This is a genomic window from Lysinibacillus sp. CD3-6 (assembly GCF_006351725.2).
Lineage (GTDB): Bacteria > Bacillota > Bacilli > Bacillales_A > Planococcaceae > Lysinibacillus.
This window is the reverse complement of record NZ_CP085880.1, coordinates 2,249,184-2,306,854: the sequence shown is the minus strand read 5'-3', so window position 1 is coordinate 2,306,854 and position 57,671 is coordinate 2,249,184. Positions and strand designations below refer to the sequence as shown.

Annotated in this window: 65 protein-coding genes (1 of these 65 only partly in view); 24 read left to right on the top strand and 41 right to left on the bottom strand. The window is 34.3% G+C overall.

What is annotated here, in order from left to right; genetic code table 11:
* Nucleotides 1–22: 22 nt before the first annotated feature.
* The 3 genes from FH508_RS11190 to FH508_RS11180 all read right to left on the bottom strand — a co-directional run bounded on the left by FH508_RS11190 (nt 23) and on the right by FH508_RS11180 (nt 2,002).
* The gene (locus FH508_RS11190; protein ID WP_172771401.1) at nt 23–985 is read right to left on the bottom strand and encodes a DUF3221 domain-containing protein; all 963 of its coding nucleotides are present in this window, start codon (nt 983–985) and stop codon (nt 23–25) included.
* A complete protein-coding gene (locus tag FH508_RS11185) occupies nt 978–1,493 on the bottom strand; it encodes a sigma-70 family RNA polymerase sigma factor (protein WP_172771400.1) in 516 nt (171 codons plus the stop codon). The genes FH508_RS11190 and FH508_RS11185 overlap by 8 nt, the downstream gene beginning before the upstream one ends.
* A gap of 68 nt (nt 1,494–1,561) precedes the next feature.
* The gene (locus FH508_RS11180; RefSeq protein ID WP_172771399.1) at nt 1,562–2,002 is read right to left on the bottom strand and encodes an Lrp/AsnC family transcriptional regulator; all 441 of its coding nucleotides are present in this window, start codon (nt 2,000–2,002) and stop codon (nt 1,562–1,564) included.
* A gap of 140 nt (nt 2,003–2,142) precedes the next feature.
* On the opposite strand from FH508_RS11180, the gene FH508_RS11175 reads away from it, so the two are divergent.
* The 3 genes from FH508_RS11175 to FH508_RS11165 all read left to right on the top strand — a co-directional run bounded on the left by FH508_RS11175 (nt 2,143) and on the right by FH508_RS11165 (nt 4,855).
* Nucleotides 2,143–2,727 carry a DJ-1/PfpI family protein gene (locus FH508_RS11175; protein WP_172771398.1) on the top strand — a complete coding sequence of 195 codons (585 nt, stop codon included), beginning with the start codon at nt 2,143–2,145 and terminating at the stop codon, nt 2,725–2,727.
* 195 nt (nt 2,728–2,922) lie between these two features.
* Complete coding sequence (locus tag FH508_RS11170) at nt 2,923–3,924, top strand: permease (RefSeq protein ID WP_228134490.1); 1,002 nt, start codon at nt 2,923–2,925, stop codon at nt 3,922–3,924.
* A 10-nt stretch (nt 3,925–3,934) separates the two neighbouring features.
* On the top strand, nt 3,935–4,855 hold the full coding sequence (locus tag FH508_RS11165; RefSeq protein ID WP_172771397.1) for a TIGR03943 family putative permease subunit: 921 nt from the start codon (nt 3,935–3,937) through the stop codon (nt 4,853–4,855).
* Nucleotides 4,856–4,897: 42 nt separating this feature from the next.
* On the opposite strand, the gene acnA is transcribed toward FH508_RS11165, so the two are convergent.
* Nucleotides 4,898–7,603: an aconitate hydratase AcnA gene (acnA, locus tag FH508_RS11160; RefSeq protein ID WP_172771396.1), complete on the bottom strand. Its 2,706-nt coding sequence runs from the start codon at nt 7,601–7,603 to the stop codon at nt 4,898–4,900.
* Between the two features lie 825 nt (nt 7,604–8,428).
* Here acnA and FH508_RS11155 point away from each other — a divergent pair.
* Nucleotides 8,429–9,391: an MBL fold metallo-hydrolase gene (locus tag FH508_RS11155; RefSeq protein WP_172771395.1), complete on the top strand. Its 963-nt coding sequence runs from the start codon at nt 8,429–8,431 to the stop codon at nt 9,389–9,391.
* Nucleotides 9,392–9,456: 65 nt separating this feature from the next.
* On the opposite strand, the gene FH508_RS11150 is transcribed toward FH508_RS11155, so the two are convergent.
* Nucleotides 9,457–11,283, bottom strand: coding sequence for a DNA ligase D (locus tag FH508_RS11150; RefSeq protein WP_172771394.1), 1,827 nt, complete (start codon nt 11,281–11,283; stop codon nt 9,457–9,459).
* 99 nt (nt 11,284–11,382) lie between these two features.
* Between FH508_RS11150 and FH508_RS11145 the strand changes: the two genes are divergently transcribed.
* Nucleotides 11,383–12,201 carry a non-homologous end joining protein Ku gene (locus FH508_RS11145; protein ID WP_172771393.1) on the top strand — a complete coding sequence of 273 codons (819 nt, stop codon included), beginning with the start codon at nt 11,383–11,385 and terminating at the stop codon, nt 12,199–12,201.
* A 144-nt stretch (nt 12,202–12,345) separates the two neighbouring features.
* On the top strand, nt 12,346–13,383 hold the full coding sequence (locus FH508_RS11140; RefSeq protein ID WP_228134489.1) for a serine hydrolase domain-containing protein: 1,038 nt from the start codon (nt 12,346–12,348) through the stop codon (nt 13,381–13,383).
* 41 nt (nt 13,384–13,424) lie between these two features.
* Here the strand turns inward: FH508_RS11140 and FH508_RS11135 are convergent, their stop codons facing one another.
* Together FH508_RS11135 and FH508_RS11130 are read right to left on the bottom strand one after the other, a co-directional pair.
* Entirely contained in the window at nt 13,425–14,774 is a 1,350-nt protein-coding gene (locus tag FH508_RS11135) for an MATE family efflux transporter (RefSeq protein WP_172771392.1), read from the bottom strand.
* A 73-nt stretch (nt 14,775–14,847) separates the two neighbouring features.
* Complete coding sequence (locus tag FH508_RS11130; RefSeq protein WP_172771391.1) at nt 14,848–15,270, bottom strand: MarR family winged helix-turn-helix transcriptional regulator; 423 nt, start codon at nt 15,268–15,270, stop codon at nt 14,848–14,850.
* Nucleotides 15,271–15,593: 323 nt separating this feature from the next.
* On the opposite strand from FH508_RS11130, the gene csaA reads away from it, so the two are divergent.
* Nucleotides 15,594–15,923: a chaperone CsaA gene (gene csaA, locus FH508_RS11125; RefSeq protein ID WP_172771390.1), complete on the top strand. Its 330-nt coding sequence runs from the start codon at nt 15,594–15,596 to the stop codon at nt 15,921–15,923.
* A 352-nt stretch (nt 15,924–16,275) separates the two neighbouring features.
* Nucleotides 16,276–17,235: a TRM11 family SAM-dependent methyltransferase gene (locus FH508_RS11120; protein ID WP_228134488.1), complete on the top strand. Its 960-nt coding sequence runs from the start codon at nt 16,276–16,278 to the stop codon at nt 17,233–17,235.
* Nucleotides 17,236–17,322: 87 nt separating this feature from the next.
* Here the strand turns inward: FH508_RS11120 and FH508_RS11115 are convergent, their stop codons facing one another.
* The 15 genes from FH508_RS11115 to FH508_RS11045 all read right to left on the bottom strand — a co-directional run bounded on the left by FH508_RS11115 (nt 17,323) and on the right by FH508_RS11045 (nt 30,014).
* Complete coding sequence (locus tag FH508_RS11115; RefSeq protein WP_172771389.1) at nt 17,323–18,174, bottom strand: leucine-rich repeat domain-containing protein; 852 nt, start codon at nt 18,172–18,174, stop codon at nt 17,323–17,325.
* Nucleotides 18,175–18,206: 32 nt separating this feature from the next.
* Entirely contained in the window at nt 18,207–18,623 is a 417-nt protein-coding gene (locus tag FH508_RS11110; RefSeq protein ID WP_217270076.1) for an NUDIX hydrolase, read from the bottom strand.
* A 15-nt stretch (nt 18,624–18,638) separates the two neighbouring features.
* Nucleotides 18,639–19,082: an NUDIX hydrolase gene (locus tag FH508_RS11105; protein WP_217270075.1), complete on the bottom strand. Its 444-nt coding sequence runs from the start codon at nt 19,080–19,082 to the stop codon at nt 18,639–18,641.
* 52 nt (nt 19,083–19,134) lie between these two features.
* Nucleotides 19,135–19,866, bottom strand: coding sequence for a class I SAM-dependent DNA methyltransferase (locus FH508_RS11100; protein WP_172771388.1), 732 nt, complete (start codon nt 19,864–19,866; stop codon nt 19,135–19,137).
* Nucleotides 19,867–19,993: 127 nt separating this feature from the next.
* Entirely contained in the window at nt 19,994–20,194 is a 201-nt protein-coding gene (locus tag FH508_RS11095) for a hypothetical protein (RefSeq protein ID WP_172771387.1), read from the bottom strand.
* A 55-nt stretch (nt 20,195–20,249) separates the two neighbouring features.
* A complete protein-coding gene (locus tag FH508_RS11090; protein WP_172771386.1) occupies nt 20,250–20,939 on the bottom strand; it encodes a hypothetical protein in 690 nt (229 codons plus the stop codon).
* Between the two features lie 76 nt (nt 20,940–21,015).
* On the bottom strand, nt 21,016–21,342 hold the full coding sequence (locus FH508_RS11085) for a hypothetical protein (RefSeq protein WP_172771385.1): 327 nt from the start codon (nt 21,340–21,342) through the stop codon (nt 21,016–21,018).
* Between the two features lie 322 nt (nt 21,343–21,664).
* Nucleotides 21,665–22,417: an SDR family NAD(P)-dependent oxidoreductase gene (locus FH508_RS11080; RefSeq protein ID WP_172771384.1), complete on the bottom strand. Its 753-nt coding sequence runs from the start codon at nt 22,415–22,417 to the stop codon at nt 21,665–21,667.
* Between the two features lie 302 nt (nt 22,418–22,719).
* Nucleotides 22,720–22,893: a hypothetical protein gene (locus FH508_RS11075; RefSeq protein ID WP_172771383.1), complete on the bottom strand. Its 174-nt coding sequence runs from the start codon at nt 22,891–22,893 to the stop codon at nt 22,720–22,722.
* Nucleotides 22,894–23,211: 318 nt separating this feature from the next.
* The gene (locus FH508_RS11070) at nt 23,212–23,787 is read right to left on the bottom strand and encodes a hypothetical protein (protein ID WP_172771382.1); all 576 of its coding nucleotides are present in this window, start codon (nt 23,785–23,787) and stop codon (nt 23,212–23,214) included.
* 451 nt (nt 23,788–24,238) lie between these two features.
* Nucleotides 24,239–25,444, bottom strand: a complete 1,206-nt coding sequence (locus tag FH508_RS11065; protein ID WP_172771381.1) for an EAL-associated domain-containing protein — start codon at nt 25,442–25,444, stop codon at nt 24,239–24,241.
* A gap of 156 nt (nt 25,445–25,600) precedes the next feature.
* Entirely contained in the window at nt 25,601–26,497 is an 897-nt protein-coding gene (locus tag FH508_RS11060; RefSeq protein ID WP_172771380.1) for a DegV family protein, read from the bottom strand.
* A 209-nt stretch (nt 26,498–26,706) separates the two neighbouring features.
* The gene (locus tag FH508_RS11055) at nt 26,707–27,813 is read right to left on the bottom strand and encodes a TFIIB-type zinc ribbon-containing protein (protein WP_172771379.1); all 1,107 of its coding nucleotides are present in this window, start codon (nt 27,811–27,813) and stop codon (nt 26,707–26,709) included.
* 14 nt (nt 27,814–27,827) lie between these two features.
* Nucleotides 27,828–29,147: an SPFH domain-containing protein gene (locus FH508_RS11050; RefSeq protein WP_172771378.1), complete on the bottom strand. Its 1,320-nt coding sequence runs from the start codon at nt 29,145–29,147 to the stop codon at nt 27,828–27,830.
* Between the two features lie 150 nt (nt 29,148–29,297).
* Nucleotides 29,298–30,014: a nucleotidyltransferase domain-containing protein gene (locus FH508_RS11045; RefSeq protein WP_172771377.1), complete on the bottom strand. Its 717-nt coding sequence runs from the start codon at nt 30,012–30,014 to the stop codon at nt 29,298–29,300.
* 211 nt (nt 30,015–30,225) lie between these two features.
* Between FH508_RS11045 and FH508_RS11040 the strand changes: the two genes are divergently transcribed.
* Both FH508_RS11040 and FH508_RS11035 read left to right on the top strand, forming a co-directional pair.
* On the top strand, nt 30,226–31,008 hold the full coding sequence (locus FH508_RS11040; RefSeq protein WP_172771376.1) for an ABC transporter ATP-binding protein: 783 nt from the start codon (nt 30,226–30,228) through the stop codon (nt 31,006–31,008).
* A 2-nt stretch (nt 31,009–31,010) separates the two neighbouring features.
* Nucleotides 31,011–32,633 (top strand): hypothetical protein, encoded by a 1,623-nt coding sequence (locus FH508_RS11035; RefSeq protein ID WP_172771375.1) that lies wholly within the window; start codon nt 31,011–31,013, stop codon nt 32,631–32,633.
* Nucleotides 32,634–32,758: 125 nt separating this feature from the next.
* Here FH508_RS11035 and FH508_RS11030 read toward each other — a convergent pair whose 3' ends face one another.
* The 9 genes from FH508_RS11030 to FH508_RS10990 all read right to left on the bottom strand — a co-directional run bounded on the left by FH508_RS11030 (nt 32,759) and on the right by FH508_RS10990 (nt 40,461).
* Complete coding sequence (locus FH508_RS11030; RefSeq protein WP_172771374.1) at nt 32,759–33,226, bottom strand: GNAT family N-acetyltransferase; 468 nt, start codon at nt 33,224–33,226, stop codon at nt 32,759–32,761.
* A 202-nt stretch (nt 33,227–33,428) separates the two neighbouring features.
* Nucleotides 33,429–33,854: an acyl-CoA thioesterase gene (locus FH508_RS11025; protein ID WP_172771373.1), complete on the bottom strand. Its 426-nt coding sequence runs from the start codon at nt 33,852–33,854 to the stop codon at nt 33,429–33,431.
* A gap of 163 nt (nt 33,855–34,017) precedes the next feature.
* Nucleotides 34,018–34,476: a hypothetical protein gene (locus FH508_RS11020; RefSeq protein WP_172771372.1), complete on the bottom strand. Its 459-nt coding sequence runs from the start codon at nt 34,474–34,476 to the stop codon at nt 34,018–34,020.
* A gap of 543 nt (nt 34,477–35,019) precedes the next feature.
* On the bottom strand, nt 35,020–35,565 hold the full coding sequence (locus tag FH508_RS11015) for a hypothetical protein (protein ID WP_172771371.1): 546 nt from the start codon (nt 35,563–35,565) through the stop codon (nt 35,020–35,022).
* A 490-nt stretch (nt 35,566–36,055) separates the two neighbouring features.
* Nucleotides 36,056–36,490, bottom strand: a complete 435-nt coding sequence (locus FH508_RS11010; RefSeq protein WP_172771370.1) for a GNAT family N-acetyltransferase — start codon at nt 36,488–36,490, stop codon at nt 36,056–36,058.
* Nucleotides 36,491–36,690: 200 nt separating this feature from the next.
* Complete coding sequence (locus tag FH508_RS11005; RefSeq protein WP_172771369.1) at nt 36,691–37,602, bottom strand: D-alanine--D-alanine ligase; 912 nt, start codon at nt 37,600–37,602, stop codon at nt 36,691–36,693.
* A gap of 4 nt (nt 37,603–37,606) precedes the next feature.
* Nucleotides 37,607–39,055 (bottom strand): MocR-like pyridoxine biosynthesis transcription factor PdxR, encoded by a 1,449-nt coding sequence (locus tag FH508_RS11000; protein ID WP_172771368.1) that lies wholly within the window; start codon nt 39,053–39,055, stop codon nt 37,607–37,609.
* A 410-nt stretch (nt 39,056–39,465) separates the two neighbouring features.
* Entirely contained in the window at nt 39,466–39,690 is a 225-nt protein-coding gene (locus tag FH508_RS10995; RefSeq protein WP_228134486.1) for a hypothetical protein, read from the bottom strand.
* Nucleotides 39,691–40,047: 357 nt separating this feature from the next.
* Nucleotides 40,048–40,461: a WapI family immunity protein gene (locus tag FH508_RS10990; RefSeq protein WP_172771367.1), complete on the bottom strand. Its 414-nt coding sequence runs from the start codon at nt 40,459–40,461 to the stop codon at nt 40,048–40,050.
* Nucleotides 40,462–40,826: 365 nt separating this feature from the next.
* On the opposite strand from FH508_RS10990, the gene FH508_RS10985 reads away from it, so the two are divergent.
* Nucleotides 40,827–41,729, top strand: a complete 903-nt coding sequence (locus FH508_RS10985) for an alpha/beta hydrolase family protein (protein ID WP_172771366.1) — start codon at nt 40,827–40,829, stop codon at nt 41,727–41,729.
* 319 nt (nt 41,730–42,048) lie between these two features.
* Here FH508_RS10985 and FH508_RS10980 read toward each other — a convergent pair whose 3' ends face one another.
* The gene (locus tag FH508_RS10980) at nt 42,049–42,291 is read right to left on the bottom strand and encodes a hypothetical protein (protein ID WP_172771365.1); all 243 of its coding nucleotides are present in this window, start codon (nt 42,289–42,291) and stop codon (nt 42,049–42,051) included.
* Between the two features lie 380 nt (nt 42,292–42,671).
* Here FH508_RS10980 and FH508_RS10975 point away from each other — a divergent pair, with 380 nt between their 5' ends.
* The 4 genes from FH508_RS10975 to FH508_RS10960 all read left to right on the top strand — a co-directional run bounded on the left by FH508_RS10975 (nt 42,672) and on the right by FH508_RS10960 (nt 45,131).
* Complete coding sequence (locus FH508_RS10975; RefSeq protein WP_228134485.1) at nt 42,672–43,214, top strand: hypothetical protein; 543 nt, start codon at nt 42,672–42,674, stop codon at nt 43,212–43,214.
* A gap of 17 nt (nt 43,215–43,231) precedes the next feature.
* Complete coding sequence (locus FH508_RS10970; protein WP_172771363.1) at nt 43,232–43,423, top strand: hypothetical protein; 192 nt, start codon at nt 43,232–43,234, stop codon at nt 43,421–43,423.
* Nucleotides 43,424–43,800: 377 nt separating this feature from the next.
* Nucleotides 43,801–44,094: an ArsR/SmtB family transcription factor gene (locus FH508_RS10965; RefSeq protein ID WP_217270104.1), complete on the top strand. Its 294-nt coding sequence runs from the start codon at nt 43,801–43,803 to the stop codon at nt 44,092–44,094.
* 38 nt (nt 44,095–44,132) lie between these two features.
* A complete protein-coding gene (locus FH508_RS10960) occupies nt 44,133–45,131 on the top strand; it encodes an NADP-dependent oxidoreductase (protein ID WP_172771932.1) in 999 nt (332 codons plus the stop codon).
* A gap of 94 nt (nt 45,132–45,225) precedes the next feature.
* Here the strand turns inward: FH508_RS10960 and FH508_RS10955 are convergent, their stop codons facing one another.
* The 4 genes from FH508_RS10955 to FH508_RS10940 form a co-directional block, all read right to left on the bottom strand.
* Nucleotides 45,226–45,414, bottom strand: coding sequence for a hypothetical protein (locus tag FH508_RS10955; protein WP_228134484.1), 189 nt, complete (start codon nt 45,412–45,414; stop codon nt 45,226–45,228).
* 1,102 nt (nt 45,415–46,516) lie between these two features.
* Complete coding sequence (locus tag FH508_RS10950) at nt 46,517–47,362, bottom strand: MBL fold metallo-hydrolase (protein WP_172771362.1); 846 nt, start codon at nt 47,360–47,362, stop codon at nt 46,517–46,519.
* 69 nt (nt 47,363–47,431) lie between these two features.
* Nucleotides 47,432–47,575 (bottom strand): hypothetical protein, encoded by a 144-nt coding sequence (locus FH508_RS10945; RefSeq protein WP_172771361.1) that lies wholly within the window; start codon nt 47,573–47,575, stop codon nt 47,432–47,434.
* 193 nt (nt 47,576–47,768) lie between these two features.
* A complete protein-coding gene (locus FH508_RS10940; RefSeq protein ID WP_172771360.1) occupies nt 47,769–47,978 on the bottom strand; it encodes a hypothetical protein in 210 nt (69 codons plus the stop codon).
* A 159-nt stretch (nt 47,979–48,137) separates the two neighbouring features.
* Here FH508_RS10940 and FH508_RS10935 point away from each other — a divergent pair, with 159 nt between their 5' ends.
* The 3 genes from FH508_RS10935 to FH508_RS10925 all read left to right on the top strand — a co-directional run bounded on the left by FH508_RS10935 (nt 48,138) and on the right by FH508_RS10925 (nt 50,051).
* The gene (locus FH508_RS10935) at nt 48,138–48,647 is read left to right on the top strand and encodes a DUF3231 family protein (protein ID WP_172771359.1); all 510 of its coding nucleotides are present in this window, start codon (nt 48,138–48,140) and stop codon (nt 48,645–48,647) included.
* Nucleotides 48,648–48,674: 27 nt separating this feature from the next.
* The gene (locus FH508_RS10930) at nt 48,675–49,532 is read left to right on the top strand and encodes a manganese catalase family protein (RefSeq protein ID WP_172771358.1); all 858 of its coding nucleotides are present in this window, start codon (nt 48,675–48,677) and stop codon (nt 49,530–49,532) included.
* Between the two features lie 297 nt (nt 49,533–49,829).
* Nucleotides 49,830–50,051: a gamma-type small acid-soluble spore protein gene (locus tag FH508_RS10925; RefSeq protein WP_172771357.1), complete on the top strand. Its 222-nt coding sequence runs from the start codon at nt 49,830–49,832 to the stop codon at nt 50,049–50,051.
* 132 nt (nt 50,052–50,183) lie between these two features.
* Here the strand turns inward: FH508_RS10925 and FH508_RS10920 are convergent, their stop codons facing one another.
* Nucleotides 50,184–50,663: a GNAT family N-acetyltransferase gene (locus FH508_RS10920; protein ID WP_172771356.1), complete on the bottom strand. Its 480-nt coding sequence runs from the start codon at nt 50,661–50,663 to the stop codon at nt 50,184–50,186.
* Nucleotides 50,664–51,013: 350 nt separating this feature from the next.
* Here FH508_RS10920 and FH508_RS10915 point away from each other — a divergent pair, with 350 nt between their 5' ends.
* The 4 genes from FH508_RS10915 (at nt 51,014) to FH508_RS10900 (ending at nt 53,153) form a co-directional block, all read left to right on the top strand.
* A complete protein-coding gene (locus tag FH508_RS10915; protein WP_172771355.1) occupies nt 51,014–51,157 on the top strand; it encodes a YjcZ family sporulation protein in 144 nt (47 codons plus the stop codon).
* 224 nt (nt 51,158–51,381) lie between these two features.
* Nucleotides 51,382–51,501: a YjcZ family sporulation protein gene (locus tag FH508_RS10910; RefSeq protein ID WP_172771354.1), complete on the top strand. Its 120-nt coding sequence runs from the start codon at nt 51,382–51,384 to the stop codon at nt 51,499–51,501.
* 341 nt (nt 51,502–51,842) lie between these two features.
* The gene (locus FH508_RS10905) at nt 51,843–52,118 is read left to right on the top strand and encodes a translation initiation factor 2 (protein WP_172771353.1); all 276 of its coding nucleotides are present in this window, start codon (nt 51,843–51,845) and stop codon (nt 52,116–52,118) included.
* A gap of 564 nt (nt 52,119–52,682) precedes the next feature.
* Nucleotides 52,683–53,153, top strand: a complete 471-nt coding sequence (locus FH508_RS10900) for a hypothetical protein (RefSeq protein WP_228134483.1) — start codon at nt 52,683–52,685, stop codon at nt 53,151–53,153.
* A gap of 45 nt (nt 53,154–53,198) precedes the next feature.
* Here the strand turns inward: FH508_RS10900 and FH508_RS10895 are convergent, their stop codons facing one another.
* The gene (locus tag FH508_RS10895; protein WP_172771352.1) at nt 53,199–53,939 is read right to left on the bottom strand and encodes a lysozyme; all 741 of its coding nucleotides are present in this window, start codon (nt 53,937–53,939) and stop codon (nt 53,199–53,201) included.
* 109 nt (nt 53,940–54,048) lie between these two features.
* Nucleotides 54,049–54,867 (bottom strand): LysR family transcriptional regulator, encoded by an 819-nt coding sequence (locus tag FH508_RS10890; protein ID WP_172771351.1) that lies wholly within the window; start codon nt 54,865–54,867, stop codon nt 54,049–54,051.
* Nucleotides 54,868–54,998: 131 nt separating this feature from the next.
* On the opposite strand from FH508_RS10890, the gene FH508_RS10885 reads away from it, so the two are divergent.
* Nucleotides 54,999–55,952 carry a TDT family transporter gene (locus FH508_RS10885; RefSeq protein ID WP_172771350.1) on the top strand — a complete coding sequence of 318 codons (954 nt, stop codon included), beginning with the start codon at nt 54,999–55,001 and terminating at the stop codon, nt 55,950–55,952.
* A 128-nt stretch (nt 55,953–56,080) separates the two neighbouring features.
* Nucleotides 56,081–56,614, top strand: a complete 534-nt coding sequence (locus tag FH508_RS10880; RefSeq protein WP_228134482.1) for a hypothetical protein — start codon at nt 56,081–56,083, stop codon at nt 56,612–56,614.
* Between the two features lie 39 nt (nt 56,615–56,653).
* Here FH508_RS10880 and FH508_RS10875 read toward each other — a convergent pair whose 3' ends face one another.
* Both FH508_RS10875 and FH508_RS10870 read right to left on the bottom strand, forming a co-directional pair.
* On the bottom strand, nt 56,654–57,319 hold the full coding sequence (locus FH508_RS10875; RefSeq protein WP_172771348.1) for an ABC transporter ATP-binding protein: 666 nt from the start codon (nt 57,317–57,319) through the stop codon (nt 56,654–56,656).
* 20 nt (nt 57,320–57,339) lie between these two features.
* Nucleotides 57,340–57,671 carry the 3' portion of a hypothetical protein gene (locus FH508_RS10870; protein ID WP_172771347.1) on the bottom strand. The gene runs 454 nt beyond the window's last position, so 332 of the gene's 786 nt are visible here — the last part of the coding sequence; its start codon lies beyond the right edge, outside the window; the stop codon is at nt 57,340–57,342.

The following is a 57,671-nucleotide window of genomic DNA, read 5'->3' as shown; positions in this document are numbered from 1 at the left end:
AACTATATAGAACGCTAACTTCTTATTGATATTCCTCCACTATTTTTATCCCTAAAATATCTTTATAATCTATAAAAGATTTAGAACCATCATTCCCTAATGCCTGACTATATTCCACTTCCACTTTATCTCCAATTGTTAGAGTTTTAGGAACATCTACTAGAGGGAACCATGTACCATTTTTATGTTTTTGTACAAGTTCGTCTACTGATAATTGACCGATATCATTTTTAATGACGCCTGAGACCACTAAAAATTCATTTTCTTTGATTGCTAAGACTCTTCCACTTCTTACTGGAGTCATTTGACTTTCCTTCTCAGGGATTTTATATTTCTCTCGTAAGATGGTAATGTCTTTATCATAATGCTGCTTTAAAAAATCCATTGCTTCTTGCTCGACAAGCCATCCCCTTACTTGGTCACTAGTATCTTTATAATCGGTATTACTTACTTCCATTAGTAAATTGACTGTGGCCATTTTATAAGCAATTGGCTTGGCATATATAGCAATAAACTCTTCTACTGAGATTTGCAGTTTTTGTAGCCGTTCATCCATTGTTGGCATTGTATCATAATTAAATTCATTCATAATCAATTCTAGTTCTTGATGTACTTGCTCTTGTGAAGGTACTATCTTCTTTGATTTCGCATAGGCAAAGTTCGATTCAAGATATAAAAAATTATCAAAACTTGCTCGATAGAGACGCTCTTTCCCATTCATATAAGAATCCTTTTGTAGCTGTAGTTCAAGAATTCTTTCATCTAATACTGGAGGAATAATTGAAGCTTGTTGTTGATAATCTTTGTATTGATTAAATATAAAAAGTCCTAAACATATGCTCAAAATCATTGTCAGCACACCATATTGCCAACTCTTTGAAGCTTGTTTTTCATTACGTTGTTCTATATGCTGAACAACGTTGGTCATTACACGCTTTTTGCTTTCTGTTAAATCCCTTACTACTCGAATATCGACTTTACTCATGCAAAAGCACCTCCCATTCAACCTGTTGTAGTATCGGTTTTAGTAACTCTCGCGCACGTCGTAGCCTCGTTTTAATAGTACTTTCAGGAATATTTAACAGCTTCGCTATCTCCAGCACAGACATTTCTTCAAAATAAAAATGGATGATAACCTCACGTTGCTTTAATGGTAGAGTTAGGATAGCATTTTCAATTAACGTTTTTTCATCTTGCTGAACAAGCATATCTCTTCTCATGATTGTCTGTTGATTAAAAATCTTTTGTTGCACCTGAATTTTCCGATATGTCCAACTCCTTAAATAATCTTTACTCCTGTTAATGACAAGTGTCGATAAAAAAGCCTTTAACTCACCACGTTCATCGTATTTTTGTTGGTTATTATAAAACTTTATAAAAACATCCTGTACGATATCTTCGGCACTTTGTAGATCTCTTACATAATAATAAGCAAGACGAATAAGTCGTTCTGTATGTAGCTCCATTATTTCTTCCAGTTCGTTTACTAGCAACGTATCGCCTCCCTTCTCTACCCTATAAACGGTGCTCAAGATACAAAGGTTTGTTTTTTGGGAATTTATTATAGTTTTTCATCAAAAAATGGAAGAATCATTGTTTTTTCATGTGAAGAGAGCACAATATTTGTTGATGGCGTACCGTAAGGCATTGCGTCATCAATAAACTGTTCTAACGTTTCTACTGAGTATGTGGCAAGTTTGACAATATAGCTAATTTCGCCAGCTACCCGATAGCACTCAAGGACATCAGGATGAGCATGACAAAAATTCGAAAGACTTTTGCAATCAATCGATTTAAACAAAATAATAGCCTGAATAGAGCGATCCATTTTCTTTAAGTTCACCTTCGTTGTATAGCCTTCAATACTCCCTTGCTCTTCTAGCTTTTTCACTCGTTCTATTACAGCTGGCGACGATAAATGAACGATTGTCGCTAACTCTTTCATTGAAATTTTTGCATTCTTCTGTAATTGGCGTAAAATTTCAGTATCAATTGTATCCATGCGAATCCACCTTTTTTTATAAATTGATTTCTTCATAATTCCATTGAATATTAGGAAAACACTATTAATTACATTATATAGCGTATGTAATTAAATCACTTCCTTTATTACAATTAAAAATATAAAGGAGGCTAGCTAAGATGAAAAAAATATTATTACTTTTAGCAAATGGCTTTGAGGCTGTAGAAGCGAGTGTCTTTACAGATGTGCTAGGCTGGAATAAATGGGAGGGCGATGGCACAACGGAAGTCGTAACAGTAGGATTACATAAACAGCTCCAATGCACATGGAATTTTTTGGTCACACCAGAAAAGTTGCTACATGAAATTGCACTAGAAGACTTTGATGCATTAGCAATTCCAGGAGGCTTTGAGGAAGCGGGATTTTATGAAGATGCTTTTAGTGATGAATTTCAGCAAGTCATTACACACTTTAACGAACATCAAAAGCCAATTGCCACTATATGTGTAGCTTCACTAGCATTAGGACATTGTGGCATTTTACAAAATAAACAGGCGACAACTTACAATCATCCAACTAGTAAACGATTAGAGCAGCTCCGTTCGTATAAAGTAGATATTGTCAATGAACGGATAGTGCAAACAGATCACATTATTACATCATCGAATCCAGGCACTGCTTTTGATGTGGCATTTGGCTTACTTGAAATGCTAACAACTTCTGAGAATACACTGAGAGTAAAAGATTTAATGGGATTTAACTAATAGTAGTATTTATAAAATAGGGTCATCTTTTCTTTTTCGTCCGTTCATTCTACGAAAAAAATTGGAGATGATCCTATTTTTTTAATTCAATAGTAATATCGAAAGGTATCTAAACATAATTTATTTTAAAGCGTAACGATTATCATTTATCAATTTATCGTCGATATTGTTAAGTCAAATTTTCAGGAGGCAAATGTGAATCGTCAACTTAGCAAACATTTTTTTAATGCTCGTTTTTTCCTATTGCTGATGATTGGTCTATTTCTAACCCCTACTATCTTTCCAAGCATTTCATTTTTAGTTTCTGTCGGTCCCGCACTATTAAATCTTAATACTATATTTTTGAGTATCTTAATCGAAGCATTACCGTTTGTGCTAATTGGGGTTCTGATTGCTGGGTTTATTCAAATTTTTATTACTGAACAACATATCCAAAAGTGCATACCAAAAAATAAATTTTTAGCCATTGTTATGAGCTGTGTAATTGGAGCTCTTTTCCCTGCTTGTGAATGCGGAATAGTTCCGATTGTTAAAAGACTTGTCTCCAAAGGGGTACCTATTCATGCGGCAATGGGTTTTATGCTAACGGGACCCCTTATTAATCCTATTGTCATTATTTCTACATATATGGCTTTTGGTAATGATTTAAAAATCGCTGGGTTGCGCATGTTATTAGGCTTTGTCATAGCCATTATAGTCGCTTTCATTATTAGTCTAATTTTTATCGGAACACAGTTTAAAAATGATATACGAATCGATCATCCACAGCATCGTGCAGAAAAAATATCATTCGTCAAAAAGTGTACAAACATGGTTAACCATTCTATTGATGAGTTTTTTGATATGGGCAAATATTTAATAATTGGGGCATTTTTAGCAGCTTTTGTTCAAACCTTTGTATCTACTAAAACGCTTGTGGAAATTGGTAATAATATTACATCTTCTATGTTAGTAATGATGCTGTTAGCGTATATTCTTTCTTTATGTTCCGAAGCGGATGCATTTATAGGAGCCTCCTTCAGCTCTATTTTTCCAACTCCATCTGTACTTGCCTTCTTAATTTTTGGACCTATGATTGATTTTAAAAACACGATTATGATGTTGGGAGTATTTCGATTTAAATTTGTACTATCAGTATTAACTATTGTGTTTTTTGTAATCTTTATAATAATATGGCTTATCGCACCTTATATTTAGGAGGTCAATAATGAAATTTCACTTCCAACAAGCGGTAAAAGCCGCTATTTTGCTCGCCTTTTCTGTTATGATTATCAAATTGCATGCAACTGGAGAAATTACGAAATTAATCAATCCGAAATATGAGAACTTAAGTAAAATTGTAGCTATTATCTTTTTCGTTTTATTTATAGTTCAAATAAAAAGGATTTTTACATCTACAAATAATAGCCATCACAAAGATTCGTTATGCGAGTGTTGTTCACATCATACGGCTGATCCGCCTTTTAATTGGAAAAGAATAATATCTTATCTAGTTTTAGTTACTCCATTGCTAACTGGATTTATTTTGCCAACGAAATTTTTGGATGCATCCATAGCCCAGAAAAAAGGTGCTACTATTATGATGGCAAAACAATCTCAGACAGCAAGAAATGAAGAGGAAGGCACGCTAAATCAATCAAATAGTAATATGTTGTTAGAAGATCATCCAATTGATCCAAAACTATTAGAAGAAAAACAAGAAATGTCAAAAAAGGACTATGACAAATTAAAACAACAACTTGTACAGAATCCAATAGTCGACATGACAAATTATATATTTTCTGTTTATTACGAGGATATTAATATTAACTTATTAAAATATCAAGGTAAAACGATAAAACTAAGTGGCTTTGTGTTAAAGGAAAAAGATTTTCTAGAGAATCAGTTAGTCATTTCGAGATTCTTCATTACACATTGTGTTGCCGATGCCAGCATTATCGGGTTTTTAACAGAAATGCCCGAAGCTGCAAATTTAGAAGAAGATACATGGATTGAAGCAGAAGGTAAGATCGATATTGGGGAGTATAATGGCGTTGAGCTTCCTATTATTAAAGTTGAAAAGTGGGAAAAAATACAGGAACCTGTTGAGCCTTATATATATCCAATTGACATTCTCATTAGCAAATAATAAAAAAACCGACCTCCTAAGAGATCGGTTTTGATGAAATAATTATTCAGCAGCTTTCGCGCGAAGAACCATTTGTAGGATACCACCGTGACGGTAGTAGTCTACTTCTACTTCTGAGTCGAAACGAGCTAAAGCTTGGAAAGTTTTAACTGTACCGTCTTCAGATTTAGCAGTAACTGTTAAGATATCACGTGGTTTTACGTTGTCAGTAATGTTTACAGAGATTTCTTCTTTACCAGTTAAACCTAGAGAATCAGCAGATTCACCGTTTAAGTATTGTAAAGGAAGAACACCCATCATTACTAAGTTAGAACGGTGGATACGCTCGTAAGATTGTGCGATAACAGTTTTCACGCCAAGAAGGAATGTACCTTTCGCAGCCCAGTCACGAGAAGAACCCATACCGTAGTCGTTACCAGCAAGTACTACTAAGCCAGTACCTTGTTCTTGGTATTTCATACATGCGTCATAGATGTACTCTACATCGCCTGTTGGCCAGTAAGTAGTGAATCCACCTTCTGTACCAGGAGCAACTTGGTTACGGATACGGATGTTTGCAAATGTACCACGCATCATAACTTCGTGGTTACCACGACGAGAACCGTATGAGTTGAAGTCACGGATTGCAACACCGTTTTCGATTAAATATTTACCTGCAGGTGTATCTTTACCGATTGCACCAGCTGGAGAAATATGGTCAGTTGTAATTGAGTCACCGAACTTCGCCATAATGCGTAAGCCGTCTAAGCCTTTAATAGCTTCTGGCTCTTTTGCAAGACCTTGGAAGAATGGTGGGTTTTGAATGTAAGTTGATTTGTCATCAAATGTGTATAGAGACTCAGTTGATGTTTCAATTGCATTCCATTTTTCGTTAGCTGTGAATACAGTTTCGTATTCTTTTTGGAATAATTCACGGTTAACTACAGTACCTAATACTGCGTTAACTTCTTCAGTTGAAGGCCAGATATCAGCGAAGAATACTTCGTTACCATCTTTGTCTTTACCGAATGAATCTTTTTGTAGGTCGATATCCACAGTACCAGCAAGTGCATAAGCAACAACAAGTGGTGGTGAAGCTAAGTAGTTAGCTTTTACAAGTGGGTGTACACGGCCTTCGAAGTTACGGTTACCAGAAAGAACAGATGTTACGAATAAGTCGTTGTCTTTGATAGCGTCTTCGATTTCAGGAAGTAATGGACCTGAGTTACCGATACATGTTGTACAGCCGTAACCTACAGTGTTGAAACCGATTTGGTCAAGGTATGTTTGTAAACCTGAATCTTCAAGGTAACCAGTTACAACTTTAGAACCTGGTGCTAAAGAAGTTTTAACCCATTTAGGTACAGTTAAGCCTTTTTCTACAGCTTTTTTCGCAACTAAACCAGCAGCGATTAATACGTATGGGTTAGATGTATTTGTACAAGAAGTGATAGCAGCGATTGCTACAGCACCTGTTGGGATTTCTACATCACCTTCAGCAAATTTAGCTACAGAAGTTTTTTCGAATTCAGCTTCTGATAAACCGAAACCTTGAGTACCTTGTGGAGCCACTACTGCTTCTTTGTAACGAGAACGCATTTGAGAAAGTGGAATTAAGTCTTGTGGACGTTTAGGACCAGAAAGGTTTGGTTCGATTTCAGCTAAGTTTACTTCTAATACGTCAGTGTAAACTGGCTCTAATGTTGGATCAAAGAACATATGGTTAGCTTTTAAGTAAGCTTCTACAACCGCGATGTGCTCTTCGTCACGACCAGTTAAACGCATGTAGTTTAATGATTCTTCGTCAATTGCGAAGTAACCACATGTAGCACCATATTCAGGAGCCATGTTAGAAATTGTTGCACGGTCAGCTAGTGGTAATTTAGATACGCCAGGTCCGAAGAACTCAACGAATTTACCAACTACGCCACGTTGACGTAAAACTTGTGTTACTTTTAATGCTAAGTCAGTAGCAGTAGTTCCGTTTGGAAGATCGCCAACTAATTTAACACCGATAACTTCTGGAATTGGGAAGTATGAAGGTTGACCAAGCATACCTGCTTCAGCCTCGATACCACCAACACCCCATCCAAGAACGCCGATACCGTTGATCATTGTTGTATGTGAGTCAGTACCTACTACTGAGTCTGGGAATGTTTCGAATGTACCGTCAGCATTTTCGTTTACGTGTACAACTGGAGCTAAATACTCTAAGTTTACTTGGTGAACGATACCAGTTGCTGGTGGTACAGCACGGAAATTATTATAAGCTGTTTGAGCCCATTTTAAGAAGTTATAACGCTCAGCGTTACGTTCGAATTCAAGGTCCATGTTAGCTTGTAATGCAGATGCATTACCGTATTTGTCAACTTGTACTGAGTGGTCAATTACAAGGTCAACTGGAATAGCAGGGTTGATTTTGCTTGGGTCGCCGCCCATTTCTTTCATTGCTGAACGAAGAGATGCAAGGTCAACTACTACTGGTACACCAGTAAAGTCTTGTAATACAACGCGAGAAGGTTTGAATGGTACTTCTGCTTCTGGATCAGCACCGTTACCCCATTTTGCTAATTCGTTTACGTGTTCTTCTTTGATAACATATGCATCATATTGACGTAATACAGATTCTAATAATACTTTAATTGAGTAAGGAAGGTTTGAAACTTTTGCAACGCCAGCTTTTTCAATCGCAGCTAAGTTGTAGTAATTGTAAGTTTTACCATTAACTTCGAATGATGCGCGGCTGTTGTGTAAATTACCTTGTGCCATTTGCGGATCCCCCTAAATATCTTTTTGAAAAGGCCTAATGTAAAGCATCTTTTCTCCAACACCCATAATAGCGTATTTATATTCATAAGTAAATTACATTAATATTATCTTTTTCAATAAGTATTTCTTATGACATAAAAATTATTTCGTTTATTTAACATGAATGAGCGATTTTGTGACGAAAATGACATATTTCAGCCTAATTTATTGTGAACATTTTTCAAAAAAATATTCATCTATAGTTTTGAACAATAGTAAAATTAGTTGTTTACTATAAAAATACAAGTAATAAATTGTTATTGAACCAAATAATAGAAAAACAAATGAAGCAAGCGCGTAGTTAACCGTTCATTAGTAACGAGCGATTTCAACCTAATATGGAACTTCTACTTTTGAACGGTTGTAGTCATCGTTATTTCTGCAATTTCCATACACTCCCTACTGAGAGTAAAATCTTATCTGTCAAAGCAGCATCTCCTTCAGTCAACTCACTTACATTCTAGTTTGCTGTAAAATTTTTTCTAACTGCTAAATAGTACTTAATACATTAATGATAAAACTGTTAGTCGCCATATAAGTTTCTTTTATACAACAACATTCTCTATACTGTAATACTATTCCCCTTTACCTTTACTCGAACGTGAACGTTATAAACTTTACTGTTCAATAGCCTAGATTCTTCTTTATTTCTCCTTTATCTTTCAAAAATGAATAGACATTCAATTTGCAATTCCATTATTATATAGTATAAATACTCTTTTTGTAGATAAAAAAGGTGTTTTAGAGAAATAATAGATTTTTTCAAATAAGGAGGAGATTTATTTAATGGAGCGAATACAAAAAATAGCACCAAACTTCTTTTGCATTGATACACATGATTTAAATAGGAAGGAACGTACAAGCGCATATTTACTTATTGATGAAAAAATCGCATTAGTCGAGACATCTGCCAGTCCTTCAGTTCCCTATATAATAGAAGGTTTAAATGAATTGCAAATTACACTAGAAGATATTGATTATGTTATCGTTACACATATTCACTTAGATCATGCAGGTGGTGCAGGACTTTTTCTTCAAAGTTGCCCTAATGCAAAGTTGGTCGTACACCCGCGTGGTGTTACACATATGGTTGATCCAAGTCGTCTAATTGCTAGTGCAAAGGCTGTATATGGTAATGAATTCGAGCGTCTTTTTGACCCCATCGTCCCTATTGCTCCAGAACGAATTATTGAAGCAGGACATGGAGATATATTGTCATTAGGTAATCATCAGCTTACGTTTTATCATACGGAGGGACATGCAAAGCACCACGTATCGATGCATTATTCTGCTACAAATGGATTGTTTGTAGGCGATACTACTGGTGTCAGATATCCAGAGATGGCGGATGAAGCAATTGATTTAATCATCCCGTCAACCTCTCCAAATCAGTATGACCCTGAAACAATGGAAAAATCTATTCAGTTATACGAGGAGCTCAATGTACAAGAATTGTATTTCGGTCATTATGGAGCATATCAAAACCCAACTGAAGCTTATCGCCAAGTTCGCTATTGGACTCCATTGTTTTTAGCTGAAGGTGAAAAGGCACTAGCAGCATCTGATATAGTCGAAGAACAAGTAAAGTTGCTAGATAGTGGATTACAAACATTATTGCATCATTTTCTACAAGAAAATGGTATATCAAAAAACCATCCAGTCTATCAAACAATTCCTTTTGATACAATCGTGTCCGCAATGGGCATTCTTGATTACTTAGCAAAAAAAGAAAAGCATCTCTTAAAATAAGCAATTATAATCTGCAATGTTTCTCCAGACTAATTGGAGAAATTTTGTAGATTTTTTTACGACTGTCATTGATTAGTTAAATGCTGGAGCACAGCATGAAAATCCTGTTCCTCCCCTATTGCTTCAAAATTTCTAAAAGGATTACCAACCCGTTTAATTCGCTCAATGACAGTAGGTATTGTAAAAAGTTCTGGTCGAAGCTGTTCATTTACTTCATCCCAATATAACGGTGTCGCTACTAAGCCCATTGGATTACCGCGAGTGGAAAATGGTGAAATAATCGTCTTTCCTTCCGCATGTTGTACATAGTCTAAATACAATCGGTCATTTCTATTTTTCTTTAACCGCTCAATTGTATATAATCCCGTTTTTTGCTCGCATAAAAAACGACATACAAACTCTGTAAATTGCCGAACTTGCTCATATGAAAAAGTATTATACGGTAAAGGTATATAAACTTGTAGGCCTTTGCCCCCTGAAGTTTTAACAAATGACTGTAACTTAAAATAATCAAATATTTCTTTTAGGTGGCGTGCAGCACTTATTGCAAGTGAAAATGCATCTACATTAGGTGGGTCTAAATCGAAAACAATTTCTGTCGGCTTATCAGTATCAATTGTTTGAAAGGGAATGTGAATTTCTAACGCAAGCTGATTTCCTAGCCACAATAATGTCTCAAGATTGTTGCATAAAATCCCATGATGTTCACTAACTTTCTCTGTTGCAACAAACTCTGGGAGATTGTCAGGACTGCTTTTTTGATAAAAGCTCTCTCCTGACACGCCATGAGGAAAGCGGATTAATGTAACTGGTCGTTGACGCAACAAAGGCAATATTAACGGTGATATGAATTGTAAATAGTGCAAATAGCTATCTTTTGTAATACCGATTTCTGGCCATACAGGCTTGTTTGGATGTGTTACTTGTACACTTTCAGGTATCGGCATAAGTTGTCGATGCATTTGTTGCCAATTACATTCCTGTGGATCCATCTCTAATCGAAAAGCATGAAATCGTGGCTCTCTTAACTTTTTGCCATCAAAATCTATACAGGCAATATCAACACAGATAGATGGCTCTAATTCCCATGTTTCATTTTGTTTAATACCATTTGCTTTAAAAAATGCTATTAGTGTGTTTAATTCGTCATTTTTCATGCCATGTCTAAAAACAACCACTTCTGTTAATTCACCCTGTCGATAAACACAACCTTGAAAATAACCATTTCCTTTATCATATTTCGTGACAATGACCGTAACCATTCTCCAATTTTTTATCTTCATCCATTGATTCGTGCGTACATCTTCCTGCCACTTACTTGTTTTTTTCTTTGCAATAAGACCTTCGCCATTATAGGTAGTTATCAAATGCCATATCGCTGAGGTGTCCTCAAAAACATCGATTGCTTGCAGGGGTCGATTATCTTCATAATTAATAGTAGTCGACAACTTCAATTTCGTAAAAAGTGTCGTTAGTTGCTGTTTACGTGTTTTTAAATATCGATTCGCTTGACTTTCACCTTTAAATTGCAGTAAATCAAATACAACATAATGACATGGAAATGATTTTGCATGTGCAGCAATCACTTCTTTATTTTGCATTCTCCCTCTTTGTTGGACAATTGAGAATTCACTTTTATAGTTGTTCATTAAAAATACTAGCTCACCATCAAATGTTAAGGGTAAATATGCTTTTATTTTTTTGTAAAGATCTTTGCAATACGCAATAATCTCTGGGAACAACTGATTAAGTACATTCCCATTTCTACTGATTAAAATAGGTTCTTCTTCGGTCCACTGTATAATACAACGAAAACCATCGTACTTTGCTTCATAAAACCATTCTTCTCCTTTTGGCGGTTCGATTGCTTCTGTTAATAACATTGGTTTCATAATGCACACCTACTTTCTTTTCGTTCTGATTGACGATTTGTATTTAGCATACATAAAAATCATCAAAATATAACATAGTAAGAAAAACGAGGTGACAACATGCATACAGTTTGGAAAGGCAGTATATCGTTTGGACTTGTCAACATTCCTGTAAAATTACATGCAGCAACAGAAAATAAAGACATCAAATTACGACAGCTTCATAAAGAATGCCATACACCTATTAGCTATAAAAAAGTATGTGAGGGCTGCAACCAAGAGGTTACAGATGAAAATATAGTGAAAGCATATGAATATGCAAAAAATAAATTTGTCGTTCTTGATGAGGAAGAAATAGAAAACTTACGTAAAGAAAATGAAGATAAGGCAGTTGAAATTATTGATTTTGTTAAATTAGGCGAAATTGATCCTATTTATTTTGAACGTACTTATTTTTTATCACCTGATACAACGGGCGGTAAGGCATATGCTCTATTGCGACAAACATTAGAGGAATCAGGTAAAATCGGTGTAGCTAAAATTATCATTCGTTCAAAGGAACAGCTTGCAATTGTTCGGGTCTATCAAAATGCGCTCGTGATGGAAACAATCCATTTTCCTGATGAAGTACGCAGTGTACAAGACGTTCCCAATATTCCGAGCGAGCCAACTATTGTTCAAAAGGAATTGGACGCTGCACTCATGCTAGTCGACCAATTAACAACTGTCTTTAATCCAGAAAAATATACAGATGAATATCGTAATGCTTTAATGGAACTTATAGAGGAAAAGAAAGCGACAAGTTCAGTTTCTGCTAGCGATAAACGTCCTTTACCCGATAATGTCACCGATTTAATGTCAGCACTCCAAGCTTCTTTAGATAAAACAAAAAAACCAGCAACAAGAAAAAGAGCAACCAAAGCGAAGAAAAACGCGTAATGGCGTTTTGAAAAGGCATCGAGAATTACTCTCGATGCCTTTCTTATACATTTATCTATACGTAAATAATGTTATAAAATTACAATTAACAAAACATATGTTTGCCATTCGTGATATACTATCATGGAAGAAAGGAGTGCAGAAATGTCCAACATACATATTGAAGAACGAATGAAACATTACCATGTCCAAGGGTTAAGTTATTTGCTAATTGAAAATGGCCAAATCAGTAAATTGGCACATCACGGCACACTAGAAGCAGGAACCAATCATCAAGTAAATGCCCGTTCCGTATTTAATGCATGCTCAATAAGTAAATTTTTAACTAGCATGTTAGTAATGAAATTAGTAGAACAACGTTATTTGAATTTAGATGAGGATGTTAATAAGAAACTAACTTCGTGGAAAGTACCTGAGAGTGCATTCACAAAGCATAAAAAAGTGACATTACGTAACTTACTTTGCCACCAATCAGGGATTATTGACCCTATTGATAGTTTCCCACCTTTACATGCTCCTCGAGAAAGCTTTTCAATGGTTGACTTGTTAAATGGGAAAACGCCTTATTGTCCAAGTGCAATTGAGGTGTCAAATGAGCCTTGGCATGAATTTCATTACTCTGATGCTGGTTTTTGTATTATTCAGCTGTTAATTGAAGACGTTATGCAACAATCATTCGATGCTATTATAGATGAACTTATTTTTAAAGCGTTAAACATGGAAAATAGCTCTTTTCTATCGTCTATTAGAAAATCATCCGAAAACACATTCGCCTGTGGTCATCATCAAAATGGCGAATTAGTGGCAGGCAACTATCCAATATATCCTTATCCTGCTGCTTGTGGCTTATGGACCTCCCCCACTGACTTAGCGAAATTACTGCTAGAAATTATAAATGCTATAAAGGGGTCTAGTAAAGTTGGTATCTCTGCAAAGCTGGCCCAACAGTTTCTTCAACCACAAGGCGGCAAGGCATGGACTGGTTTAGGTATATTTCTTGATGACACAGAACATGAAGTTGAAATTTCCTCACTTGGTTGGGGAGTTGGATTTCAATGCATGCTCGTTGCCTATCCCTATTTAGAAAAGGGATTTATTGTTATGACGAATACCGATTTAGGTGTTCATCAAATGAAAGGAATTATTGGTGAACTATATCAATCGTTCATGACTTCTACATGAAAGAGCATGTTAGCCAATTCTTGCTCTTTCATTTTCTATCATTAGTCAAATTGCAGTTCTTCTATATTAACCGTTAATTTATTGCGCAAAACATATAAAACGCTTATGCCAATTAAGAAAGTAAGGAAATCCCCTATAAAAATGGACCAAATAATTCCATGGAATCCTGCGATACTACTCATAATAAATAAAATTGGTATCATGATGAGACCCTGTGTAAGGGACATAATCATCGCTGCTTTTCCTTGCCCAGTCGCTTGGAAAATTCCAATGATAAGGAAGGTAAAACCAGTGACGAATAATGAAAGGAAAATTACTTTAATAACATAACTTCCTAATTCAATTAACTGTGGATCTGTCGTAAAAATACCAACTAAGTGATTACCTGTTAAAAATACAAGAATCGCAAACATTGCTGCTAGTATCGCTACTGTCATACTCGTAAATTTTATCGTTGATTTCATACGTTTTCTATTTGATGTAAAATTGTAGGCAATCAGTGGGACAACACCTTCACAAAGTCCCATAATAATGAGTTCTGGAAATTGCAAAATACGTTGTGAAATACCGTAAGAAGCAACTGCCGCATCTCCATAACTAGCAGCAAAATTGTTGAACACCAATGCTGTTAATCCCATTAAAGCACTCATTAGCGCAATTGGAATACCAATTTTCAACACTTCAAATACGACTGATTTTTCAATTTTAAAATATTTCATTGATAAAGTTAAATACTCACTTTTACGGATTATATGCCAGCTATAATAAATAACAGCTCCGATATTACCAATAAGTGTCGCTAATGCAACACCTGGAACACCCCAATGGCAAGCGAAAATAAAAATGGGATCTAAAATTAAATTAATACCTACACTTATAAACATTCCGACCATGGATACAATTGCTGAACCTTCAGCACGTACAATTTGCTCCAATGAAAAGTTTAATATAATAAATGGCGAACCTATTAGCATCACTAAAATATATTGCTTTGTATAGTCAAAAGCCGCTGCACTGGCACCTAGCCCTGTTGTAATGCTATTAGTAGCTAAAATTCCTACTAGCATGGCGATAATTCCTAAAGCAATAGAGGCATAAAATGAAAAAGAAGATACTTCTTTTATTTGTTCTCGCTTTTTTTCTCCGAGCAATCGTGAAATAAATGTACCGCCCCCTACGCCAATTAAATTCCCAAGGGCCATTAACACTGCAAGGATAGGAATTGTCAGTGTGATGGCAGTCATCATAACCGAGTCGTGTAGTAAGCCGATAAAATAGGCATTTAATATTGTATAAATGACACTAACAGACATACCGAGCATCATTGGTAATGAGAAATGCGCCACAGCCTTAGCTATAGGTGCTTTCTCAAAATAATATGTGTTCTCCATATAAAATTCTCCTTTTTAATAAAACGTTAGATATCTAACTAAATAAGTAGAAGAACTGAATCAATCAGCCTTCTTAATCTAAGTTTTTAATTATGCGGTTTAACAAAACTATAAGCTGTTCTTTTTCTTCTTTAGAGAAGCCTTTTGTCATTTCGTCATCTAATTCTTCAAAAAACAATTGAAAATCCTTAACAATCGCGATGCCCTTTGGAAGCGGTCGAATTATTTTACGACGCTCATCTGTTAAATCTGTTTTACGTTCAACTAAACCTTTTTTCTCCAGGTTCGTTACGATGCTTGAAATAGAAGAGCCTCTACGTTGGAAGACGTTCTCCATATGTTTTTGCGTTATGCCCTCTTCCATATGGGAGACTAAGTAATCTAGAGCATGCCCCTGTTCAATCGTAATGTCATAAGATTCGAGCTTTTTGTCACCGCGCTGCTTCATTTGATGACCAATCATACGAATTTGAAATTGATAATTGACTTCTTTCATCGTCTCACCTTCCACAATTAGAATTTCTTTTTAGTTAGATTTCTAACTAATAATAAAATATCGATCTTTAGAAGTCAATCATTTTAGTTAGAAGTCTAACTATTTTTCCGAGGATCATTTTCCGAAATTTATCAGCGATTTCACATAGTTTATCAGCGATTTCTAACGTTCTTCCTGCGATTCACACGAAGTTATCGGCGTTTTTGTAGGTTTTATCGGCGTTTTTAAGTACAATCAAAACAACTTCACGCAAATATCTTCCTTTGGATATTAAACCATTTTATGATAACATTTACAAAAACACATATAAGAGGAGTACAATTATGGCGACCATTGAAGACTTTATTGCTCTTGATATTCGAATTGGTACAGTTCTTCAAGCAGAAGAACTACCGAAAGCACGTGTTCCAGCGATAAAAATGAACATTGATTTTGGTGAAATAGGAATTAAGCAATCCTCCGCACAAATTACAAAACGATATACACCAAATGAAATCGTTGGTAAACAAGTAGTAGCAATTGTCAATTTTCCACCCCGTAGAGTAGCAGGCTTTAAATCAGAGGTTCTAGTTATCGGCGGTGTGCCTGTAGAGGGAGATGTTATTTTATTAACACCTGATCAAGCAGTACCAAATGGCACTAAAATTAGTTAAGTAACTTATCTAGTTTTACTCTAACGATTACAAAGGATTTATTTTAATCTATCTCACAGGCAAATGGCTATTTCTTTATAGCTTCATCTGCATATTAATAGTAATGTAAAGCTTAGATAGCCTTACAAAAACTCTCCTGTTTTGGGGTCACTTTCTATATGGAAGTGACTCTTTTTTCTATTTTTGTCTCACGTTTTGCAACTATTATTATGGTGGAAAAAATCGGTCAAAATTTAGACAGCATAACCTACTTTCTTCCTAAGAATTCAATTATTACTGAAACTATGTTAGACTTAAAATTTAGTGCACATTAAGGATTTAGAGCAATAGTAATTAGAAAAGGATGAATTAATTGCGTAACATACAAAGTGAGAGTAAATATATATACACATATGTACATCACGTAGACGAGTACGATCTATGTAGAATGGAGATGCGTTCATTTTTTAGTATTGATTCCCAATCAAATTTTCTTATAAGCAATATTGAGGTCAACCCTAGCCGTAGTCCTTTTATACAAGATCGACTTGAAGTGCTGTATGAAGATAACAGCATAGATAACATCAAAAAATTAGTGACCAATCTAATAGTAAATGCAAAAACCTATAAAGTGGTTTGTTTAAATAATTTTGATATAGGTGAAACAAAAAAAATCCCTCAATCAGAGCGTCGATTGATGGAACGTGAAATAGGATTATGTATAGAGGGAGAACCAGACCTTGATTTCCCTGAGGTTGTCTTTGGTCTTTTATTTATAGATGAAAGATGGTACTTTGGCATACATAGCAAAAGTGAATCCATTTGGCGTAAGCATTTACACAAGCCACATAGCTATTCAACTGCGCTGAGCACAAGAGTCGCTCGAGCTGTTGCGAACATTGCAGTTCCTCAGCCTCAAAACATTCGTGCGATTGATCCATGTTGTGGTATAGGGACGGTAATAATCGAGGCCCTTTCTATGGGAATTGATATAGAAGGAAGAGATATGAATCCCCTTGTATGTAATGGTTCACGCGAAAACATAGCCTATTTTGGATTACAGGGAACAATAACATTAGGTCCCATCTCAGAAGTAACGGAACACTATGATGTAGCGATAATTGATTTACCATATAACTTATTTACGCATTCAACACGCGAAGATCAATTTGATATTATAAAACATGCTCGTCGAATTGCTGATAAAGTAGTTATCGTTACTATTGAAACAATTGATGACTTAGTAGCAGATGCTGGATTGGTTATAGTAGACAGAAGCATTGCGAAAAAGCAGTCATTTTTACGTCAGATTTTATTATGTGAACAAAACTAAAATCGTACTATTGCACAAGGCTGATTGCATAATGATTTCCAAAATCGCTTGCATCAGCCAATTGGCAATCTTGTACATGCCCTCTAACTATAAATAAACGATACAGCCTTTTTCTTGTAAATCTCCTAACCAAGATGGAACTTGTAAATCGTGATTCCATCTAAGATCCAGACGTTCTAGTCCTTCGATATCCAATAATGATTTTGGTAGCTCTGTTAGAAGATTGCTTCTTAAATCAATTTCCAATAAATTTTGTAAGCGTCCAATCTCTTCAGGCAATGTTGTCAATTGATTATGTCTTAAATTTAATCGTCTTAAGCTTAAACACTTATATATCGATTGAGGAATCGCCTTTAATTGATTTTCTTCCACGTCTAAAACCCGTAATAATGATAACTGTCCTACATTTGCTGGAAGTATTGTAAGTTGATTATTTTTTACATGCAATTCTTTTAAATTGCTTAAACACCCAATAGTTGTCGGCAACTCTGTCAATTGATTATTCATAACACGAAGTTCTATTAGTTTGTTTAATTGTCCTAGTTCATTTGGTAACTGTAATAATTGATTATCACTAAGATTTAAATATTTTACTTTGACTAGCTTGGCAATTTCAGGTGGAATGGATTGTAATTTATTATTATGAAGATATAAATAATCCTCGATGTTGTGCAGATTTTCAATTTCAGGTGGGATTACATCAATATCATTATGCCCTGCGTCCAGCATAGTAAGTTCTGTTAAATTCCCTATATCAGCAGGCATATGACGGATTTTATTAACGGATATATTTAATGTTTTTATATTTTTCATGTTGTAAATTTCAACAGGGATTGTCGTGAATGCATTATCGAATAAGCTTAAATGTGTGATTGCTGCTATCGGTACTTCTATTTTGGGTAAAGCCTCTAAATTCATATGGTGAAAATTTAATTTCATTTGTCTTACTCCTCGTGTTAGTTTAGTATAAATTAATTAAAGTTTAAATGTAAATAATCTCCGTGAACACGACTTAGTTCAATATCATCTTTTGATGAAATCCAAAAATAATTGAATATTAATACTGCCTCATCTCCACCACCTGCTGGATTGTAATCCCATTCATCTAGCGTATCGCTTACATTTATTTTGTAAAAAAATCTATTATGTAAAACACCATCATCATTTTCCCATAAATCCTTCGCAAGTAGCTTTTCTACATTGAAATCTTTCAATCCCGTTTCTTCTTTCATTTCCCTTATAACAGCATCATAGGTGGTTTCATTAGTGTTTACAGTACCTTTAGGAATCTGAATCCCTGCTTCAGTCACCGAATGATGGAAAACTAATACTTGGGTTGTATCTTCTTTAACGCGGTTTACATAGCCATAAACTTTTTTAATCGGCAAAATAAACCTCCCCTTTTATTTACATCTTATTGCTTCATTTATAGCCCAGCTTTGATGTTCATGAAATAAAATCTCTTTTGCCTGATTTGGTTCCATCCATTTAAGGAAGTGATCTTCCTCTATAGGACTAGCAATTTGTCTACCTGTATTACATAAGTAAAAAAAACCATCATTTAGATAATATTTTAATTCAATTGTAGAATAAAAATATCTTTGTGCGCGTCCTATAAAAGGACCTACTGTAACATCCATTCCCATTTCCTCAAGCGCTTCTCTTTTCAAACATTGCGCATGTGTCTCATTATTTTCTAAGCCCTCACCTGGAAGAAAAAACTTACCTTTACTTGTTTGAATAATTGCTATTTTATCTTTCTGACTATTGAACATTACACAATAGACTGCAGGTCGTAATATGTATTCTATTTCTTCATCTTTTTCACCGAACGTTTTAATATCCATAATTCACCTCACTTTCTATTAGAACGAGAGCTGACTGGAAAAGCAGAAAATTTTATTTATCACATGAAAAGATTAAAAAGAGTGGAATCCTCATTCTTCGTTGATATTCACTTTCACTGCTAAATTTCTCGACTTTTGGTTTTCCTTCTCGAATATCATTAATTTTGAATCCAGCTAGCTTTAAAAGTTGAAAATATTCTTCAACTGTCCGATGATACTTAACAACTTTTTTATCAACCCAAGGTTCTACTCTTTTGCCACTATAAAAATAATCATCTACAATCCAATCTGTCTTAGTAGTTGAAGCTGCTGCACTTTTTATTGATGAAGTTAATACTGGATGCTGAACACTAAAAATAAATTTTCCGTTCGAAGCTAAGGATTTATGAATTTCCATAAAGATACTCTTTAAATCTGCTATATAATGTAGAGCTAATCGTGAAACAACTAAATTATAATGTTCTTTTGGAAAATCCCATGCTTCCATTGAAGAAAGATACACATTCCCCTTTGTTTCATTAAGATTTTTAGTAGCTTCTTTTACCATATTTTCAGAGCCTTCAACACCGTCATATTGGATACATCCTTTTTGTAAAAGTTCAACACCAAACTGAGCGTCACCGCATCCTAAATCTAACACCGTTTTCCCTTTTACATCACTCATAAGTTCTAACATTATCGGGTTTTCGATCATATTGTTCGGGCTTTCTACACGATTTCTTCTTGTTAAGTATTCGTTGAAAAATGTTGCATCGTCGTAAGCTGCTACACCAATGTATTCCATGCGATTCACTCCTTGTAGATTTTCACTAATCATCATACCTTACAATAGGTAAATATTGTTTAATAAATCAAAAATAAAAAGAGCACAAATTAGTCCTCGCTAATATGTGCCCCACTATTTTATTTCGCTAATGATTTTGCTTCTCTTTATCCTTTCTAATTTTCATCATTATTAAGGTCATAATAAAACCAACAAAAATGACAATCCAATTATCAATAGCAGAAAAAGAAAATATTTTTGAAATGATAAAAAATACAACAAAATATGTGGTAATTATAAATGAACCATGCTCTGTAATAAATGAACCGAAATCTTTTCTTTTTTTCATAAGAAAAAACTCCCACATCCTTTATTTACAAACCAACATTTTAAATCATTTGTCACTAAACTTCTATGTTAATATTCATGTAATTTTGGGTAAAATAATCCCTATTTCCATAATCATTTTTATAAATCTTATATATTACTTCTTTAGTATCAATTATTTTATCTTTATATATTAATTGGAATATCCATTTTCCCTCAATTAAAAGTGGTGTGATTTTTAACGCTGCATAATAAATTCGTCTACCATTAACTTTATTTTTCTTTAGGCACTCAAAATCCAAAAAATGCAATTCTCCTTTTGGGTTTATTATTTGAAAAAGAATTATAGAATCCTCAGTAATATTTTTCAAGTTTACCTTATAACAAATGGCTATGTCTAAATTTGAAAAAACACTGGTTTTGTCAATAATATCAAAAGTATTTATTTGAAAATCTTTACCTGTGTTAGATGATTCTATTTCTATATACTTTACTTTGTTATCTAATTTAATTTCAGCTTTAGAAAACAGCATATTATTAACTTTGTAGATAGAATTACAATTAGGATCACAAATGCAAAAACTTTTATTTATAATAAATGCATACAAATCAAGATTCTTTTCTATTTTTTGATGCATAGACAAAGGTATCATCCATTGTAACCCATTTTCACTAATAAGCTCCAATTTTTGTTTATTATTCTTTTGGTCTAGATATACTAATAATACAGAATCTAATTTTATTAGACTATTATATTTAATATCCATTTCCTTAGTCCCTTGTAATTTAAATTATCTATGAAAGTAACAAGTTGAATTACATTCAACTTGTTACTTATTCTTACTATTTAGATCCTCGAATTACATCGTTATAAATATTAGTAGCTGATCTAAGACCAAATTCTAAAAGCATACCAGTCCCAGCACCTTTTACAGCACTTTTAAGTCCGCCGCTAAATAACCCTTTTATGGCACCTCCGGCAGTTCCATAAGGTGTTTCAATATTTCCATAGACAGTTTGTTGAGCTGCCTTATTAATCGCTTTTCCATAATCAACAAATACGTTTCCTATTTTTTTCGCCGCACTATTAAATGTTTGCCCGACCTTTGAGTTATTTAATGCCTCTCCTATAGCTTTACCCGTATTATATGCGTCTGTACGAATTGCCATTGAAATCACACTCCATTTTAAAATTTATAATTTCCAACAGATTTTAAATTAAATGAGTTGAATGTACCTAGTGATTTTAAAATAAAATGCAAAGCATATATTACATAACTTCTTGAATCAAAAAAATTTTCCACGTGGTATTAATTATGTTAATACTCCATAAAAAAACTTGTCAATACTTTTTTCTCATTTTTTTAATGGCAAGTATCTAAATTTTATAAAATTTTTGAAGATAGGTATATAGCAGAAAGTTACTCACTATCTTAAAAAATAGGGGAGTTCCGTTATAAAAAGTTATTCATCTCATCATTCAAATAAAAAACTATCTCCCCCCACTAACATTAATGATTTCACCTAATATATAATTCGAAGCATCGGATGCAAGAAAAGCTATTGTTTCTGCAATTTCAACTGGTTGTGCTACTCTTTTAATAGGTATAGTTGCAGACATGCGAGAAAGTCGATCCTCATTTGGCGCAAACTTTTCATGGAAAGGCGTTTCAACCATCCCTGGGGCTATGCCATTGACAATGATTCCGTATTCGATTAGTTCTTTGGCCATGCCAATCGTCATTGTATTTAATGCCCCCTTGGAAGCAGCGTAATGAATGCTTTCACCAGCACCTCCAATGCGAGCAGCAGTTGAAGATATATTGATTATCTTGCCTTCTTTTCTTGGAATCATATGTGTTAATACGGCTTGTGAACATAAAAGAACACTATTGATGTTTAGTCTGTATGTTTCTTCCCACAATTCTTCACTTGCATCCATAAACGTACTTTGTCGGATACCACCAGCCGCATTATTAATTAGAATATCAATTTTCCCAAAGGATGCCAGAGCCTGTTCCACCATTGCATTCACTTGCTCTTTAATTGTGACATCAGCTTGAATAATGATCGCATCTCCACCATTTTCTTGAATGTACTGTACTGTTTCTAAAGCACCTTTTTTATTCGAAAGATAGTTAACAATGATTTTTGCACCTTTTGATGCAAGTAACTCCGCCGTAGCCCTTCCAATTCCAGAGCTTGCCCCTGTTATTAAAACTACTTTTCCGTGTAAGTTTTGCATAGTTTCCCCCTAATATTTGTTATGAATATAACTTAGCATTTTAAATTTCATTTGTAAGGAATTTTATCTAATAAAACTTATATGTAACAAAAATTAAATTACAATTTTCAAAAAAATAGAATTGATTACTAGTGATACTAAAAGACGGAAAAAATTAATCTTTTCACCTACGATACCACCTATTCCACATTATCGTAGTACGCACGTTAGCAATTCTTTCTGACTTTTAGCGTTATTTAACAGGACGGAAAAAAGCACCCAAATTGGGTGCCCTTTGTAAGTATTTAGTTTTCATTAAACATTTAAACAGGGATTGGACATGCCTTTCCAGGAACACATGTTGGAGGCTTAGAAGGATACCCTCCGCTGCTACCTCCTCCTTGATCGTTTGTCGCACTTGCACTCGCACCAAATGATAAAGTTGCTACTAGAAGCGTTGCAGCAGCCACAGACCATATTGTCTTTTTCTTTTTCATTATTACATTCACTCCTTCATCAATTTTTTGTACTACAATTACTATATTAGACATTATTTGTAAAAATCCTTCTAGTTTTTTAAATTTTTTTAATTTAAGGGACAAATCTTTTACACCACTCTAGATATTTAAAATTCTCACTAATTTAATACAATTTATTGCATAAAACACTCAACCTCTGAGAGGCATCGAGAATCAATCATCTGTACCGTTGCCCAACTCGTTTACTCTCACGACGCATAATAAAAAACCCTCCACAGGTGCTTGTGGAGGGTAAATATTATTAATTTAATTCTAAAACAAAAAGATTAATAAAAATTAATTTGTTACATTAAGTTTCATCACTTTAGTTACGCCATTTATTGTGAATTTAATATCAAATGTTCCTTCTGTTACTAGAGTCTTAGTACCAAACTTCATCATGAACCAAAATGGTTGATCTGGATATGTCATAATATTTACGTTTGGAATTGTGATTGTTTGACCATTATTTGAAATCATTCCTGCTGTTAAATTAATTCCTGAGCCATTATTTGAAAATGCATATTTGTCATTAATATCAGCAGTAAATGCTCCGTCTAAATCAATAGTAACCGTTGCATTAATAATCGGTTTTTCAGTACGTACTGTTGGCCATAAACTATTTAAAGCTCCATTATTTATATTCGTCCCTAGTGGGAATGAATATGAGGTACTTCCTATATTATCCTCTAAAGAAAAGGATAATCCCAATACTTGTGGTGTTGCTAGACTTAATACTGGATTTCCTGATGGTACCCCAGATTGTGCTACTGGTGTTACTTCAAAGAAGATATATTTATCTACATCTGCTCCCGTTAAAGTATACATATTAGCATTCGCACCACTAATTGCTACCTTATTTGTCCCAGTCACATCATCCGCAGTGTACCATTGATAAGTTGAAGTGCCTTCTAAATCATTTTCTTTGTCAGTATAATCATAGGTTCCTATTAAAACTTGTCCTTCTTTTGCTGTTCCACTAATATTTACATTTGATACTTTTGGTGCTTCATTACTTACACTATTCTCGCCTTATGCACTTTGGCGCTTTATAACGAGCCTTCACCGTACGTGCGACTTGCATCGCATACGGCGATCCGTCAACAATAATTTCAACTTATTTCCCCGTCAACATCTTAAATATATTTAGAATATAAATCAATAGTATTCTGACAAGGTAAAGAATTCTTAACCTTACTCTAGAAGTCCAGTTTACTTACAAATAAATTTAAATGAATTATAGTTTTTAGGTTCAATTGAAATACTAAAGGGGTACAAATTAAATTTGTACCCCTCATACCTTGCTATATAAGCATGTATCACTCTATCGAAATATATTATGTTCATAGAGATAATCATAAGAAAGATCGACGAATAAGTATTCGTGTTCATTGATGGCAATGGAAAACGTTCGCGTAATTTCCCCTGTTTCAATATCTCGATACAGTTCTGAAATTTCCCCATTTTGATCATTACGCATTTTAATAATCGTTTGTAGGAAATACGGCCGCCAGCTCCAATTTTTATTAATTGCATTTGGCTGTAGTTCCCATTTCCCTTCGAAACGCATAACGTTTGGTGTTAATTGGAAACCATCCTCATTGCAAATATATAATCGGAATGAATAATGATCTAAAAGCTCTGCTAAATGCTCTAATTGTGAGATATTATCGCTAGAAGGTTTAATACGATGAACAATTGCCTCTAGCTCCTCTCTTAATTTCTTTAACTCAAAATATTGTGCCTCAAGCATTTTCTTTTCCGAAGTAATAAATTGCTGACATTCTTCTTTAAAACGTTCCTTTAATATATCTTTCTCTACAAATGTCCTTGCAGCATTAGCTAAATAAGAACCTTGATAGAAGCGTCCTCCATTTTTCCAAGCGAATTGCAATTGATACACTGTGCCAATTCCTTCAAACAATAGGTTTGCACCTATCTTATATGCCAAACTTCCAATTGCAGAAATCATATCGGATTGAGCAGACCATGAATCATAATTTAAATCGCGTATATTTACCTTTAAAATTTGTGGTGATAATAATGCGATATGCTCTAAATGACTTTCAGCTCCTACTTCCTGTACAGCAATTTTCACACCAAAAGTTGTGAAATAACGTAGTGCATGGTGTAATTTATTGATATCACCTAAAAACCGATGCTCGGAAACCACCAGTACGATGCGGTGTAGGTCTTCTTCATCTATATATTGTTGAATAATATTAAAGTGACTTTCACCGAAATCTTGCATTAACAAATTCGGGTTACTCGGAATATAAATATCAATGTCGGCTGCTATTGTATCTATTTGGGTTAGCGCTGCGTGTAAAATTTTATGTTCCATATCAATACGATATTCTTCTGGAATATCTTCATTATTAACAAAGTCCTTTAAGTTGATTTGCTGTCCTTCTATTTGTAACTGACCGGAAATTTCGTAGGCAATCACCGTATGCGCATCAGCGCTAAATATAGGTTGAAAATACCCATGTATTTGATCTAAATTAGTTAACACTTCAATTGCGTCCATTGTCGAAACCTCCATACTTGAATAATTTATTATTATTCAAAAATAACATTACATCTACAGTTCATTTTATGAAAAAGCTCTCTGACTGTATAATAGTGTGTTTATAGGAATTTCGCAACTTCACCTGCATATTTTTTTGGCTAAATGCCAATCACTTTATATGGTCACTAATTCTTTTTCTCGCTGTTTTGGTACGACAAGTTCTGGCAGACGCACCCAGCTTAATCCTAGTGTACCCTCTCCTGCATGCACACCAACACAAGCGCTTAATGGCAGAACTTGAAAAGTAATAAGAGGATAAGCTTTCTCTAAAGCTGATTTCCAACTAATTGCGCCTTCTTCATTATTGCAGTGGATAACTGCTACTTCTGGGATAATACTTAATTCTAAATCCTTACTTAGAAGGGTTTCCACATATGCTTTTGCCTTTGTTGCTGCACGTACTTTTTCTTTCATAACAACTTTTCCATTTTCAAAGGAAATCACGACTTTTATATTTAAAAGATGGCTCAAAAACGCCTGTGTTCCTGAAACGCGACCACTTTTATGCAATTGTGATAAGCTTGCCGGGATAAAAGATAGCTCACTATGATCAGCTAGTTCATTAATCTTTTCAACGATTTGATCTGGTTCGAAACCATCACGTTCTAATTGCTGACCTAGTTCAATCATTTTCATCATTGGAAATGAGCCGATTTTTGAATCGACTGGATAGACGTCAAATTGTGCTTGTTGTGCTGCTGTGAAAGCGCTTAAATAAGTGCCCGACAAATGTTGCGAAGTATGAATAGCAATAGCACAGGCATAGCCCTGCTGCTTTAACGATTTATATAACGCTACCACTTCACCAATGGCAGGTTGTGATGTCTTTGGATGTGTTTTAGTCGTTCGAAGTTTGTCATAAAATTCATCATGTGTCATATCAACAGTTTCTCGTAATACCCCTTCATCAAAAACAATATTAAGTGGTAAAACGTGAATTTGATTGTCCTGTATGAATTTTTCATCTAACAATGCTGCTGTATCTGTAACCCATGCTATTTTCTTATTCATTAAATGCTGTGCTCCTCGTCTATTGTAAAATATTATTATCCTTATAGCTTATGCAACTATACATAGACAGAACCGTGATGAATAGTGACATTTATCATAATCAGAAAATTTATTTACATCGTTCGACATCATTCCGACAATATTCGCAATAAAAAAACAGCATTCCAAAAGCATGAAGAGTGAGCACACTTTTAGAATACTGCTATTTGTTAAGATTCATTCATAAAGAAATATAAAATTACAGCTAATACCATCAATGATAAAAGTACTGCAATCGTAACCCGTAGTGGTGAAATCGGTGCATTTCCTCCGACACGACCTGTTTGACCATTCACCATGAATCTAAAGATTTTATCTTTATATCGGAAAGAAGAAAGCCAAATTGGCAACATTAAATATTTATATGTAATGTCATCATGTGTTGTAGAGAAGCGCACATTGGAAACAACATCTGCAAACTTTTCTAGACGAATTTTTGAAGTGATTTGTGCCTGTAAGTGATTATGAATTTCTCTCTTTGCTTGACTCCAACCATCCTGTAATCCAATGCTATATCGTTCTGATAGAAAACCTGCCACATATTCTGGCTTATAGGATTTATTATTTAGTAAGTTAAAGGGTTCAATTTTACGCATCATTTGACGATCATAACGAGTCGTTGCACTAATTAAATGATCATCAATAAACTCCTGGTAAAAACCACTTGTAGAATACCAATCTGTTACAGTCTTTTGATTGCCATCTTTGTCAGTAACCGTACGATGTTTGCCATAGCTTGCTGAGTAACGAGAGCTTGTTTTAGTATCAAATGTCCAATAAGGTAGATACACACCTTTAAATGAATCTGGCTTTGCACTTATTTTAGCTGCTTTCGGCGTAAACCATCTTCCTTTAATCCATTTTTGAAAATTTTCGCCCGCTTGTTTGTCTGTTATTTCGAAAGCACAGACGCCATTAGGTGCAAGTGTGTTTTCAGCACTTGCTTCCATTACTTGATTGGAACCGCAATACGGACAGCTATCCGACACTTGTAATGCATCGTAAATTGTTTCTGCTGCACAAGCTTTACAAATAACGGTTTTTTTCTCTACGCCCCAGTTAAAGTTCCCTCGTTCCTCAGCTTTAGCAAAATCCATTTCCTGCGCCACTTTTTCTTGTTCCATTTCAGGTGTCGCAATCTCTGTTTCAAAGCCACAGTAAGGACAAGTTAACTTGCCCGTAGATGGGTTAAATTCAATTGATGCACTGCATGATGGACATTCAGCATCGAATTCTAGCTTTGCCTCTTTGACGTTTTCCGCTTCTTGCGTCGTCATCATCAGTCATCTCCTTACTTCATATCATTATCATCAAAAATATCGCCACATTCAGGGCAAAATTTTGGAGGAGTTGCAGGGTTTTCTGGTTCCCAACCACATTTATCACATGCATATTGCAATGCTCCTGTTGGTTTTTTTGCTCCACATTCACTACAGAATTTTCCTTTATTGCTCGTGCCACAAGCACATGTCCAGCCCACTTCTACGGGCTTTGATGTTCCACAATTTGAACAAAATTTACTTGTATTGTCTTGCCCACATGTACATGTCCAAGCATTTAATGGACTTGCTTGTACATTTGTAGTTGCTTGTGTCTGCTTATTTTGCTCACTCATTTGAAATAGCTGACTTGCATTGACGCCACCTGATTGTGTTGCCATGTTCATGCCCATGAACCCTGCCATCGCTCCACCATCGTTGTGTGCAGCTGCTATCATTGCTTCAGCCTGTGCTCCTGTTAAATGAGCCGCGGCCATACCTGGATCACGCATGACTGCATTACGCTGTAGTTGTTTAATCATCGCTTCATCTTCTTCAGATGCTTTTAATGAACTAATTCCAAAAGATACGACTGCTAAACCGCGTGTTGCTAGCCATTTTTCTGATAGCACTTTGTTAAGGGCATCGGCTAGAGCCACTGTATGTGCAGGTATTTCACTATAACGTACGCCACTTGCAGAAATATGAGCAAATGCTGGTTGTAGGGCGGTCATAAGCTCTGTCTTCAATTGACTATCAATTGAATCACGAGTATATTCGCTCTCCACATTACCACAGACATTTGTATAAAATAATAATGGGTCTACTATTTTATAGGAATACTCGCCATGACAACGAATGGCAATATCAATATCTAGACCGATATTGCGATCAATGACACGGAAAGGAATCGGTGCAGGTGTTCCGTACTTATTACCAACGATTTCTTTCTTATTAAAATAATACACACGCTGATCTTTTCCTGGCTCGCCACCAAATGTGAAACGCTTTCCAATTTGCTTGAATGTCTCTGTGATATTTGATGAAAGGTCATCGCCATACATAATAGTTGGCTCAGTAGATGTGTCATAAACATACTCGCCAGATTCGGAAGAAAACTCCACCACTTTGCCCTGCTCAACAATCATCATACATTGACCTTCATTGATTGCAATGATAGAACCATTACTTATAATATTGCTTTGTCCTTTATTTGAGCCACGTTTAGATGTGCGTTTTACACCTTTAGTAACAAGAACATCTGCTGATAAAGACTCACAGTAGAAATATTCTCGCCATTGATCTTCTAATACACCTGTTAAGGCACCAATACCTGCTTTTAATAAACCCATTTCATTTCCCACCTTTAATTAAATACTTCAAACTATTTTATCATTAAAATTATTGAACTCACTATTGTATTACGCAGGAAAGGACAATTTGTTTCAAAATTTTTGCTTTAGCATGGAAAGACCTCTATAACAGGCTGCTAGTAAAACTAATTATTTCCCTACTGAAAAACCGTCAAAATATTTTCCTCCGAATGGCTCAAGTACATTGTTCACTAATTGGATAATGTGTTGTTTATTGCCTGTTTTATAAAATATATCGAATGCCTGAATAAAATGAAGTGTGAATGCCTCATCATGTTGTAATAATGCACGTACTACCCATTTTGAATGACCAATCCATTGACGGTTTGTTCTTAATACAAATTCGCTTACTAATTCAGCAAGAGCATTCGCAATAAATAATTCTTCTGCTTTATTGGAACAACCTATAAAATCATCTAGTGCATCGGTGATAAAATATTGCTTTATTTTAACTGTTTGTTCAGTCCATTCTTCTGGGCCTTTATCTAAAAGTAGTTTCGCTTCATTTTTAATGCCATCGAGAATACCGTTATCTTTTAAAACGATACCTTCTGAAACCATTCTTGGCATGGATGGTCTTGCTTTTTTATAATCTTCGTGAAAATACTGCTTATAAGATGTTAAATTATGTACAAACACTTCTATAGCCCAACCGAACGCTACTATAGATTCTCGATAAGAGGCCATTCGAGTATGATCAAAGACAACAATATCTAAGTCAGATGTTTCTGTTGCTTCGCCTCGAACGACACTTCCAGCTAATAACGCCCCATCGCAATGTGGGAAATATTGTGCAATAAACTGCTGCGCTGCCTCGATTGCATTGCCCTTTTTTAAATCATTCACTTTTACCACCTCAGCTTAATAAATGCTATACGAAACATTCTACATTTAAGATCATATTCCTTTAAAAAAGGCCAAACTAATAATTACCTCTTCTTTAGAATAATATTGTAATTAATAACAAATTGTTTAAATGATGTATAATAAAGATGGAACCTATTTAGCCTATAGTTACTGTGGTATGGTTAATTTTCCAACGGGAAGGAGCTATAACATGAAGCAACAAGAAATTTTAACGATTACGAATTTGACAAAGAGTTATGGTAGTAAGGAAATATTAAAAGGAATCGACTTACGTGTTTCAAGAGGAGAAATTATTGGTTATATTGGTCCAAACGGTGCTGGTAAAAGTACTACTGTTAAAATTATTTTAGGAATCGAAGGCGAATATGCTGGAGAAATTAAGCTATTTGGAGAAGATATAAGGCAAAATAATATTGAATATAAACGTAAAGTTGGTTATGTACCAGAAATAGCCGATGTTTATGATAATTTAACTGGTTATGAATATTTGACGTTTATCGGCCAGCTTTATGGATTAAATTTTGATTTCGCTGCCGCAAAATCAAAAACGCTAATGGAATTGTTTGGTGTTGGTGAAGCCTATCATGCTAGAATATCCTCTTATTCAAAAGGCATGAGACAGAAGCTATTAATTATCGCTAGCCTTATACATAATCCCGATTTACTGTTCTTGGATGAACCTATTAATGGCTTGGATGCGAATAGTGTCATGATCTTTAAGGAGATTTTAACGCAACTAGCAGGCCAAGGTAAAACAATATTTTATTCCTCTCATATCATGGATGTTGTCGAAAAAATTAGTAGTCGCATCATTTTATTGAATGATGGCAAAATCGCTGCAGACGGAACATTTGCCCAACTACAAACCGCTAATACAGCAGGAACTTTAGAAGGGATTTTTAATCAGCTTACAGGTTTCCATAATCATAAGGAAATTGGTGAACAATTCGTATCGGTAGTTCAGGAGGTGTAGATATGAAAGATTTCAAAATCCTGCAACTGCTTGATAAATTGCATTTTATTTTTCGTAAAATGGGTATTGATTATCAGATGATGAGGCAAATCCTCCATATTAAATTAACAATGGATGAACGAAAAGTACCAACTATTTTCAACCAAAACAAAAAAGATCAGAAAAATAGTTACATCAAGTCTTTATGGATTTATGCACTATACGGTCTTGTGTTAATTCCATTTATCGTCTTTGGCCAAAACTATCATTTTCAGATGAGCATTGCTTTTGGCATGATTATTTTTATTATTATGACAACATTAATTTCAGACTTTTCTTCTGTATTGCTGGATGTACGTGATCGAAGCATCCTCTCAACGAAGCCTATCACCGCTAAAACAGTGAACGCCGCCAAATGTATGCATATACTCATCTATTTAACGTATTTAACAATTGCCTTAACAGCGATTCCGCTTGTAGTCGGCCTATTTACACAAGGAATAGTATTCTTTCTATTAACTGTGCTAGAACTTATTTTCATTAATATTTTCATTGTCGTTTTAACATCGATTTTATATATTGTAATTTTAAGATTTTTTGATGGAGAAAAACTAAAGGATATCATCAATTATGTACAAATCGGTTTATCGTTAGTATTAATGATTGGATATCAAGTGCTAATTAGATCCTTTGAATTTGTCGATTTTAATATTGTCGTAACGTTTAATTGGTGGAGTATTTTCATCATTCCGATGTGGTTTGCTGCACCGTATGAGCTAATTCTTAATGGGAATCACTCATTATTTACTATTGTAGGCACAATTTTCTCTGTCATTATACCACTCATATCAATATGGCTGTATATAAAGCTAATCCCAACATTTGAACGGAATCTACAAAAGTTATTAGGAACAAGCAAAGCAAAAAAAGAAAAGAAAAGTCGCCTAAAAGATTATTTATTAACAATCATTTGCCGAACAATGGAGGAAAGAGCCTTTTATCGCTTCGCCTCCCTTATGATGAAACAAGAGCGAGAATTTAAATTGAAGGTCTACCCATCTTTAGGCTTTTCTTTCGTCATTCCTTTTATTTTTATATTTAATGTAATTCGTTCAGAAGATGCTGATTTTTCTGTCAGTATAAGTTATTTAAATATTTATTTTAGTATGCTAATTATCCCGTCAGCTGTGATTATGCTAGGCCATTCAGCAAAATTTAAAGCAGCGTGGATATATAAAGTCTTCCCAATTAAAGACTATACAGACTTACAAAAAGGTAGTCTAAAAGCTTTTCTACTAAAGTTATATATTCCATTGTATATTGTCCTCAGCATAGTATTTTGCTTTATTTATGGTTTGCGAATCATTCCAGATTTAATGACTGTTTTAGTAGCAAGCTGCTTATATACAATAATTTGTTATGTAGGCTTTGGAAGCAAGATTCCTTTTACGAAGCCCATTGATGAAATCGGTGATGGTCAGAGCTGGAAATCCCTAGTATTATTTATTCCATTAGCTATACTAGCGGGGCTACACTATTTCATGGCTACACGCATACACTATGGCACAATTATTTATTTAATTTTACTTCTTATCACGAATTATCTTTCTTGGAAGCTTATATTTAAACGCTCAAAGTATCAGTAAAGAGTACTTCCAATACGCAATATTGTATTCCTAAATAATAAAACCCCCTTGCATGTTTCCACTAATGCAAGCGGGTATTTTAAATGTAGTAGTATCCTTTTAAAATAGTCCTTTGTTATGCTACTTTACAACTCATAACTCATTACGATTAATTCCCCTTTTATCCCCATCACTCTTTCACCTTTATCGATATAACCACACTTCTTGTAAAGTCCTTGTGCAGCTTCATTCTTTACATTTACTGCTAATACAATTTCATTTATTCCACTAAAGTGCTCTTTCACAAATTCAGGTAATAGCATTAAAGCCTTTTTGGCATAACCTTTCCCTTGATAACGATTATCTGTTGAAAAAGCTCTTATTAAAATCGCATTTTCATTATTAGAATATGGCTTTACACCCTCATTTCGATGTAAGACAAAGAAAACAACAAGCTTTCCTTCATCAATTGCTAAAATTGAATGACGATTGGCATCCGCTTTCGCAAGTTCAAGACATTTCTGTGGTGTTCCCGTAAATTTAAGTTGTTCTTCAGTTAATTGATACTGTTCAATTAATTGCATAAAGTTGTCTTCAAATATGTATAATTGCATAGTTTCTCCCCCTCATCTAGAACGTTTGTTCTAATTGTATCAATGTTATAGGTAACATTCAAGATAATTATGGTACAGAAACCAATTTCCTGTGCCATCTATTTAGAAGAAATTAGTTTTGCAACTAACAAAAGACAGCACCAGTTGTTCTGATACTGCCTTTTGTAAATGATATTTTTATTAAATGTTTATACGTACGCTTCTATTTCGTTTCAACAGCAATTTCTTTATATTTCGCATCCCAAGCGGGGTCAATTTTACTTAAAGAAACTGGGCGTAATGTTTCTTTGTGCGCTAGAATATGTACGGATTGTGCTGTAGCAGCAATCGTGCCATCTTCATGTAAAATTTCATAACCATATGTTGTACGTAGTCGATCATGCTTTTCTACCCAAGTACGAACAGTTGCTACTTGGCCATAGTGCATCGCTGCCTTATAAGAAATCGATAAATCCATTACTGGCGATACATAACCGTCTTTTTCTAATGCTGCGTACTCAAATCCTACATCGCTCACTAACTGTGTACGTCCAATCTCCATCCAAATGATGTAGTTTGCGTGGTAGACAACGCCCATTTGGTCCGTCTCCGCATATCGAATCTCAATCTGTTTTTCACTCACAAACATTTTCTTCACCTCGTCCTACATTATAGCGTAAAAATATTGACTTGGCGGGGTTTAGGCTTGGGAGATTTCGATAGGTCGTAAAATGAAGGTTAAAAAATTTTGAAATTAACTTAAAATATCAATAAATACTCTTCGCCATCTAAACACATATATGTTACTTGCTTTACTTCTGATGTAATGATGTACCACAGTATTCACAATGGTTTTCTTTCGGGTTTAATGCTGCAGCGCAATTTGGACAATTTAAAGCTTTAACCATCTCTACATTGCTCCCATTCAAAATGTCCAACTCCATAGTGAGACCCGCCATATGCTTTACTTGTGTACAAGTATCTGCATTTAGTTTTTGTTGACGAGCCTTTGAACCTGGAAATTCACTTTCCCTTTCAAATCTCTCAGCTGCTGTTTCTCCTTGATCAATAGTTTTGTTATACTTCATAGACTTTTTCCATAAGTAAATTCCTAAGTATATAAGTATACTAATAAATATTAGTAAAATAAATATCAGTACTATGAAGTAATTAGTATGATTGACAGCTATAACTCCAGCCATAGTAAAAGTAAATGCCCAAAACCATAAAAATAGTGATACAAGACGCAAGAAAAATTTCACTATTATCACTATTATCCCTCCTCATACACAAATATACAGAATTTAGAGGGATTTAACTATATTAATTTTGCATAATGTGTATATCGTTTTCTCTTCCCCTTGCCATTACCACTTCGTTTAGCCTCCTTTTCAACCTTCATCAGCAGCAAGTTTAATTTGCACAGCAGCTATAACGAATGCTTTTTCGTATTTGGGTAATGTATCAAATTCTGACAGCCACTTATGAAGTTTGTGAAAGCAATAATACGGCTGTTTGATGCAGTTTTCAAAGCAAAAAAAAACCCTCGAATCGCTCAGGGGTCTTTCATTCGTCTATTATTCTACTGTGGTAAAATTGTCGAGTTAGCTCACTTATAGCAACCGTGGTAGAGCTACACCACGTTATTATTGTAATCAAATTGTGTTCGTGCATTTCCGTGCACGTTTAGTAAGTTTGACTGATCAAAATGGAAAGTGGACGAAGTTCACATGATAACCACTCCTTTCAAATTACAAAACCAATCTATAAATGTAAAAAGCCACACCTATTAGATGTGACTCACAATAATACACTTATGCTAATCTTAAAATAACAATAGACGCGCTGATAACCTGAGCGCCAGGAATTGTTACATTTAATAAAGCTGTTGGGTTTGGATCAATATTTCTCAAAGTAAGAACGTCCGATGCATTTAAAGTAGTGATTACTTGACCATTTTGCGGATTGAAACCACCATTGCCTCCGTAATTGGAACCCGCTATTTGGTTGTCGCCATTGAATAGGGAAAATGCAAAAGGGCCACCAGTAACGAACACTTCATAGGTAATAAGATAAATCCCTGTTTGATTTATAATGATAGGTGCTGTTTCAGGTACATGAGTTACAAATCCTTCAGGTATAATATTGCCATTTGTATTGAAAGTAACCTCACCATTATTCGGAATACCCGGTTGAGCAGTTGTATCATAAATATAAGCAAACCCTGGAAGACCTGTACCTACAGGTTGTTGAGGTACCTGTACTCCTTCTCGGTTATTTTTGTTAGTGCAACTTTCTTCACAATCGTCATGAATTCTGCTAACTCTTTTTTCAGTTCTATCAAATTTGTCAAAACTCATTTTTTTCACTCTCCTTGTTTTATTACATTATTCAATGAGGTGACAAATGTAGACACTTATACTAAATATATACGTACGTTTTAATGGATATATTGATTTAAAAAAGATCACTAAATTAAGTGATCTTTTGAACAAGGAAATGAATTAATTTTTAACATATTATACTTAACAAAACATATGAGCTAGAGCATTGCCTATTCTCTTAAAAAATATGGGCCGGCCATGTATGTCTTGCCTCGAACAAGTTTATGAGGCACAGGTCGGTCGTCGGTCTGTCTTTCCCTAATATTTAGGTTTTTATAAATACTAAAGAAGAAAAACCTTACCGCCACCGAACCTACCTCCGAGTTTACAGTACACATTTTCAATCACAAACTATCGTACATGTTTTACATTTGTTCTTTTTGTTACATCTGTTTCATTTGTTACTTTTGTTCCAAAATCGCGCCCGATTGTTGAAGTTTTAAAACTGTTGAAGATTCCATAGATATTATTCAGATTGAGACAACATTTTAACGAAATATTTTGGGGCTTCCGTAAACCCTTGTCTTATATAAAATCTATGAGCATCAGTTCTTCTTGAATGACAATGTACTTCAACTCTATCGCAATTTCTTTTTAGAGCTAAATCATTACAATACTCTTCAAGCTTACGCCCTATCCCCCTACTTCTTATGTTTTTATCAACTGCAAAATAACTAATTCTTGCAAAATCACCTTTTACAGCTAATTGCGGCATAAAATGAACGGAAATGAAAGCAATAATATTCTTATCCTCTTCAAACACTAGTAATTCCTCATTTGGTTCCGTAAGAAGTATTTCAATTTTCTCTTTAAGAAAATGTTCTGTATCTGGGTAATCCAACTGTGTTAATAACAATGAAATCTGTTTGTAATCCTCGACTTTTGCTGTTCTAAGCCCCATTTATTTCACTCTCCCATCTTTATTTATGACTGTTTATTTCAACTAAACTTCTTCGGATTTAAGAGTAACGCTTCGGAATTTAGATTGAGATCCATAACGATCCGCTTCTACTACCGCTATTATTTTGGAGGAATTAGGTATTACTTTTTGAAATGCACACATGTTATGCAAAATATTCACAGGACTAACTTTAGCACATTCTAAATACCATTTCTCCTCACTTTAAGTGAATATTCAATGATTAAGTCAAGTAGCTTATGATAAGGAATATTTGCTCCCTGAGCACTTTTTGGCAGTAAACTATTTTTCGTCATCCCCGGTAATGTATTAACTTCCATCACATAAGGGATACCATCTTGAATCATCATGTCGATTCGGGCGTAAACACTACATTTCAATGAATTATAGCAAGTCATAGCAGCTAAAGAAACACGCGCCTGTGTTTCGGGAGGAAGCTGAATCACCTCTTCAATCGTAGCCACATCATTATATTTGGAGGTATAATCAAAAAACTCTCCCTGATGACGAATCGAAATTACCGGTAAAAGCTTTCCATCCAAAATGGAACAAGTGATTTCTTCACCCATAATTAGCTTTTCAATTATCACTTCGGAATCCCATTTGAATACTTCTGCAATAGCAGGCTTTAGTGTTTCTTTATCATAAACAATTTTTACTCCCACACTTGAACCGCCTGAATTAGGTTTCACAACTAGCGGGAAATCCATTTTGTCTAGTTCATCCATTTTCAGTTCTTCCATGTTCGTAAGGTGAATCCAATCCGGTGTTTGCACGCCTTCAAAGCGGATAATTTTTTTTGAGATATTCTTATCTATGCATAAGCTACTGGACAGAATGCTACTCCCTGTATAAGGAACTCCCATGGTTTCAAGCGTACCTTGAATAGTGCCATCCTCACCGAATTTGCCATGCAGAGCCAGTAGTGCAATGTCAAGATCGTTTACCTTTTCCACTAATTCTTCTTTGTTCTCTATGTGAATCGGTACAATTTCATATTTATTTTTATCTAAATGTGCGATCATTTCTTCACCTGTCATAATCGAAACTTGTTTCTCGGAAGAAACCCCTCCCATAATTACGCCAACTCTCATTTTTCTAGCCTCCATAATTATTTTTTAACGTATCCCCTATAATTTTTATCCCCTGAATAATCTCTCTTTCATTCAGCCTAGAAAATCCTAATCGTAAAGTATGTTTTCCACTGCTGTCCGTGTGAAAAACATTACCAGGTAAGAAAACAACGCCCCTTTGATAACATTTTTCTAAAAGTTTTTCTGAATCAATATGGTCTTCTAGTTCTATAAAAATATGAAGCCCTCCGTCACCAGTTATTCGTTTGAAAGGAATACATTGCTTACAATAATAAACGGTTAATTCATACTTTTTCTTATAGACTGATTTAGCCTTTTTTATATACTTCTCAAAGTATCCATCAATCAAATATTGATATAACACAGCTTGGTCTAATGTAGACGTATGAATTGTTCGAGCTCTTTTCAAACTTTCTAAGTAATTAATCAAATCTTTATCTGCCAATATCCAGCCAACCCGCAAACCAGGAAAAAGAATTTTAGAAAAGCTGCTAATATAAATAACATTATTACCTTGGCCAGCGAAGGCTGCCAATGATGCGAGATGTGAACCTGAATAACGTAATTCTTCATTAAATCCATTTTCAATGATAGGAAGCTGGTATATAGAAAACAAATCCATAATTTCTTTCCTTTTTTTTGAAGACGTTACGATTCCAGTAGGATTATGATAAGACGGAATTAAGTACGCAAAATCATATTCATTTTTTGATAGGAGTGTTTCCAGCTGACTAATATTGACACCATCATTATCCATTTCAATTCCATCAATTTCGAAGCCATGTAATCGAAAGAGCTTAAGAGCAGAGTCATTGGTTGGATTTTCACAAATAACACGGCCGCTCTTTTTATTTAAAGAGGATAAAATGAGATCCAGACCTTCCGTGAATCCATTGGTAATTAAAATATCTTTATTTCGAGTGTCAACTCCTTTAATTTCCATATAGCGAAGTAAGTATTCGATAAGTGGTTTATAGCCCTTTGCATATCCATAGTTAAGAACGATGTCTCCTTCAATAGACATCCGATTTAAAAAAGCTCGTTTAAAATTTTCTATATCAAATAGCTTTTCATCGGGTGCGATACTATTGAATGAAATAATTTCCTTATTCCAGCGTACACCATGTTTTTTAAAGTCCAATTCATCCGCCAAAAAGGTTTGCTCGTTAACTTTTTCAGTCCAATTTAACTGGATGGATGGGGATTTAATTATCTCCACATGACTGACAAAGTTTCCCTTTCCCTTTACCGCATAGATAAGCCCTTCTTGTTCCAGATCCGCATAAGCTGTTAGAACGGTGTTTCGGCTAATGGATAATAAAGAACAGAGTTCACGAGTGGACGGAAGCTTTTGGTGCTCAAGTAAATGCCCGTTGGTTATCATTCTTTTTAAATATTCCTTAAGTTGTATATATACAGGACGACCTTCCGTAATCTTAAAATCGTTAAACAATCCATTCATCTCCTTGCTAACATTTTTACATTCCTGCACTGATTTCAAAAGGTCCACACATTATGTATTTTTACTGTCTTGTGGTAGTTGTGTGGAACTATCATGTTTTTAAATATGCATTTGTTCATTTTATTTTAATACAATATATCGAAGCTTGAAATTTAAAGTAATTGTTATTACAGTGCATCAAGTGAAATTGGAAAAACTTTAATATGCCATCAAGTAAATAATGCTAAAATTTGCAGAATTCTCACTAAACAATCTGACCTTCTTCATGAAGAAAGACCCTTTTCTTATCCAAGGAAAGCGCGCGTTTGTTGAATAAGATATTTTTTGATTTCTCCTTTTTGTTCAACAATTAAAATATCTCCTCGTTCTTTGGTGGAAAAAATCTTTATACCAACAGGAAGTTAATTCGACATCTCATTTTTAAAATCTGTTTTAGCATCATTTTTTGTTTTTATTTCACCGATTTGAACATCTTTTGTTAAAGTCAATTCTTCAACCCAAGCAATATTAGTTTTGTAGATCACTCCATCATACTGGAAAATGTCCGCATTAGAATCTAATGTTAAAACTTCTTCGGCATCAATACTATCAATTGATACTATTGTAGTTCCCCTTGAATATTGCATCTTGTAAGCATGAATAAAGACGCTTTCCTTATTACAGAAAAGCGCCCGATTGTTGAAGAATGTTTTTGGACTAAAGCACTCCGTTAGTACAATAAGAGGGCTAGTCAGATTTATGCGGATCTACAACGATAAGACTTCAATTTTATACACGATTTTATTCATCAAAGAAGATGGTGCAACATTACTTCAAATACTTCAAAACCTTTGCTATTACTGACTTTTATCAAAAGTGCATAAAACAACGCTTAAACAATATTCATAAGAAGAGCCCCGAACGTTGATTTAACAACATTAGTGGCCTTAAAGTTCGTCTCCATACTTTTGTTTGGAATATTTTGAATGGTAGTGAATGAAATACTACCCTTTAGATTGTAGTTCAATGTATGGTTTAACAATCTTTTTCATATCCAACAATGTTGCAGGCAAATGACTCTGGTCTATCATAAATTCAAATTCTAGTTTATTTTCTCGACTAGGAAACTCTTGGAATTTTCCCTCTAGACTAATTTGTCCAAATGAATTAAATTGAAGCGTGAACTGCAACGTGTTATCCAAATTCGAAAATATAATATTTCCTTTTAACGTTTTATAAGCTTCTTGTAGTTGTGTGTATAACGTAATAAGTTCATCGATCGTAATCCAAATCTCTGCATTCATTACATAGTAATTCCCACTTTGAATGGACACTGTTCCTTGATTTTGCCAATCTGTTATATCTTCTAAATTAATTTCAATAAAGCCTTGATTTTCACCAAGTTTAATTTTATTCAAAAATCATCACCTCATAACTAAAATACTACCATAAAAGCTACGAAAGCTTAGTTTTGTTACCTAACTTGCGTTTGGGAACGTTATTTTAAAATCCACGAGCATTAACGAGATTGAGTAACCTGTACTGTTCATCTCATTTGTTTTACTCAATAACCAAAAGGACATAAACCAATTTACTTCCCTAGTTTGTTCGGAAAGGAACCTCAACAATATCCGCTAATATTTTTTAGATATTTATATTGATTAACAACACGAAATAATAGATAATTACAATCGTACTAATAATTGAAAGTTGAGGGTAAGTTATGCTTAAAAAATTAAGTTTTACAGTTTTACTTTCTGCTATCCTACTAGTTACATTTACTTTGGGAACAAGTAAAGCACAAGCAGGTTATGCAGATAACCCTAGTAAGTTATACTATGATTTAGCGGACCAAGTTTACAATGTCGGAAAGAAAACAAATGCTGAAATCCAACATGCAATCAATCTAGAACATGGTGCAAATAAATTTAAAGTAATTGATTCAGTAGACATTAATTCTAATCCAAATCATCCGATGGGTGCACCTAGTTACAATTTAGACCGAACTGGCTTTAAAGCACTGGCTGTTGTTATAAACCCAGATAATCCGAACGCTAGTAAAAAAATATTCATTGCCTTTGCAGGTTCAGAAGATGGATCCGATTATGCAACAGCAGCATCGTCATTATTGAATGGTAGTGTTCCAGGACAATTACATCAAGCACACCTTTATTTAAACTACATATATGATAAATTTGGTTATAAAGATTATCAATGGTATTTCACAGGACATTCTTTAGGTGGATGGCTAGCAGCAAAGTCATTTTTAGATGTTCGTGCTGGAATAACGATAGTTTCTAACGCAAAATTTACACATTATGGTCCTATCAAAAAGAAAACAATTAGCGGAGTATATACTTTCAATGCTTTATCAGTAGCTAAGACACAGATGACTGATACACAATGGACTGCAAATAAAAACGGGACATATGATTCGGATGTAAAAAACCTATACATTGAAAATGAATGGTTAAATTCCATATATGATATGCATAGTGACAAAATAGCATATATTGGGGTTAAAGGCGGTGTAGATAAGTCTATTCCTCATTACAGTACTTTTGGCTATTTACAATTCGGACTATTACGAGATATTGTGGCATATCGAAATTATTCAGACTCATTTTATCCAAATATCAATAAGTATCATAAATTAACTTATCTTAATGGTTCTGTATTTCATTAAAATGCCAATATAGAAAATGAATTTGAAAATCTGCCCGAATGTCATTATGATATTCGGGCATTCCTAATTCTGAATATCTCATCTTACCCTCCCCTCCCTCTTTCCTAACAACTAACACCACTATTAATAGGACTCAGTTTCTTATCGTAGAACGATTATTTCGACATATAGCTTTCTTAATTGAATCACTTTTCATAAATATATTTAATCGCCGATGTAAGTATCCATCGTAAATTCACATTCTTTTAAGCAAAAGAAAAAGCATCCTCCTAAGAGAATGCTTTTTTGAGATTGTATTTCCAGAACTATCCTTTAGATTTTATTGAAAATTAAATGTCCATGTCATTGTCCCAGTAACACCATTACTACCAGTATAGTCAAAAGTGATATTAACTGGACCTGAACCAACTTTTTTCACATCTAAATACACATGTCCCGAAGGATTAGGTCCAATAATTGTTGCAGTTGCTATACTTGTGTTATTACTTCTAGGGTTGCTATAAGTAGCAACTGTACCGTTTTGGCCTGGTATCGCTACGGTCAAGTTTACATTTGTAGACATAGCAAAATTCCCAGGTATCGTTCCTCCATCATTGTATGGTGCCGAAATACTTACATTTGGTACGCTATTCTCGTCTTATACCTTCTATATTTCTCAGTTTTATAGCGAGCCTTCACCGTACAGGCGACTTTCATCGCATATGGCGATCCGTCAGCAAAGAATTCTAAACTTATTTCCCCGTCAAACATAGTAATTTTATTTCTAAATTAAATCAATAGAATTTAGAGAAGGTAAAGAAATCTTAACCTTCCTCTATTAGTATTTTTCTTTTGCAATCGAAATCATAATTTTTGTTACAATTTTGTGTTTTTTATTTTATATTTTATATTTTTTATTTAAAATAATAGAAGAATCAGAATATTAAAGGAGGCGTTTTACAAATGAGAAAATTATTTTTTATGTTGGCTTGTTTGGTTCTTTTATTCTTTTTCACGGGAAATATAGCTTTTAATGCTTCAACTGTAGTTGCAGCTGAACAGAGTGATGATTTTGCCATTACCATTTTAAATGAAAGTACGATGCATTTAGAATTATTAAATGATGAGACAACAATTGAAAACGATGAAGTTGGAAATATAATTGTTAAAAAAGGTGGATATTCAGAGGTATTGCCAACTCAAGCAATAGATAGTAATGGGCATGATGTTAATTTAATTTATAAATCAGTTGATAATGGACTGATTATAGAATTACATAACGGTGAACAACCGACTCAAACGACTACTTTAGCTCGTTCTAAATGGAAATGTGCATTAGGTGTTCTTGGTGGTTATTATCTTGGTGCAATAACTGGTTTAGGGGTTGGTATTGGTGCTGGAACTGTATTACCTGGTATTGGAAATGCGGTTGGTGCTGTCGGAGGAGCTATTATAGGTGCTGCGGGTGGAGCTATGTCAGGTGCATCATCCTCTTGTTTTGATTAGCGTATAGGAGGAATTGTATGTTTGATATAGATAAAGTTTTTTGTTGGCCGATGATATTTGCTTATTATGTTTGCATGATTTTGTGGATTCTATTACTTTTAGCATTAGAAACAAATTTACTTTGGGTTTTTTTGAATCCACTAAATTTCGGATTAATTTTTAACATAGTGTTTGGAATTACTTATCAGATTAAAGCTAAAAAAGAATAAAATGAGTAATTTTCATAAAACATTTATATATAATTAGCTCATTTATCTGCTTATAAAATATATGTTTTTAAGAGGATGAACAGGTTGTCACTAAAATATCTCGAGGGTGCTTTTCTCGGGGTATTTTTTTGTGGTTAAATTCAACTTTCCTGAGTGTTTATGTGAAAATCATCTCTTGAAAGAACAATTATTTTTAGCATTTTTTTCTTCTAAAGGGCATTCGTCTCGATTTACTTTCTCAATATTGCAGAGGTTATCGCATTAATATATTGTTGTATTCAATAACATGGTTCAATAACTTAAACTATTCAACTAACATCGGAGGTATTTAATTGATAAATAAAAAAGACCAACTAAACACTATTAAAGAAGATTTTATGAATTGTCAAAAAGTACTATTGGCTATCGGTGATGAAACACGTCAATCGATTTTGTTAGTTTTAATGGAAACAGATTGTCAAACAGGATTGCGTGTAGGTGAAATTACGGAACAAACACACCTTTCTAGACCTGCAGTGTCACATCACCTTAAAATTTTACGAGATGCAGGAATTATTTTAATGCGAAAAGAAGGTACAAAAAACTTTTATTATATTGATATTCGGACAAAATTAAGCCTATTAAAAACACTTATTGTGGATATTGAAACATTGTTAAAGCAATACGATTGAAAATAGCTTATTAATACAATTATGGAGGAATGAACACAGTGAAAGCTTTGGTTATTGATAAATATGGTAAAGCTCCGATGCGTTTAACAGAAATACCTACACCTGAAATAACTGATTACGAGGTACTCACAGAAATACATGCGGCTAGTATTAATCCTATTGACTTTAAAATACGAGATGGAAAAGTGAAAATGTTACTCAAGTATGAAATGCCGTTAATTCTCGGAAATGATTTTTCTGGCGTTGTGATGAAGGTTGGACAAAAAGTAACTCGATTTAAGGTGGGAGATGAAATATATGCACGCCCACGCAAGAGTAAAATCGGTACTTTTGCGGAATATATTTCTGTTCATGAAGATGATATTGCTCTAAAACCAAAAAATTTGAGCTTTGAGGAAGCTGCATCTATTCCCCTCGTTGGCCTAACTTCATACCAAGCCTTACATGACATTATGCACTTACAAAAAGGACAAAAAATTTTAATACATGCTGGTTCCGGCGGTGTTGGGACATTTGCTATTCAACTGGCAAAAGTTATGGGAGCCCTTGTGGCAACAACAGCTAGTGAAGCTGGTGCTAAACTAGTAACATCGCTTGGCGCAGACGAGGTAATCAATTATAAAACAGAAAATTTTGAAGACATCCTTAAAAATTATGATGCAGTGTTTGATACGCTTGGCGGACAGACACTTGAAAAATCGTTTCATATTATTAAAGATGGTGGGAAAATCGTTTCCGTTTCAGGTACGCCAAATGCTCGTTTTGCTAAAGAATATGGCGCAGGGCTATTCAAAACAATGTTATTTTCTGCAGCAAGTTATAAACTGACTGCTCTTGAAAAGAAGCATAATGCTCAATATTCGTTTTTATTTATGAAGCCAAGTGGTGATCAATTACGTATTATCGCAGACTTCATTGAATCAGGTAAAATTATACCTATAATTGATCGAATCTTTTTATTCGAAGATGCACAAAAGGCAATGGAGTATGTAGAATCAGGAAGAGCTAAAGGGAAAGTAATTTTAAAGATTAGATAATTTCTATAATGCCTTATCGTATTGAACTGTTATTTCTATTTATGAACAAATAGAAACCTCACCGAAAAAATAGTGAGGTTTCCTCTTGCTTCAATTATGGAGCAATAACAGTAACTTTTTGAACAGTTTTAGAACCATCTTTCATAATAGAATAAAGAGCATATGAAACCCTAGTTCCTGGACTATACGAATCACCAAAACCATCGTTACCTTTATAGGTAATATCCGCATACTTTGGACTGCTCTCGTCCGCTTCATTAGTATTGGAAACTAGAATATACATTGTATAGTGTGACCAATTTGGATCACTATTACCGTTCCAAGATACATCTATATCCCCAGAGCCTATCGCTCCAGGTGTTGCCTGTAAGTTAATTGCTGGATTGACTGGTACTACATTTCCGCTATTCTCGTCTTATCTTCTCAGTTTATAACGAGCCTTCACCGTACGAGCGACTTTCATCGCATACGGCGATCCGTCAGCAATATCTTTCAAACTTATTTCCCCGTCAACATCTTAGATTGATTTCAAACTTTAATCAATAGAATTTGACCAACGTAAAGAAATCTTTACTTTCGAAAGTTTCTTCTCTTTTATTAAACAATGTAGTTCAATCAATGGTACCCTCCTAACTAGCGGATAAAAAAAAGCCATTTCCGATTTGGAAACGACTTGAATACTTAATCGCACGAACCTCCTGAAGAACCACTGTCACTCGAAGTGGTATCCGAACAATTCGTATTATCTGTATTTTGTATCGAAAAGAAAGAACTTGTTGTAATAAAATCAGTCGTATTATCATGGGAATTGCTAGAAGATTTCAAATTATCTTGCCTTGTCTTTTTCGATGTAGTTAGAATCCCCATTAGTAGAATCAAAAATATCATTACAATAAAAAACGCCAATCATTACACCTCCTATGGAATAACAATTTCATTTTATCACTTAGTCACGATGAGCATCTCCCTATCTTACTTTTAAAACCAGACTACTAGTTTCTATTTCAAATTCATCACTCATATGTATTTCCAATGTCCTTTGGAAATATTTTCAGATGAGGAAATAAAAAAATTTCCCGGGTAAGCGCAAGAAACGACAAGTTTTACTACTAGCAGAATTCTTACGCTTGTTCATTCATTAAGTGCGCTAGTTGGAATACTAATAAAACTCTGATGCTTATAACTATTCTCACCGACGTAATCTTTCAAAAAATGACTTATATGAAGGAAATGAATTACTTAAAACAGGAACATTTGTTTCTTATTTAAAGAAATAGAGTTAATCAATTATTTAATGGGAACCGTGCAAGGTAAAGACTTTTACGTACTATCCACTAATTGTTGCGGAAATTGGAATTGGCTATATTCCTTAAATAATATATGCATTAATTTAAATATTTCCCGTGCTTAGGTAGAGCGATTTCATCAAATTTTTCTACAAGTTTCTGAAGGTTGTTCTGAAGTTCTTCACCTTTCATTGCTAATCCATGACCAGTAATAGCAATGAGAGGTTTTAATGCATCTAACTTCTCAACAGATTTTCGCGCTGCCTGCCAATCCGTTGTTAAATATTGAGGCGGACCACTAATTTCTTTTGTTTGTGTTAAAACTTTATAAAGGGATTCTTGTTTAACTGTAACAAATGCATCACCAGCAATGAGCACTCGATCCTTTTCACGAAATAAGGAAATATGTCCTGGTGTATGTCCTGGTGTGTGTATCCAGCGAAAACCAGGCATATAAGGAATATGTCCATCCTCTGGAACTGCTTTAATATTGTCTCCTATGTTAATCGCTTCCTTAGGAAAAAAAGGTGACATTTTGGCTACTAATCCATCACTAACAGAAGGATCTGGTTCTGGATAGTTTTGTTTTCCTGTTAAGTAAGGAATTTCTAAAGCATGGGCATAGACAGGGACATTCCACCGTTTTATTAATTCTATAATTCCTCCAACATGATCAAAATGGCCATGCGTCAAAATTATTGCTTTAGGACGAGAATTAGGCCCAAATCGTTCCTCTATTACTGAAATTATCTCTTCTGCGCTTTTTGGCATGCCTGCATCAATAAGCACGAAATCTTTTGTATTTATATTACCATAAAGCACAATATTTACAATTTGAATTGTATATTGATATAAATCAGGTATTACTTCAATACCAACACCACTTCTAACTGAAGTAGCAGGTATGAACTTATAATCTTCACCATAATTCAAATCTTTGTCCATATTAACCCCTCTCTCTTCGCTTGCTTATGAATGCAGAAGAGCCACAACCCAAAGATTGTGACACTATTTTTATTGCTCTTCTTCTTTTTTATTGAATTGTTGTTCTTTCTGTTGTTGTTTTTCTTCTTCTTTTTGTCCCTCTAGCTCTTCAGGTAAAAACTCATTTGCAAATTCCTCTTGCTCCAATTCATTCTTTTTCTTTTCTTTAGTCATACGAATCACCTCCAATAGACATTAATCTATCCTTATTAAGAGGTTCTATACTTTTTACCAGTCCGAATACTTCAAATGAAGTATAAATAAACCACATACAGCCACAATAATATTTCGTAGTGTTTCACTACTTATAGGGCTGCAGTGATAGTAATCGCTGTAGCTTTTTATCTATAAAATAGCGTGTCGTTTACTAAAACATCAATTTTTCCATTATAGCCCAGACTTTATGATAAGTTGGGTTTTTAATCGTTTGTAATTTTTCATTTAGAATACCACGCCTTACTAAACGGAACCCTCTTGCTTCCAGATCAGCAATGGCAATATCCAACTCTTTATTATTTTTGCGCTGAATTGGTGGTAATCGAAATACACCATTTTGTGCAGATAAGCGATTGAACATCCAATCATCCCCTTTAAAATATTCAGCTTATCGTGAGCAAAATGGATATGTTTTATGCTAAAACAGTATTTTTTAATTACTATTTTATTAACATAAATCTAATTGCAGTAACCCATACTATCCTTGTTTGAAAAAAAACTAAAGAAGGAAGTGTCACGATTGGGCATTTTAGGTGGAAATCCAAAAGACGAGCCATTGCATTACGGTGAGGTTTTCGGGGTATGGTCAAATTTAATTGCAAATTATGGTATGATTTCTGGTTACCAAACGTTTTATAATCACGCAGGTGATGAAGATTTAAAAAAAATTATCGAAGATTTAATTGAAACAGGAAGAGAAGAAGTAAAACAATTAGAAAAAATTCTTAAAACGAATGGTATTGCTTTACCTCCTGCTTCACCTGAAAGACCTGTAGCAAGAATGGAAGATATCCCTCCAGGTGCGAAATTTAATGATCCTGAAATAAGCGCAGCTCTATCTGCTGACGTTGCAGCTGGATTAGTTGCATGCAGTCAAGCAATGGGGATGTCAATTCGAGAAGACATTGCCATGATGTATGGTCAATTCCATACAGCCAAGGCACAACTTGGTGCTAAGCTTTTACGATTGAATAAAAATAAGGGCTGGCTTGTACCTCCACCATTACATGTGAACTATCCTGAAAAATAAATTATTTTTCAAGAATCGAGGAATTAAATGTATTACTATAAAGAAGAATTACTAAACATCATAAAGCCTGACAAACCAGATCCTCAGGCAGCACGTGTAATGCAGGAAATACTAGGTGGGCATTATGGTGAAATGAGAACGATGATGCAATACTTCTTTCAAAGCTCCAATTTTCGCGGCAAAGAAACACAATATCGCGATTTGCTTCGTGGGGTTTTTTTAGAAGAAATTGCTCACGTAGAACTAGTACAAAATACGATTAACCAACTACTAAATGATTCTGGAGAATCTTCTGCACCAGGGAATAATGGTATGGACGAAGCGCCTTTAGATGAGGCCGTTAGACATGCAAATCCACACCATTACATTGTGGGCGCACAATCTTCTTTACCTGTGGATGCTGCAGGTAATCCATGGAATGGTTCGTGGGTGTATGCACATGGAAACTTAATAGCGGATTTATTAGATAATTTAGTACTTGAGTCAACTGGGGTTCTTCAAAAAACACGGATATATGAAATGAGTTCTAATCAGACCTTCAGAGAAACACTTGCTTTTCTAATCGTTCGAGACAATGCACATCAAAATGCATTTGCTAAAGCTTTAGAAACGTTAGGTGTAGATTGGGGAAAACTATTCCCAGTACCGAACTACGATATTAACAAATATCCTGAGTGTCGGAAGTTTGTTGAAATGGGCTATCACAATGCTCAGTTTAACTTTAGATTAGACCCAACACGTATCGGTGAAATTTTCCAAGGACAAACTCCTAGTAGAAATGGTGGAGAACTAAAAGTGACCCCTCCTCCTGAAGGTTTCCCAGTACCACTTATGCCAGACATGCCAAATGAACACAGTCCAGGTCTTAAGGATATGAATAACTAATTATTCAAGCTGTAACGGGTGACGACGTTACAGCTTTTTAATGTATAAGTAACCTTTAATTACACACATTATTATTGAGTGTATCGCACGCACTTATTAGGTTGTGGCGCTAGTTGACAGTCACTACCTCCCTCAATTCTTTCTGGGTCACTTAATAGTGACCCCTTTTTTATTTGGTAAATATCACTCTGGTAAATCTTTATAATTTCCCTTCATATTTTTCCATTAAAAAGAGAAAATATATGAAGGATACAAAGGCACCTTCTGCACAAACTATAATTCAGGAGGTGATTTTCAATGGCAAACAACTATGATAATAAAACTGATGTGAATCATGTTAAACAACAAAACCAACAAGCGGAAGCGAACAAACAACAAGCTTCTGGTTCAGCAAACTCAATGAGTCAAGAATTCGGGATGGAATCTGATGTAAATCAAATTAAACAACAAATCCAACAAGCAGAAGCAAACAAAAAATATGCATCTGGACGATTTGCAAATGAAAACAACTCAAAATAAATTTTTCTAAACCGACAATCTTTTGTCGGTTTTTTATTTTTATCGCTTCATTTGGCTTGTTACCTTTCCACATAAAAAGAGTTGATCTACAAAATGTAAAATCAACTCTGATAATGACAATCGGGCGTTCCTTTATTTTATTAATTGGCTCATGATGATTTCTTCCCCAATACGTCCTGTTAGCCGCTTATTCGTATCTTCAAATCCGACTTTTAAATATAGTTTCTGCGCAGGTACATTATCTTCGTCTACCACTAAAACGATTTCATCGCAATTCGGGAATTCTGCTTTTACAAACTCAACAAGTAATGTCATTCCTTGTTTTGCATACCCTTTTCCTTGCTCACTATGATTAATGGATAGCGCAGTTAGTAACAAAGCATTCACATTACTTGAATATTTCTTTACTCGTTCGTTTGCATTTAGAAGAAAGAAACCAACTGGTGTATTGTCACTTAAAATTACTACCCGATACTGTCCTTCATTAATTTCTTCAAATTTACTTGGAAGTGAAGAAAACTCTTTTTGTTCTTCTGTCAGTACGAAATCATTTAGTTCTTTCGTGTATTTACTTGAAAAATGCTTTAATTCAACCTGTTTAATTTTTTCCATATGGTTATTCTCCATTTTTATCTATATTTTACCATCAGTTGATGACTTGGTCATTATTTATGTGAAATATTACATGCATTTATGAGTTGAGTTCTCTTTCCGCGCTAAACTAAGGCTTACGAGCAAATGGTTGTTACAAAGAGAATTTATTACAGAAGGCCGAGGACTGTTTTATCGCATTTATAGGTTTTTACTTCGCAAACTATCTATCTCCTCTCACAGATAACACGTATGTTTTTCCAACCTGTGTTTTATAAGTATTTTCAAATTGATTGTTCTAAAGGGTTGGATAAAAACCTCTACACTTTTTAAAACTATACATATTATAGAATTAGAAAGGAGGGATAGTCATGGGATACCAAGGAAATGTTGGAAACTACAACAACAGTTGTTATTATGGAGGCAATGAAGGCGGAGGTTATGGTTCTACATTTGTTTTAATCGTCGTTTTATTTATTCTATTAATCATTGTTGGAGCTACTTTTGTGTATTAATTTTTTTTAGTTTTACTAACAGTCTATTTTTAGCTAACAAATTTTATTGTAAAATCAACAAAAAAACTCTTACCCTTCTCTGAATGAAATCTCCAAGTTGTAACTTTCATTTTCAATTTATAAATTATATTTAATAGAACAAGATATATATCGCAAACTATTTTCACACTCTTTCATATAGTAATTATAGAAATAAATAAATTATAGAATGGAGGGAAGTAATTATGTCTCAAGAATATTATGGTGGTAGTGGTAATGGTTATGGATCAGGTTCATCATTTGCGTTAATTGTTGTACTATTTATCCTTTTAATTATTGTTGGTGCTACATTCATCTCATATTAATATTTAAAATGTTCACTGATTCTGTGCTCGCATATGAGCCCATAATTTTTCGGATAGCGTAAACTTATCCTTTGCCTACCATTCTTTCTTATAAAGGTCACTGTTTAGGTGGCCTTTTTTTTCATTCCCACCAGCTCTCATTACAATCTTAACTTTTGTTAGCGGTATGAGCTGCAACTGGGTGCTGTCTTAATGACTCGGTTCAAAATAATTCATAATTGTCCATGTATATTGTCCAATTAACGCTTAGAAAGCCCTCTCTAATCTTTTGCTTTAAATACCCGTATTAAATAAAGGTCCCAGAATAAGATATAATAATGATTAGCTTAGGGGGGAATAATTTGAGTAAAAATAAAGATATTACTGATCTTTTCTCAAACAATGAAATTGATGCTGCTAAGCTGGCAGTACTTGCTGGAATTTTTTCTACATTAGGTGATGGGCTAGCTACAATATCAGCAATTATGGCATTAGAGGGCGCGCAAGAATCAAATAATAATAATAGCAACAACAACAATAACAATAATGATGGCAATTCAAACAAAATAGATGAATTAGAAAAGCAAGTTCAATATTTAACAAAAGAACTAAATAAACTAAAAAACTCTAGAAAGTAAGCATTTTTCGATACTACATAATCTTACTAATGCTCAATCCTACAATTCCGATTATTAATCATTCCGAATATAATTGACATACGGTCATTTCAACACCGTGTGGATGATGAAGCAAGATGAAAATCCTTTTATCTTATGCCAATAAAGTAAAAAGATAAATGATGTTGCAACCGCATTAAGGAATATAAAAACTTTTTCAGTAGTTATTTTTCCTCTGCATTCATCAACACGGTGGTGTTATTTTGCGTCCAATAACAAGGTTGCTATCTAACATCATGCCAAAATTCTCAACTTCAATTGTAAATTCTTATTTAACATATTTAATAAGTAGTTATTTGAAGAGATTTTTATTATATACTTTATAGAATCGTTCCAATAAAATGTAAACAATAGGACTGGCTCGTGCGAAACGGAGGAATATTATCTAATATGAAGAAATTATTTGTATGCTCAATCTTACTATTTTCACTATCTTTTTTACTTGTTGGATGTGGTAGTAAAAATGTTCCTTACGACTATGAATATGATAGATAAAATGGTGTCAGGCACTCAAACAATTTAGAATTGTTTGAGTGCCTGCTACTTCGAGGGGGAGATTTTATTAGTACACGCAGACTTCATATTTGGCAGCCCGTAACATGTTTACAAAGGGCTCAAATCGTAAATGCTCAATTAAATTATAGTGATCGTGGTTTATATTTAACATTAACAGATATTAACGGATCTGAAGTTGATATTATATACGATAAAATTTCTCCAATACAAGATTTTGTTTGGTCTTTCAGATATGCTGGCGAAATCCCAAGGTCGGACCTATTCCCACTTGTTAACGAATCCATCGAACAAAATCCACCTACTAATCCATGTGCTGAGTGGTTTTACAAAATGAGCAATTCAGATTATATTGAGTGGTTTGATCAATTACCTTGGATAGGAAGTAAAGAGATACCCAACGTAGAACATCATATCTATTGTTACAATGATGGAATTTTTGAAGTTATTAGTGATTACGAACCTCGTTTTGTTATTAAGTGACAGGCACTCAAACAATTTAGAATTGTTTGAGTGCCTGTCACACTTCTATTGCGCGGTACCACGAATCGTTGCGTAGTTTAATTTTCCTGCTATAATAGCCCTTTCAGCAATTATTTTTGCTTCTTCTTGTGTGTTATACCAACCGCTAATAAACCGCCAACCATTTACATTTGAACTATCTTTCACTTGTTCTACGTACGATAAATATTTCTGTTTTATTGCCTCATTCATTGCCACAACCATTGCTTCTTGACTACTGTATTTCCCACTCTGAATACGAAATTTTTTTGGCTCCCTATCAATTTCGACATATTCGATTTTTTTACTTACATCAACTGTCGCTATAGGCTTTAAAAAAAGTGCTATTTCGTCCATACGACGGTTAACAAGCCCTTGAAGCTTTTTCCCTCCTGCGTAGATGTATAACAACATCTCTTTGGTTACTTGTTCCCATTGCCTATTATTCAAGTATTCTAATAGCATACTGTTTCTTAGAATGTAGCGTCCTAAATTATATTGGAAACTTGCAAGGGCATCATACTGATTTTGGTTAAGAGGAACATTAACATAGTATTCTATTGTATTTGCATGTTCTTGTGCTTGCTTTCTCAGTAATTCCCACGCTTCTTCTCTGGAAATCGTCTGTCCCTTTTCTACTAATTTTCCACTTGGCCATTTTGTTGTACCATAACCAATTGTCCAAACATTATCTGAACCTACATATGCATCGGCGCGAAACCCTTCCCATTTTGCAATGAGCGTTAGTGCATTATTTGAAATCTCCATATTAAATCCTCCTCTCACTATTTTTAATTTCTGCACCTTCTCTAGCATATTCAATTCCCGATGTAATGGAATGTGCCTGACACTCAAACAATTCTGAATTGTTTGAGTGTCAGGCACCCCTATCCTTAATAAACTTTTCTAACTCGTTGATTCTTTCTTTTAATTGAGTTTCTTTCGCCAAAAAATAAAAATTTCGAGTATATTTTTGGGATAGTGGTTGCCAATTAACGCCTTCTGGTACAACTTTTTGTGAAATAACGGTTTGCCCAATTCCCTCCTTTAACAGCGCCGCTATCATCTCATTGTTATTAAGATAAATATGTATCGGTTTCAAATTATTTTCTTTTACATACATATCCGAATAAAATTGTGTCCCCGAATCCTCTTCACGGTTTAACCAGTAACTAGATTCAGGATTACCAGCTAACACAAGTTGATCTATATTTAATAGGCTTCGTTTCAAGCTACCTGTATCCACTATTTTTTCGATAAACCCTAAGTCCGCTTCGTTTTGTTTTAATCGCTTCACTACTTCTTCTGAATTCATCAATTGTAAGGAAAAATCTATATCTGGAAAGTTCTCTAAAAGAGACTTCATTATATTTGGAAGAAAGTAAATACCACACGTATTTGAACAGGCAATACGGCATTTTGTTCGGACGATTTCTTTTTCTTTGTTATTAAGTGTTTCTATCGTATCTTCCCAGTTATCTAGAATACTTTGCGCTCGTCTATAAAGAAAATCAGCATCCCTCGTTGGAATAATTTCGTGTCGCCCTTTTCTAGTAAAGAGAGTTACATCTAACTTTTTCTCTAAATTAAGTATTTGAGTAGATATTGTTGGTTGTGATAAATATAATTCTTCCGCTGCCTTTGTAAAGTTTTTCAATTCATATACTTTCACAAATGTTTTTAAACTTTGAAACATTAACGACCCTCCAATTCAATTATTGGATTTCTTAATAATTGATATCCAAATTATCAATTTCACAAATAGTATAATCCGATTTACAATGTTTATACAAGGTAAAATTGAATTAAACAACCGGAGGGAACATAATGAAAAGCTTTCTTAAAAACATACCGATACCTATTTGTGGCTTAATTTTAGCACTCGTTTCTTTAGGAAATCTTATAAAAACTGATGGCATGCCGAGATTTGGTATTTTAGTAGGCCTTATAGGAATGGCGCTAATGTGCTTAGTGATATTTAAACTGATCTTCACATTTAAACATACACTTTCTGTTTTAAAAAATCCGATTGTAGCTTCAGTAGCTCCTACTTTTACAATGGGATTAATGATTATTTGTACTTATTTTCTTGAAGTTGATTGGCTTACACCTTATTTGTCATATATATGGCTAAGTATTGTTATCGTACATTTTATGTTAATGGCTTATTTCACATATTTTTTCTTAATAACACAATCAGTAAAAATCCATCACGTCTATCCTAGCTGGTTTATCACTTATGTAGGGATTGGTGTTATTACGGTCACATCATGTAATTTTTATCCTGCATTTGGTCGTTGGATTTTCTGGATTGCATTATCTTTATATTTAGTGTTATTACCGATTATTTTGCATCGTGTCTTTACTATAAAAAATATGGAGGATTCTACACTTCCTCTCATTACAATTATTGCGGCGCCTGGATCTCTTTGTTTAACAGGCTATTTAAATGCCTTTGATAATAAAAATATCCTGATTGTCACATTGCTATTTGGTTTATCCCAAGGCCTATATTTTCTTATTTTGACACAGCTTCCTAAATTACTAGCAATTGATTTTTACCCAAGCTATGCAGGATTTACGTTTCCTTTAGTCATTTCAGCAACTGCCATCACTGCAGCTACCAACTTTTATAACCAACTAGGATTTACTTCAGTACTGTTCCATTGGGTTTCCATTCTTGAATCGATTATCGCGTTTATTATAGTCTTTTATGTTTTATATAAATATGTAATTTTTCTTACAAAACAATATATTGATACTAGAACAAATCCGATTTAACTAGTATTCCTATTAGGTCATACAAAAAAAGCAACCCCATAAGGTTGCTTTTAATTTTCCCGAGGGCCAATTTTTCGCACATTAATTTCCAAATGTAGTATGATTTAAGCAGGGAGTGTGATAATATTTTGTTGGTAAAAATGAAAAAAAACGATTTTAATTTAACGACTTCTGACTTAAGTAACAAATGCTTTGAGCCCCTTATTTATCTTTATAAAATGGGCATATCCAATGAAACGGATACCATCCATTTTAAAGAACAATTTTACATGCAATTATCCCAAGGACAAAAGGCTTTATTTGTATTTTATACGTACTATAATCACGCCAGTAAATCGCTGATTGAATTTTATTGGTGGAGTGCCTATTATTACGCCCAACCTAAAAGTTGGCTAGCGCTCAAAGCCAGTGCTAAATATTTTGAGGATGAGTCCTTGCTAGCACTTTTTGAAAAGATTGAACAAGTTTTTCTACAAAATAATTATCCGAACACTTTAGAAAACTTTACTGTTATACGTGAAGACCTAGATAAAAACAAAGAAATTCAAGCTTCTATTATTCCGCTCCATACTATGTTTGACCAAATCACACCATTAACAGTTAGAAAGATAAATGACCTTATTGAAAAACACATACAGGATTTTGTTGAATTGATAGATTAGATTGCCCATACAGCATCCTTCTCCAAGGATGCTGTATTTTTAAATAAGCTGTGTCGTTCTATTTGTATTAATAGTATGAAGAGCTAACTCCCCTGCATCCATTTTGTAAACCTCATCGCAAAGTAAAGCAATATCTTCAGGATTATGGCTCGCTAAAAGAATGGTTATTTCCTGCTTTTTAAAGTTAAGAATCATCTCTCGCATTTCCGATACACCTGATTCATCCAGCCCATTCATCGGTTCATCCAATAATAGTAATTTTGGTTTCTCCATAATCGCTTGTGCAATCCCTAATCTTTGCCTCATGCCCAAAGAATATTTACGAACTGGTCCTTTATCATTAAAATCAAGTCCAACCAGTGTCAGTACATTCTCAATATCCTTATCATTAATTTTGTTTTGTATCGAGGCGAGTATTTTTAAGTTTTGAAAACCTGAATAATGGGTCAGAAATCCTGGCGTATCTAACAGTGCACCAAAGGATTTCGGAAAATTACCTTTCCCGATAATGTCACCAAACACACTTACAGTGCCACTACTCGGAACAAAAAGTCCTGCAATCATCTTAAATAATAGACTTTTGCCTGAACCGTTTCTACCGACAATCCCATAAATTCCAGGTTTATCAATGACTAATGTTATATTTTTCAGCAGCTCACGGCCCTTTATCTTTTTATACAAATTGTGTATTTCGAGTATTGTCATTTATACAACCCCCTTTTATATCAAATACCAACTATTTTTTCTCGTAGATTAATAAAAAGTATAGAAAGCACACAATAGGACAAAACGATACATAGCAGGATTATACTATTAGACCAAGCAGAAGTTACCTCCTGCATTTCTCTCAAACCGAGCAGGAAATACGTTAACGGTAAAAATTTTAGTAAGGATGGAAACAAATAACCGATAGTAGCCGATGCAATCATACTAATAATAACGGTGAACATTGCGAAGGCAGCATTATGAATAATAAACGAAAAAATCGTGTGGACAATAAGTAATAACAATAACGTCAAGATAAATAGCGTAAAATGATTCAACAGCTCTTGCCATC

Bases quoted from the DNA above. Each gene is read 5' to 3' on its own strand.
- FH508_RS11190 (WP_172771401.1), bottom strand. From the start codon at position 985: ATGAGTAAAGTCGATATTCGAGTAGTAAGGGATTTAACAGAAAGCAAA.
- FH508_RS11180 (WP_172771399.1), bottom strand. From the start codon at position 2,002: ATGGATACAATTGATACTGAAATTTTACGCCAATTACAGAAGAATGCA.
- FH508_RS11175 (WP_172771398.1), top strand. From the start codon at position 2,143: ATGAAAAAAATATTATTACTTTTAGCAAATGGCTTTGAGGCTGTAGAA.
- FH508_RS11165 (WP_172771397.1), top strand. From the start codon at position 3,935: ATGAAATTTCACTTCCAACAAGCGGTAAAAGCCGCTATTTTGCTCGCC.
- acnA (WP_172771396.1), bottom strand. From the start codon at position 7,603: ATGGCACAAGGTAATTTACACAACAGCCGCGCATCATTCGAAGTTAAT.
- FH508_RS11155 (WP_172771395.1), top strand. From the start codon at position 8,429: ATGGAGCGAATACAAAAAATAGCACCAAACTTCTTTTGCATTGATACA.
- FH508_RS11150 (WP_172771394.1), bottom strand. From the start codon at position 11,283: ATGAAACCAATGTTATTAACAGAAGCAATCGAACCGCCAAAAGGAGAA.
- FH508_RS11145 (WP_172771393.1), top strand. From the start codon at position 11,383: ATGCATACAGTTTGGAAAGGCAGTATATCGTTTGGACTTGTCAACATT.
- FH508_RS11140 (WP_228134489.1), top strand. From the start codon at position 12,346: ATGTCCAACATACATATTGAAGAACGAATGAAACATTACCATGTCCAA.
- FH508_RS11135 (WP_172771392.1), bottom strand. From the start codon at position 14,774: ATGGAGAACACATATTATTTTGAGAAAGCACCTATAGCTAAGGCTGTG.
- FH508_RS11130 (WP_172771391.1), bottom strand. From the start codon at position 15,270: ATGAAAGAAGTCAATTATCAATTTCAAATTCGTATGATTGGTCATCAA.
- csaA (WP_172771390.1), top strand. From the start codon at position 15,594: ATGGCGACCATTGAAGACTTTATTGCTCTTGATATTCGAATTGGTACA.
- FH508_RS11115 (WP_172771389.1), bottom strand. From the start codon at position 18,174: ATGAAATTAAATTTTCACCATATGAATTTAGAGGCTTTACCCAAAATA.
- FH508_RS11105 (WP_217270075.1), bottom strand. From the start codon at position 19,082: ATGGATATTAAAACGTTCGGTGAAAAAGATGAAGAAATAGAATACATA.
- FH508_RS11100 (WP_172771388.1), bottom strand. From the start codon at position 19,866: ATGGAATACATTGGTGTAGCAGCTTACGACGATGCAACATTTTTCAAC.
- FH508_RS11095 (WP_172771387.1), bottom strand. From the start codon at position 20,194: ATGAAAAAAAGAAAAGATTTCGGTTCATTTATTACAGAGCATGGTTCA.
- FH508_RS11090 (WP_172771386.1), bottom strand. From the start codon at position 20,939: ATGGATATTAAATATAATAGTCTAATAAAATTAGATTCTGTATTATTA.
- FH508_RS11085 (WP_172771385.1), bottom strand. From the start codon at position 21,342: ATGGCAATTCGTACAGACGCATATAATACGGGTAAAGCTATAGGAGAG.
- FH508_RS11080 (WP_172771384.1), bottom strand. From the start codon at position 22,417: ATGCAAAACTTACACGGAAAAGTAGTTTTAATAACAGGGGCAAGCTCT.
- FH508_RS11075 (WP_172771383.1), bottom strand. From the start codon at position 22,893: ATGAAAAAGAAAAAGACAATATGGTCTGTGGCTGCTGCAACGCTTCTA.
- FH508_RS11065 (WP_172771381.1), bottom strand. From the start codon at position 25,444: ATGGACGCAATTGAAGTGTTAACTAATTTAGATCAAATACATGGGTAT.
- FH508_RS11060 (WP_172771380.1), bottom strand. From the start codon at position 26,497: ATGAATAAGAAAATAGCATGGGTTACAGATACAGCAGCATTGTTAGAT.
- FH508_RS11055 (WP_172771379.1), bottom strand. From the start codon at position 27,813: ATGACGACGCAAGAAGCGGAAAACGTCAAAGAGGCAAAGCTAGAATTC.
- FH508_RS11050 (WP_172771378.1), bottom strand. From the start codon at position 29,147: ATGGGTTTATTAAAAGCAGGTATTGGTGCCTTAACAGGTGTATTAGAA.
- FH508_RS11040 (WP_172771376.1), top strand. From the start codon at position 30,226: ATGAAGCAACAAGAAATTTTAACGATTACGAATTTGACAAAGAGTTAT.
- FH508_RS11035 (WP_172771375.1), top strand. From the start codon at position 31,011: ATGAAAGATTTCAAAATCCTGCAACTGCTTGATAAATTGCATTTTATT.
- FH508_RS11030 (WP_172771374.1), bottom strand. From the start codon at position 33,226: ATGCAATTATACATATTTGAAGACAACTTTATGCAATTAATTGAACAG.
- FH508_RS11025 (WP_172771373.1), bottom strand. From the start codon at position 33,854: ATGTTTGTGAGTGAAAAACAGATTGAGATTCGATATGCGGAGACGGAC.
- FH508_RS11015 (WP_172771371.1), bottom strand. From the start codon at position 35,565: ATGAGTTTTGACAAATTTGATAGAACTGAAAAAAGAGTTAGCAGAATT.
- FH508_RS11010 (WP_172771370.1), bottom strand. From the start codon at position 36,490: ATGGGGCTTAGAACAGCAAAAGTCGAGGATTACAAACAGATTTCATTG.
- FH508_RS11005 (WP_172771369.1), bottom strand. From the start codon at position 37,602: ATGAGAGTTGGCGTAATTATGGGAGGGGTTTCTTCCGAGAAACAAGTT.
- FH508_RS10995 (WP_228134486.1), bottom strand. From the start codon at position 39,690: ATGCAATATTCAAGGGGAACTACAATAGTATCAATTGATAGTATTGAT.
- FH508_RS10980 (WP_172771365.1), bottom strand. From the start codon at position 42,291: ATGTCTACAAATGTAAACTTGACCGTAGCGATACCAGGCCAAAACGGT.
- FH508_RS10975 (WP_228134485.1), top strand. From the start codon at position 42,672: ATGAGAAAATTATTTTTTATGTTGGCTTGTTTGGTTCTTTTATTCTTT.
- FH508_RS10970 (WP_172771363.1), top strand. From the start codon at position 43,232: ATGTTTGATATAGATAAAGTTTTTTGTTGGCCGATGATATTTGCTTAT.
- FH508_RS10965 (WP_217270104.1), top strand. From the start codon at position 43,801: ATGAATTGTCAAAAAGTACTATTGGCTATCGGTGATGAAACACGTCAA.
- FH508_RS10955 (WP_228134484.1), bottom strand. From the start codon at position 45,414: ATGTATATTCTAGTTTCCAATACTAATGAAGCGGACGAGAGCAGTCCA.
- FH508_RS10950 (WP_172771362.1), bottom strand. From the start codon at position 47,362: ATGGACAAAGATTTGAATTATGGTGAAGATTATAAGTTCATACCTGCT.
- FH508_RS10945 (WP_172771361.1), bottom strand. From the start codon at position 47,575: ATGACTAAAGAAAAGAAAAAGAATGAATTGGAGCAAGAGGAATTTGCA.
- FH508_RS10940 (WP_172771360.1), bottom strand. From the start codon at position 47,978: ATGTTCAATCGCTTATCTGCACAAAATGGTGTATTTCGATTACCACCA.
- FH508_RS10930 (WP_172771358.1), top strand. From the start codon at position 48,675: ATGTATTACTATAAAGAAGAATTACTAAACATCATAAAGCCTGACAAA.
- FH508_RS10925 (WP_172771357.1), top strand. From the start codon at position 49,830: ATGGCAAACAACTATGATAATAAAACTGATGTGAATCATGTTAAACAA.
- FH508_RS10920 (WP_172771356.1), bottom strand. From the start codon at position 50,663: ATGGAAAAAATTAAACAGGTTGAATTAAAGCATTTTTCAAGTAAATAC.
- FH508_RS10915 (WP_172771355.1), top strand. From the start codon at position 51,014: ATGGGATACCAAGGAAATGTTGGAAACTACAACAACAGTTGTTATTAT.
- FH508_RS10910 (WP_172771354.1), top strand. From the start codon at position 51,382: ATGTCTCAAGAATATTATGGTGGTAGTGGTAATGGTTATGGATCAGGT.
- FH508_RS10895 (WP_172771352.1), bottom strand. From the start codon at position 53,939: ATGGAGATTTCAAATAATGCACTAACGCTCATTGCAAAATGGGAAGGG.
- FH508_RS10890 (WP_172771351.1), bottom strand. From the start codon at position 54,867: ATGTTTCAAAGTTTAAAAACATTTGTGAAAGTATATGAATTGAAAAAC.
- FH508_RS10885 (WP_172771350.1), top strand. From the start codon at position 54,999: ATGAAAAGCTTTCTTAAAAACATACCGATACCTATTTGTGGCTTAATT.
- FH508_RS10875 (WP_172771348.1), bottom strand. From the start codon at position 57,319: ATGACAATACTCGAAATACACAATTTGTATAAAAAGATAAAGGGCCGT.